The sequence below is a fragment of the Streptomyces sp. NPDC030838 genome, assembly GCF_055572035.1.
This window is the reverse complement of record NZ_JBVIED010000012.1, coordinates 1-57,671: the sequence shown is the minus strand read 5'-3', so window position 1 is coordinate 57,671 and position 57,671 is coordinate 1. Positions and strand designations below refer to the sequence as shown.

Below are 57,671 nucleotides of genomic sequence, written 5' to 3'. Positions count from 1 at the left end.
TCGCCGGAGTCGCCGGAATCCCCCGAGTCCGGGGAGGAGTTGCGGTGCCCGTTCAGCGCGTCGCCGACCGTCGTGCTGCGCCCGCCGCTGAAGCTGCTGCCGGAGACCAGTTCGTACGCCGTGATGCCGGCCATGGTGACCCCGAAGACCAGGGCGGTCGCCAGCACGGGGCGCTTCCAGCTCCTGACCCGCGCGCGGTAGACGGTGCCCTCGGTGAACTCGCCGGGGGCGGGCGGCGCTTGCTCGCGCGCCCCTTCGCACTCCCTCGCCTCACGCGGCTTGGCCGCGACCGTGGCGTCCCGGAGCTGCTCGCCGGTGCGCGTGAAGAAGTGCTGGAACAGCGAACCGCCGCAGGTGGCGATGACGCTGACCACTCCGGCGCCGAGGATCGTTCCGTAGACCCCGAAGGAGGAGGCGAGTTTGGCCGCCACGACCGCGGCCACCGCGCTGCCCGCGACCTGGGGCACGCTGAGGTCGATCCGCTTCCGCTTCACCTCCTCGTCCGGCCCCTCGGAGCTCGACTCCCGGACGACATCGGGCCTTTCGCGCATTACCGGATCTTGCCTGCCTTTCCCGTACCAGATCGGCGTGTTGTACGAGAGGGGGACGTACGGTCGAAACCGTTAGTTCCGATTCTGGCGATTCCGTGAAGTAGGCCACGTTTTTGATCACGGAAATCGGCCAGTGTCGGTCAAGTCCCGCGTTCGGCGAGAAGTTGGGCGGCGCGCCAATCCACGCACGTGGTCCGAATGGAGTACTGTTGCGAGCCCTGGGTCCGGTCTCCCGCCAGGGTGTCCGGGGCCTTCAAGGACCGCCGGGAGGGGGCTTGTTGCACAGGGTGACGGAGTTGGTCACTTAGCGTTGCGAATAGGTAACCGTGCCATAACGGCGATCCAGGGCCCGCGCCCGACACGCCGGGCAACTCGGCAAGGTTGTGGCAGGCTGCACCCGGGCAGGCCACACTCGACTAGCGGAAGCAGCGACGCACGTGACGTCGGCAGGCACCACCCGGGAGGTCCCCATGCCCGAACTGCGTGTCGTGGCCGTCTCCAATGACGGCACACGGCTGGTGCTGAAGGCTGCGGACAGCACGGAGTACACGCTTCCGATCGACGAACGGCTCCGCGCCGCCGTGCGCGGCGACCGTCCCCGCCTCGGCCAGATCGAGATCGAGGTGGAGAGCCATCTCCGCCCCCGTGACATCCAGGCGCGTATACGTGCGGGTGCGACCGCGGAAGAGGTCGCCCAGATGGCCGGCATCCCCGTCGATCGCGTACGCCGCTTCGAGGGCCCGGTGCTGGCCGAGCGTGCCTTCATGGCCGAGCGGGCCCGCAAGACCCCGGTCCGCCGCCCCGGCGAGAACTCCGGTCCGCTGCTCGGCGAGGCCGTCCAGGAGCGGCTGCTGCTGCGGGGTGCCGAAAAGGACACCGTCCAGTGGGACTCCTGGCGCCGCGACGACGGCACCTGGGAGGTCCTGCTGGTCTACCGGGTGGCGGGCGAACCACACTCGGCGAGCTGGACGTACGACCCGCCCCGGCGGCTCGTCCAGGCCGTCGACGACGAGGCGCGCTCGCTGATCGGCGAGTCCGACGACCTCGGCGCGCCCGAGCCCAGCTTCCCCTTCGTGCCCCGGATCGCCCGGCTGCCGCGCGACCGCACACTGGCCGGATCCCTCGACCGGGACCGCGACCGGGAGCGGCCGAGCCTGCCGGCCCAGGCGTCCGAGCCCGCGGAGGAGACCACGGCGACGGGCGAGCGGGACTCGCTGACCAGCCTGCTGGAGGCGGTGCCGAGCTTCCGGGGCGACCTGGTCGTGCCGGAGCGGCCCGCCGAGTCCGCGGAGGAGCCCGACGACGAGCCCGCGGCGGAGGAACCGCCGGCGCCCGCCGCCTCGGCCGGTTCCGCCTACGCGGACGTCCTCATGCCCCGTTCCGTGGGCAGCCACCGCGACCGCCTCATCGGCGCGACCGACCGCCAGGCCGAGGCCGACGGCGTCCGCCCGGGCCGCCGGGCGGCCGTCCCCAGCTGGGACGAGATCGTCTTCGGTACCCGCCGCAAGAAGCAGGAGTAGCCGCCGTACGACGGCCAGGCCCGCGCCGCACTCGGCACGGGCCCGGTCGTCGTGCGGACGGGGGGGAGTGTCGGCGGTCGACAAGCCGTCAATCCGCGCGGGGGCGCTGCCGTACGAGGCCTCAGGAAGCCCGCTGCGCAGGGCCCATGGGCGCGTGCGGACGGCCGGCACGTGGCAACACCACCTGGCGCGTTGGGACGGGTTGGCTCATGGCGAGACCCAAGGCAGCGCGCGGCGAGACAACTGGCGCGTGGGGGCGCAGATGCGCGGCCGTGCGCTCCCTACGGGCTGCCGCGCACCTGTCCGCGCGCCACCCGCTGCCGCACACCCGCCCGCACGCCGCGCCCGTTCGCGCCCCGGCCGTCCCCGCCCCGCCGCTACTGCGGATCCGGACCCACGGCCACCGGGCGGTCCGGGTCCGATGACCACTCCGACCACGAACCCACGTACAGGGCCGCCGGGATGCCCGCCACGGCGAGGGCCAGGACCTCGTGGGCGGCCGAGACGCCCGAGCCGCAGTACACGCCGACCTCCGTGCCCTCGGAGGCGCCCAGGGCCTTGAAGCGGACGCGTAGGTCCTCGGCGGGGAGGAAGCGGCCGTCGGGGGTGACGTTCTCGGTCGTGGGGGCCGACACCGCGCCGGGGATGTGGCCGCCGACCCGGTCGATCGGCTCCACGTCGCCGCGGTACCGCTCCGCCGCGCGCGCGTCGAACAGCACCCCGGAGCGGGCCAGCGCGGCGGCGGCGTCGGCGTCCAGCAGGCCCGTGCCCGGGACCGGGTGGAAGTCGCCCTCCTGGGGGCTGGGGATCTCCTGGGACAGCGGGCCCTCCCAGGACGGCAACCCGCCGTCCAGGACCCGCACGTCCGGGTGACCCGTCCAGCGCAGCATCCACCAGGCGCGGGCCGCGGCCCAGCCCTGTCCGCCGTCGTACACGACGACCGGCCGCCCGGACGACACGCCCGCGCGGCGCATCGCGGCGCCGAACTCCGCGAGGCCGGGCAGCGGATGACGGCCGCGCTCCCCCGGCTCCCCGGCCAACTCCCGGTCCAGATCGACGAAGACGGCGCCGGGGATGTGCCCGGCCGCGTACTCCGCCCGGCCGTCGAAGGGCGGCTCGCCGGCCGCCTTGGCCAGGCTGAGCTGCCAGCGGACATCGAGCAGTACGGGCGGGTTCTCCCCCGCCACTTCGCTCGCGAGGGCGGAGGCGGAAATGATGGCGTTCATGGCGACCATCCTCGCGCACGGGGTGGCCGCAGCGCCCATGTCCGGCTACTCTGCTCCGCCAAGCAGCCTCGATCACGAGGCGTACGGGATCGGGCACGTGCAGTGCGGTCCCGGGTACCACCGATCGACATCCGCGGACCATCCTCCCGAAACGGGCAGGAACCGCTGATCGGGCAATCTCCGGTGACCGGACGAGATGCGGCGCGCCCGGAGCGCGTGACACCGAGGGTGGTGCGAGCATCGGCACGTGGGTCCGGAGAGCGGAAGCGACGCGGCGCCGCGAGGGGCCGAGGAGAGAGTGACGATGACCGAGGCACGGGGGTCGGCCGACCGGCACGGTGAACACGCCCGGTACGCGCCCGGCACGCCCTGCTGGGTGAGTCTGATGGTGCACGGCATGACGGCCACCCAGGAGTTCTACGGATCGCTGTTCGGCTGGGAGTTCCGCCCCGGGCCCCAGCAGCTCGGCCCGTATGTGCGGGCCCTGCTCGACGGCCGCGAGGTGGCGGGCATCGGGCAGCTGCCGCCCGACCGGCATCTGCCGATCGCCTGGACGCCGTACCTCGCCTCCGACGACGCGCACCGGACGGCGGAGACCGCGCGGCTGTGCGGCGGCACGATCGGCGTGGGTCCGCTGGACGCGGGCGAGGCCGGGCGGATGGCCATCGGCTCCGATCCCTCGGGCGCCGTCTTCGGCATCTGGCAGGCGGCGGAGCACCTCGGCACGGCCCTGTCCGGGGTGCCCGGCACTCCCGCCTGGAACGAGCTGCTGACCTTCGAGTCCGCGACCGTCGCCAAGTTCTACGAGACCGTCTTCGGCTACGAGGAGGAGCCTGTGGTCTCCGCCGACATCGACTACGTGACCCTCTCCGTCGAGGGCCGGGCGGTCGCCGGCATCCACGGCCTGGGCCACGCCCTGCCCCGGGACCGGGGCCCGCACTGGCTGACGTACTTCGAGGTCGCGGACACCGACGAGGCCGTCGACCGGCTGGTCGACCTGGGCGGACACGTCCTCAGGCCGGCCGAGGACGGCGAACGGGGCCGCGTCGCGACGGTGACCGACCCCGAGGGTGCCCGCTTCTGTCTGCTCCAGCGCCCCCGCTGACGCTCCTGCCCCGGGCGTCGTGCCTGTCTCCCAGGTCTCAGGCGTGCTCCACCGGCGGGACCTGGCCTCAGGCGTGCTCCACCGGCAGGACCTGGCCTCAGGCGTGCTCCACCGGCAGGACGTCCGGGGACAGCGCCGCCGCGCGGGCCGTCGCGGCGGTCATCCGGCGGCGGTGATGGCGGCGGCACAGCACCTCGTAGCCGACGGCCTCCGCCTGGTTGACGTCGCCGACGACGACCTGGGCGCCCTCGACCACCATCTCGCCGCCGATCGTGCGGGCGTTGTGGGTGGCGCGGGCGCCGCACCAGCACAGTGCCTCGACCTGGAGCACCTCGACCCGGTCGGCCAGCTCCACCAGGCGCTGCGAGCCGGGGAAGAGCTTGGTGCGGAAGTCGGTGGTAATGCCGAAGGCGTAGACGTCCAGCCCCAGATCGTCGACCACGCGCGCGAGTTGGTCTATCTGCTCCGGCGCGAGGAACTGGGCCTCGTCGGCGATCACGTAGTCCGCCCGGCCGCCGTGGGAGAGGTGGTCGACGAGGTAGGCGTAGAGATCCATGCCGTCCTCGACCTCGACCGCGTCGGTGACCAGGCCGAGCCGGGAGGACAGCTTGCCCTCGCCCGCGCGGTCGTCGCGGGTGAAGATCATGCCCTGCAGCCCGCGCGCGGAGCGGTTGTGCTCGATCTGGAGAGCCAGCGTCGACTTCCCGCAGTCCATGGTTCCGGAGAAGAACACCAGCTCGGACATGGGAAGGTGAGCACCTTTCGGCGAAGTGGTCATGGTGGGGGCGCAGAGCTTCAGGAACGTACTTCGAGCAGCGGGACGAGCTGCTCGGCCGGGGTCAGCGAGCCGTGGTTGCCGACCATCGCCGACTCCTTGGGCTCCCGCTCGGAGGCGATGATCAGGACGTCGTCCCGCGCGGCCGCGACGACGTCGCCGATGCGCGCGTACACCCGCTCGTCGACCCGCGGCCCGAACCAGCCCGCGGCGATCGCCTCGTCCCGCGAGGCCACCCAGAACTGCTCGCCGAGCACCTCGCGCCAGCAGGTCAGGACGTCGTTCTCGGCGCCCGGAACCGCGTAGACGTGGCGGGCGCGGCCCTCGCCGCCCAGCAGGGCGACCCCGGCGCGCAGCTCCCAGTCCTCGTCGAAGTCGATGCGGTGCTCCTCGTCGAAGGGCACGTCGACCATGCCGTGGTCGGCGGTGACGTACAGCGCGCTGCGCGGCGGCAGCTGCTCGGCCAGGCGCTGGACCAGGCGGTCGACGTACATCAGCTGGCCGCGCCAGGTGTCGGAGTCGACGCCGAAGCGGTGGCCCGCGCCGTCGACCTCGGCGTAGTACGTGTAGACCAGGCTGCGGTCCCCGGCGGCCAGCTGCTCGGCCGCGAGGTCCATGCGGTCCTCGCCGGACAGCCGCCCGTGGAAGGAGCCGCCGCTGAGCGCGACCTTGGTCAGCGGGGTGCTCGCGAAGGCCGGGGAGGAGACCTGGGCGGCGTGCACGCCCGCGCGGTCGGCGAGGTCGAAGACGGTGGGGTACGGCTGCCAGGCGCTCGGCTCGGTCCACGGCTGCCAGCGCAGCTGGTTCATCAGCCCGCCGGTGGCCGGATCGCGCACGGTGTAGCCGGGCAGGCCATGGGCGCCTGGCGGCAGTCCGGTGCCGACGGAGGCCAGCGAGGTGGCCGTGGTCGCCGGGTAGCCGGTGGTCAGCGGGCGGCCGGTGCCGCCGCGGGAACTCGCGAGGAGCGAGGTGAGGAACGGCGCCTCGTCCGGGTGCGCCTTCAGCTGCTCCCAGCCGAGGCCGTCGATCAGGAACACGCAGTTCCGGTCGGCGGGGGTCAGCTCGGGGATGGCGGCCGTCATGCCGGGGACGCCCAGGCCGGCGGCGAGCGTGGGCAGCAGGTCGGCGAGCGAGCCGGTGCCGTACTCGGGCGAGGGGGCGGTGTCGACGGCGAGGGGTTCCGGATGGGAGTCCCAGGCGGTGGGCTGCTGCACCATCAGCGGGTCGGGTCCGCGGTCGCCTCGGAGATCGCCTGCGCGAAGGCGAGCGCCTGGCGCACCGTCTCCGGGCCGTCCCCGGCCTCGCTGACGCGCAGGCTGAGGTCGTCCGCCGTCGAGCTGCCGGTGTAGCCGTGGTCGGCCTCGCAGTTGGGGTCGCCGCAGGCGGCGGGCTCCAGGTCGATGCGGGAGACGGCGCCCCAGCCGATGGTCAGCACCACCTCGCGCGGGAGGGTGCCCGGCGTGTACGACTCCGGGTTGGCGACCACGCGGCTGACCACGACCGACGAGATCCGGTCGAGCTTCACGGACTCCGTGGAGGTGGTGGCGTACGGCGTCGGGGAGGTGTTGTCGGCGGCCTGCTCGTCGGTGTGGCTGACGATGAAGCGGTTGTCGGTGAGGACCAGCACGGTCACGTGCCGGCGGACCTCGTTCTGGTCGAACGTCGTCTCCTGGTGGACCAGGTACGACCGGATGGGCTCGCCGCCCACGGCGGCCTCCACCGCCTCGGCCACGAGGGCCGGGTAGTAGCCGCTGCGCTCGATCGCCGCACGCAGCCCCTGGGTCGTCGTACTGGTCTTGGCCATGCCGTCCATCCTACGGGGGCGCACTGACTGCGAGGCACCGCTCGGGAGGCTCGGACCGGGTCGGAAACGTCTCAGTAGGCGGGGAGCGTCCGCGGGCCCAGGTCGTCGCGGGCGGGGGGCGGGGCCAGGCGGACGGAGGCACCGAGGACGCTCAGGCCCTCGGTGGCGACGACGACCGGCTCGAGCGTGACCGCGACCACTTCGGGGTGGTCGTCGACCAGCCGGGAGACCCGCAGCAGCAGCTCCTCCAGGGCCGGGGTGTCGACCGGCGCCGAGCCGCGCCAGCCGAAGAGGAGTGGTGCCGTCCGGATGGAGCGGATCAAGGAGGTGGCCTCGCGGTCGGTGACCGGGATCAGCCGGTGCGCCATGTCGCCGAGCAGCTGCGAGGCCGCCCCGGCGAGGCCGAAGGAGAGCACCGCTCCGGCGGCGGGGTCGATCACGGCCCGTACGACGGTGTCCACCCCGCGCGGTGCCATGCCCTGCACCACCGGACGCAGCTCCTCCGGGGTGCCGAACAGCCCGGTCAACTCGGCGTATGCCCGCCGCAGTTGCTCCTCGTCCGCCAGGTCGAGGCGTACGCCGCCCAGGTCCGCGCGGTGCCGCAGGTGCGGGGCGGTGGCCTTGAGGGCGACCGGGTAGCCGAGGGCGCGGGCGGCGGCGACGGCGTCCTCGGGGGTGGGGGCGGGCAGGGCGCGGCGCACCGGGATGCCGTACCGGCCCAGCAGCTCGCAGGTCTCCTCGGTGCCGAGCGTGAGGCCCTGCCCGCGCGCGAGGAGGCCGTCGATCAGCCGGGCGGCGCCCTTCTCGTCGATGTCCTCGTACTCCGGCACCTTGCCGGGGTCGGCGGCCTCGCGCCGCCACTGCGCGTACTTCACGGCCTCGGCGAGGGCCCGCACGGCGCGTTCGGCGGCCGGGTAGGCGGGGATGAGGCGCGTGCCCCCGGCGGCCCCGGCCTCGGGGGCCGGTTCGGGGCCGGCGTCCGGCGGCGCGGTGTCCGCCGTCGCGGCACGCGCGCGTGGAGCCGTGCTCGCGGCGGCCGACAGCGCCTCCGCGAGCCCGCCCAGTTCCACGTGCACGACCAGCACCGGCTTGGCCGGAGCCCGCTCGGCCGCGGACCGCAGCGCCTCGGCGAGCGCCGCGTCCCCGGCGGACTCCTCGCCGATCGCCGGTATCGCCGTCACCACCACCGCGTCGCAGGTGTCGTCGGCCAGCGCGCGGGACAGCGCCGCGCGGAAGTCCTCGGGCCTGGCGGCGGTCGTCAGGTCCAGGGGCGGCGCGGGCCTCAGGCCCTCGGAGAGGCAGGCGTCGTAGGTCAGCAGGCCGAGGGACTCGGAGTTGCCGAGGATCGCCACACGCGGCCCCCGGGGCAGCGGCTGGCGGGCGAGCAGCAGCCCCGTGTCCACCAGTTCCGTGATGGTGTCCACGCGGATCACACCGGCCTGCCGGAGCAGCGCGGACACCGTGGCGTGCGGCAGCCGCGTCGCGCGGACCGCGTGGCCCTGCGGGGCGGACCCGGCGCCCTGGACCACGACGAGGGGCTTGGCCGCCGCCGTACGGCGGGCGAGGCGGGTGAACTTGCGGGGGTTGCCGATGGACTCCAGGTACATCAGGACGACATCGGTGTCCGGGTCGTCGTACCAGTACTGGAGGACGTCGTTGCCGGAGACGTCCGCGCGGTTGCCGGAGGAGACGAAGGTGGACACGCCGGTGACCCCCGTCACCCCGCCGCCGCGCCGGTGCAGCCGGGACAGCAGGGCGATGCCGATGGCGCCGGACTGGGCGAACAGGCCGATCCGGCCGGGCCTCGGCAGTTCGGGGGCGAGGGAGGCGTTGAGCCGCACGTCCGGGGAGTTGTTGATGATCCCGAAGGCGTTCGGCCCGATGATCCGCATGCCGTACGCGCGCGCGTGCCGGACGAGGGCCCGCTGGCGCTCGCGTCCCTCGGGGCCGCTCTCGGCGTACCCGGCGGAGATCACCACGAGGCCCTGGACGCCGTGCTCGCCGCACTCGGTGACGACCTCGGGCACGTGCTCGGCGGGAACGGCGACGACGGCGAGGTCGACGGGCCCGTCGATGTCCCGCACCGACCGGTGGGCCGGCACCCCGTCGAGTTCCTTCCGGCCCTCGGGCAGGGCGCGGTTCACGGCGTACAGCCGCCCCGTGAACCCGGCGTCCCTGATGTTGGCGAGCACGCCGCGTCCCACCCCGCCGGGGGTGCGGCCGACGCCGACGACGGCGACCGAGCCGGGGGCGAGCAGCCGCTGCACGGACCGTGCCTCGGCGCGCTGTTCGCGCGCGTACTGCACGGCCAGGGAGCGGTCGGTGGGTTCGAGGTCCAGCTCCAGGCGGACGACGCCGTCCTCGAAGCTGCGCTTCTGCGTGTACCCGGCGTCCGTGAACACCTTGATCATCTTGGTGTTGGCGGGCAGCACCTCGGCGGCGAAGCGGCGGATGCCGCGCTCGCGGGCGACGGCGGCGATGTGCTCGAGGAGGGCGGAGGCGACGCCGCGGCCCTGGTGGGCGTCCTGGACGAGGAAGGCGACCTCGGCCTCGTCGGCCGGTGCCGAGGCGGGCAGTCCGTTCTCACCGATGCGGTCATAGCGTACGGTTGCGATGAACTCGCCGCCGATCGTGGCCGCGAGTCCCACCCGGTCCACAAAGTCGTGGTGCGTGAAGCGGTGGACGTCCTTCGCGGACAGACGCGGGTAGGGCGCGAAGAAGCGGTAGTACTTCGACTCGTCCGAGACCTGCTCGTAGAAGCTGACCAGGCGCTCGGCGTCATCAACGGTGATGGGGCGGATGCGCGCGGTGCCGCCGTCGCGCAGCACCACGTCGGCTTCCCAGTGGGCGGGGTACTCGTGCCGGTCCGACGAGGTCTGCATGGGCCCCAGAGTACGGCTCGCGTCCGACAAGGGCGCGGGGCAGTCTGTGAGGACGGAGGGCCGGACCGAGGCCGCGGTCCGGTGACACCCGGCGGAGGGGACACATGTCACCTCCAGGCATGCTTCACGATATGGGAAACTGGTCTAGACAACCTGAACACCTGAAGGGCAGCAACACATGGCTGAGCGCCGCGTCAACGTCGGCTGGGCCGAGGGCCTTCACGCCCGCCCCGCCTCCATCTTCGTCCGAGCCGCCACGGCCGCAGGCGTCCCGGTGACGATCGCCAAGGCCGGCGGCAACCCCGTCAACGCGGCCTCCATGCTGGCCGTTCTCGGCCTGGGCGCCCAGGGCGGCGAGGAGATCGTGCTCGCCTCCGACGCCGAGGGCGCCGAGGTCGCGCTCGACCGCCTGGCCAAGCTGGTCTCCGAGGGCCTCGAGGAGCTCCCCGAGACCGTCTGACGCTCGCGCGGCAGTCACGCCACAACCGCGTCGCCCTTTCCGGGCGGCGCGGTTTCGCTTTTCCTCGGCCGTATCCGCGGATGCATTTCCGGGCAGGCGCAGGCCGCGCGGACGGAAATCACCGGCGCGCCGAAAAACGGCAGCGGAAATTCCTCGCCACCGAATATCCGTTCTTTGTATACGGCGCCCGTGTTAATGCCGCAGGCTTGACATGTTTACGGGATGTTGCGAGTTCCTCACACGCTCCGGGCGTTCCCCGCCGGAGCCGAACCGCAGCCGGTGCGCGGCGGTCGACCGCTCGGTGTGCAGGGTGGTGATCGCCCGCGCGCGTTCGCTGTCCCCGCGCGCCACGGCGTCCACGATCGCCCCGTGCTCCGCCCAGGACTCCACGGGGCTGGCCGGCGCCTCCACCGCGTACATCCAGGCGATCTTGTGCCGCAGCTGGGTCAGCATCGAGGTGAGCGCGGTGCTGCCGGAGGCCTGGGCCAGCGTCTCGTGGAACCAGCCGCCCAGGGAGCGCAGGTCGTCGCTGTGGCCCCGGCGGGCGCGTTCCTGGCCCAGCCGGACCAGGCCGCGCAGCACCTTCAGATGCGCTTCGGTGCGGCGCTGCGCCGCGCGGGAGGCGCCCAGCGGCTCCAGCAGCAGACGCATCTCCAGCAGGTCGGAGGCCTCCTGTTCGGTCGGTTCCGCGACGCACGCGCCCGCGTGCCGCCGGGTCACGACGAAGCCCTCCGCCTCCAGGGTGCGCAGGGCCTCCCGCACGGGGACGCGCGAGACGCCGTAGCGGCGGGCGAGCAGTTCCTCGGTGAGCCGGCTGCCGCGCTCGTAGACACCCGCGACGATGTCGTCCCGGATCGCCGTGCACACCGAATGCGCCGGAATACGCATGACCGACCTCCGCCTTAATCCCCGTGAAACGTCGACGATGGACGTGTGTTCAGCGACTCTATTGCAATGAGCCGGAATTTCCGATGGCGGGCCGGAATCCATGGATATTTTTTGGACAACGGGGCGGCCGAAACGCCGAAAGCCCCGGCTCGGGGCCGGGGCTTCGGGAAGTGCTGCGGCTGCGTCAGATGTTCACGCCGTGCGCGCGCAGGTACGCGACCGGGTCGATGTCCGAGCCGTACTCCTGGGTCGTACGGGCCTCGAAGTGCAGGTGCGGGCCGGTGACGTTGCCGGTGGCGCCGGACAGGCCGATCTGCTGGCCCGGGGTGACCGTCTGGCCCACGGAGACGCCGATGGAGGACAGGTGGCCGTACTGGGTGTACGTGCCGTCGTGCATCCGGATGACCACCTGGTTGCCGTACGCCCCGCCCCAGCCGGCCTCGACGACCGTGCCGGAGCCGACCGCCTGGACCGAGGTGCCGCTCGCGGCGTGGAAGTCGACACCGGTGTGGCTGCCGGAGGACCACAGGGCGCTGCCTGCCTGGTAGCCGGTGGAGACGTAGGAGCCGCTGATCGGCGACACGAAGGTGTTGAGGCGCTTGCGCTCGGCCTCGCGGGCGGCCCGCTCCTCCTCCGCGCGGGCCTTGCGGGCCTCCTCCTCGGCGCGCTTCTTCGCGGCCGCCTCGGCCTTCTTGACGGCGGCGGCGTGCTCGGCGGCCTGCTGCTGCGCGGCGGCCTGCGCGTCGATCTGGTCGGCGACCTCGTCGCCGATGCTGAGGACCGGCAGCAGGCCGGTCTGCTCGGCGGAGGTGTCGGCGGCGAGCGCCGGGCCCGCCAGGGTGCCGATGACGCCGGTGGTGGTGAGCGCCGCGACGCCCGCCGCGCGGGCGGTGGAGCGGTGCATCCGGCTGGGACGACGGTGCTTCCCGGTGGCGCGGGTGAACGCCATGGAGTGGCTGGTCCTTTCCTTCCTTCTCGCCTACCGGGTTAGCTGACGGGTTCGGAGCAGGAAGGTCTCCTACGGACCCCCTCGCGTGACGCGCGGGCGTCCGATTCACCCCAGGGACTACGTGGTTGGGTCCCCGGCTCCCCTGGCTCGCGCCGTACGGGGACTCGGCGATGACTGTCCGGTGCCGCGGGTGCGGCGCACTGCCTGACGGACAGCCCGGATGACGCTAAGGGGGCCGGCTTTCAAAGCCCAAACCAACGCGGGCTTTTGTAGCGCATCCCACAGGGCAGACAGGCAACCTCTCCCTCAATTCGGACATGAAGGGGCCCTGGTGACGCATCGGTCACCAGGGCCCCTCCGCGCGGGTGTGCCCGTACGGCTGTCTCTCGGCCGTCTACTCGGCGGCCACGACGGTGACTTCGCCGATGCCGAGGGCCTCCACGGGCTCCTTGATCTGCGCCGCGTCACCGACGAGGACGGTCACCAGACGGTCCACTGGGAAGGCGTTGACCACCGCGGCGGTGGCCTCGACCGTGCCGGTCGCGGCCAGCTGCCGGTACAGCGTCGCCTGGTAGTCGTCGGGCAGGTGCTGCTCGACCTGGTCGGCCAGGGTGCTCGCCACGGCCGCCGCCGTCTCGTACTTGAGCGGCGCCACGCCGACCAGGTTCTGCACGGCGACGTCCCGCTCGGCGTCGGTCAGGCCCTCCGCGGCGAGCGTGCGCAGCACCGTCCACAGGTCCTTCAGGGCGGGACCGGTGTTCGGGGTGTCCACGGAGCCGCTGATGGCGAGCATCGAGGCGCCCGTGCCGTCCGGGGCGGACCGCAGGACCTGGCCGAACGCCCGCACGCCGTAGGTGTAGCCCTTCTCCTCGCGCAGGACGCGGTCCAGGCGGGAGGTGAGGGTGCCGCCGAGGCAGTAGGTGCCGAGCACCTGGGCGGGCCACACGCGGTCGTGCCGGTCGGCGCCGACGCGGCCGATGAGCAGCTGCGTCTGGACCGCGCCGGGGCGGTCGACGATGACCACGCGCCCGGTGTCGTCGGCGGTCACCGGCGGCACCGGCCGGGGCTGGGCGGCGGAGCCGGTCCAGGAGCCGAGGGTGTCGCCGAGCAGGGCGTCCAGGTCGATGCCCGTGAGGTCGCCGACCACCACGGCGGTGGCCGTGGCCGGGCGGACGTGCCGCTCGTAGAAGGCGCGCACGGCCGCCGAGTCGATCTTGGCGACCGTGTCCTCGGTGCCCTGGCGCGGGCGCGACATGCGCGAGGTCGCCGGGAACAGCTCCTTCGACAGCTCCTTGGCGGCCCGCCGGGCGGGGTTGGCCAGCTCGTGCGGAATCTCGTCCAGGCGGTTGCGCACGAGCCGCTCGACCTCGCTGTCGGCGAACGCGGGTGCCCGCAGCGCGTCGGCGATCAGCCCGAGGCCCTTTTCCAGCCGGGAGGCGGGAACCTCCAGGCTGAGCCGTACGCCGGGGTGGTCGGCGTGCGCGTCGAGGGTGGCGCCGCAGCGCTCCAGCTCGGCGGCGAACTCCTCGGCGGAGTGCTTGTCGGTGCCCTCGGAGAAGGCGCGGGCCATGATCGTGGCGACGCCGTCCAGGCCGGCGGGCTCCGCGTCCAGCGGCGCGTCCAGGAGCACCTCGACGGCGACGACCTGCTGGCCCGGACGGTGGCAGCGCAGCACCGTCAGGCCGTTGTCGAGGGTCCCGCGTGTGGGGGCCGGGAACGCCCACGGCCTGGCCTCGCCCGGCTGCGGCTGGGGGTGGAACTCCATGGTGGTCAGCTCGGTCACTTGGCCGCCTCCTCGTTGTCGTCGGCGGCTTCCACGGTCGCCGCGGCTTCCGGGTCCTCGGTGCCCTCGACGTCCTCGGGCTGCTCGGGGGTGAGCGGCTCGTAGACGAGCACCGCGCGGTTGTCGGGCCGCAGGCGGGCCTTGGCGATCTCCTGGACCTCCTGGGGCGTCACCTCCAGCACCCGCTTGACGGCGGTGAGGGCGAGCTGGGGGTCGCCGAACAGCACGGCGTACCGGCACAGTTCGTCGGCGCGGCCGGCGACCGTGCCGAGCCGGTCCAGCCACTCGCGCTCCAGCTGGGCCTGGGCGCGCTCCATCTCCTCGGCGGTGGGGCCCTCCTCGGCGAACCGGGCCAGCTCCTCGTCGATGGCGGTCTCGATGACCGGCACCTCGACGTCGCCGGAGGTCTTCACGTCCAGCCAGCCGAGGGACGGCGCCCCGGCCAGCCGGAGCAGGCCGAAGCCGGCCGCGACGGCCGTACGGTCCCGGCGGACCAGCCGGTTGTACAGGCGGGAGGACTCGCCGCCGCCGAGGATGGTCAGCGCCAGGTCGGCGGCGTCACACGCGCGCGTGCCGTCGTGCGGGAGCCGGTAGGCGGCCATCAGGGCGCGCGCCGGGACCTCCTCCTCGACGACCTCGCGCAGCTGCTCGCCGATGATGTCGGGCAGCGAGCCGTCGCGCGGGGCGGGCTTTCCGTCGTGGGAGGGGATGGAGCCGAAGTACTTCTCGATCCACGCGAGGGTCTGGGCGGGGTCGATGTCGCCGACGACCGAGAGCACCGCGTTGTTCGGCGCGTAGTAGGTGCGGAAGAACGCGCGCGCGTCCTCCAGGGTCGCCGCGTCCAGGTCGGCCATCGAGCCGATCGGCGTGTGGTGGTACGGGTGGCCCTCCGGGTAGGCGAGGGCGGTCAGCTTCTCGAAAGCGGTGCCGTAGGGAACGTTGTCGTAGCGCTGGCGGCGCTCGTTCTTGACGACGTCGCGCTGGTTCTCCATGGACTCGTCGTCCAGGGCGGCCAGCAGCGAGCCCATGCGGTCGGCCTCCAGCCAGAGGGCGAGCTCCAGCTGGTGGGCGGGCATGGTCTCGAAGTAGTTGGTGCGCTCGAAGCTGGTGGTGCCGTTGAGCGAGCCGCCGGCGCCCTGCACCAGCTCGAAGTGGCCGTTGCCCTTCACCTGGGCGGAGCCCTGGAACATCAAGTGCTCGAAAAGGTGAGCCAGACCGGTGCGCCCCTTGACCTCGTGGCGCGAGCCGACGTCGTACCAGAGGCACACCGCCGCGACCGGGGTCAGGTGGTCCTCGGAGAGCACCACGCGCAGGCCGTTGGCCAGGCGGTGCTCGGTCGCTGTCAGGCCGCCGGAGCCTGCCTCGGCTGTGGCCGTGTGACCCATGGGCATGTACGTCCCTTCGATCGCGGATGCGGTGGCTGAGACCGCTTGGTTCCTGCCGGTCCTGCCACTGTATGCAAGCGTGCGGACGGTCCGCGAAGTTCCCGGACGCCGTACGCCGAGAGCGAGAAAGGGGTTACTCGCCGCGAGGGCGTAGCCTGCGGGTCAGCGAGGGGCCGGGCGGGCGACGCCGGGTCCCGTCGGCGGAGGCCGGGCGGTGACGCCGGGTCCCGCTCCGCGTTGTCAGTGCCGCGGTCCACAATGGTCCGCGTCAGATCCGTTTCACGCTTCAGCAAGGAGCCAGGCAGCGATGGCCCGCCGCAGCACGAAGACCCCGCCGCCCGACGACTCGTACGAGGAGAAGATCCTCGACATCGACGTCGTCGACGAGATGCAGGGCTCCTTCCTCGAGTACGCGTACTCGGTCATCTACTCCCGCGCCCTGCCGGACGCCCGCGACGGCCTGAAGCCGGTGCACCGCCGCATCGTCTACCAGATGAACGAGATGGGCCTGCGCCCGGAGCGCGGCTATGTGAAGTGCGCCCGCGTGGTCGGCGAGGTCATGGGCAAGCTGCACCCGCACGGCGACGCGTCGATCTACGACGCCCTGGTGCGCATGGCCCAGCCGTTCTCGATGCGGGTGCCGCTGGTGGACGGCCACGGCAACTTCGGCTCGCTCGGCAACGACGACCCGCCGGCGGCCATGCGTTACACCGAGTGCCGGATGGCCGCGGCCACGGGTCTGATGACCGAGTCCATCGACGAGGACACGGTCGACTTCACGCCGAACTACGACGGTCAGGAGCAGGAGCCGGTCGCCCTGCCCGCCGCCTTCCCGAACCTGCTGGTCAACGGCGCCTCCGGCATCGCGGTCGGCATGGCCACGAACATGCCGCCGCACAACCTGAGCGAGGTCATCGCCGCGGCCCGCCACCTGATCCGGCACCCGAACGCCGATCTCGACGCCCTGATGCGGCACGTCCCCGGCCCCGACCTGCCCACCGGCGGCCGGATCGTCGGCCTGTCCGGGATCCGCGACGCGTACGAGACGGGCCGCGGCACCTTCAAGATGCGCGCGACGGTCTCCGTGGACAACGTCACGGCCCGCCGCAAGGGCCTGGTCGTCACCGAGCTGCCCTTCACGGTCGGCCCGGAGAAGGTGATCGCGAAGATCAAGGACCTGGTGGGCTCGAAGAAGCTCCAGGGCATCGCCGACGTCAAGGACCTCACCGACCGTGAGCACGGGCTGCGTCTGGTCATCGAGATCAAGAACGGCTTCGTGCCGGAGGCGGTCCTGGAGCAGCTGTACAAGCTGACGCCGATGGAGGAGTCCTTCGGCATCAACAACGTCGCGCTGGTGGACGGCCAGCCGCTGACGCTGGGCCTGAAGGAGCTGCTGGAGGTCTACCTCGACCACCGCTTCGAGGTCGTCCGCCGCCGCTCCGAGTACCGCCGCGGCAAGCGACGCGACCGCCTGCACCTGGTCGAGGGCCTGCTGACGGCCCTGGTGGACATCGACGAGGTCATCCGGCTGATCCGCTCCAGCGAGAACTCCGCGCAGGCCAAGGAGCGCCTGATGGAGCGCTTCTCGCTGAGCGAGACGCAGACCCAGTACATCCTCGACACGCCGCTGCGCCGGCTCACCAAGTACGACCGGATCGAGCTGGAGGCGGAGAAGGACCGGCTCAACGCCGAGATCGAGGAGCTGACCCGGATCCTGGAGTCGGACGCGGAGCTGCGCAAGCTGGTCTCCTCCGAACTGGCCGCGGTCGCCAAGAAGTTCGGCACCCCCCGGCGGACGGTCCTGCTGGAGTCCGCGGCCACCCCGTCCGCCGCCGTGCCGCTCCAGGTGGCGGACGACCCGTGCCGGGTGCTGCTCTCCTCGACGGGTCTGCTGGCCCGTACGGCGAACGCCGAGCCGTTCGCGGAGGACGCCGACGGCAAGCGCGCCAAGCACGACGTGATCATCTCGGCGGTGCCGGCCACGGCCCGCGGCGAGGTGGGCGCGGTGACGTCGTACGGCCGACTGCTGCGGATCAACGTCGTCGACCTGCCCCAGCTGCCGGAGACGGCGACCGCGCCGACGCTCTCGGGCGGCGCGCCGCTGGCGGAGTTCGTGTCCCTGGAGGACGACGAGACGGTGGTCTGTCTGACCACTCTCGACGAGTCCTCCCCCGGTCTGGCGCTGGGCACGGAACAGGGCGTCGTGAAGCGAGTCGTTCCCGACTACCCGGCCAACAAGGACGAGCTGGAGGTGATCACCCTCAAGGAGGGTGACCGGATCGTCGGCGCGGTGGAGCTGCGCACCGGTGAGGAGGACCTGGTCTTCATCACGGACGACGCCCAGCTGCTGCGCTACCAGGCCTCCCAGGTCCGTCCGCAGGGCCGCCCGGCGGGCGGTATGGCCGGCATCAAGCTCACCGACGGCGCCAAGGTCATCTCGTTCACGGCGGTGGACCCGGCCGCGGACGCGGTCGTCGTCACCGTCGCCGGTTCGCGCGGCACGCTGGACGACTCCGTCCAGACGACCGCCAAGCTGACCCCGTTCGACCAGTTCCCGCGCAAGGGCCGCGCCACCGGCGGTGTGCGCTGCCAGCGGTTCCTGAAGGGCGAGGACTGCCTGTCCTTCGCCTGGGCGGGCACGACCCCGGCCCGCGCCGCCCAGAAGAACGGCACCCCGGCCCAGCTCCCCGACCCCGACCCGCGCCGCGACGGCTCGGGCGTGTCCCTGCCGAAGACGGTGGCGGCGGTGGCCGGGCCGGTGTAGGGGGTCGAGGCGAGGGCCGGGACGAGGGGGTCGGGCTCGGAATCCGAGCCTGGGCCTCCGGCCGGCATCCGGGCCGGGGTGGGCCTTCGGCCGGGTTCCAGGCCTGGGCGGGCCTTCGGCCGGAATCCGTTTCTACGCCTCCGACTCGGAGTCCGGGTCGAGGGGTTCCGGCTCGGGGTCCAGGCCGGAGTCCGGTCCGGGGGACGGCTCGTCCGGGTCCTGGACATAGCGCAGGACGCCCCACATGCCGTGCTCGTCGGCGGTGTGCGGGGCGTCGCTCTTGCACGCCTCCAGTTCCTTGCCGAGGACGGCGGTGTCGATGCCGGAGCCGATCAGGACGAGCTGGGTGAGCCGTTCGTCGCCGGGCGCCCAGGGCTCCGGGTAGAACCGCAGGAACCGCCCCACGGCGTGGACGGCGTAGCGGTTGCGGGAGTCGTGGGCGCCGAAGTCGACGTAGCCCTTGATCCGGTACAGCCCCTCGGGCCGGCTGTCGAGGAACCGCATCAGCCTGCGGGGGGCGAGGGGGAGGCCGGAGACGAAGGACAGGCTGTCGTAGCCGGTGTGCAGATGCCCGGCGTGGCCGTGCGCCTCGTCGTCCTGATCGTCGTGCGTGTCGTCCTGCTGGTCGTCGTGCAGGTCGTCGAAGGACAGCTGCCCGATACGTTCCTCGCTCGGCCGGCAGTCGAACAGGAACTCGGGGTCGATCCGGCCGTAGGTGGCGGGGACGACGGCGGCCCGGTCGGTGAGGGTGCGGACCTGGCCGAGGACGCGTTCGGCGTCGTCGGCCCGGTCGAGCTTGTTGACCACGACGAGGTCGGCGAGGGCGAGGTGCCGGTCGATCTCGGGGTGCCTGGTGCGGGTGTCGTCGAACTCCGCGGCGTCGACGACCTCGACGAGACCGCCGTAGACCACGCGCGGGTTCTCGCTCGCGAGCACCATGCGGACCAGCTCCTGCGGCTCGGCGAGTCCGCTGGCCTCGATGACGATGACGTCGATGCCGGTCTCCGGCCGGGCGAGCCGGTCGAGGTAAAGGTCCAGCTCACTGGCGTCGACGGCGCAGCACAGGCATCCGTTGCCGAGCGAGACGGTGGAGTCGCCGAGCGCGCCGGCCACGGCCATGGCGTCGATCTCGATGGCTCCGAAGTCGTTCACCACGGCGCCGATGCGGCTGCCTCCGCTGCGGTGGAGCAGGTGGTTGAGGAGCGTCGTCTTGCCAGAGCCCAGGAATCCGGCGAGAACGACGACCGGGATCTGCTGCTGCCTCGGGCTCTGCCCCAACGTACGACCTCTCTCCTATCCGACTCCGACGCGGGCACCGGCTGACGGCCCGGCGCATGTCCGAGGACTGACTGGGGGCCCAGGATACGAGCCCGGCGACGACCCACGAAGTGAACGATCGTTAGCAGCCCTCGCGGGGCAGACGGGCGAACCGCCGAGCGACTGACATCTTCGAATTGGCCGACGGAAGTTTCGCCGTGATCGGCACGGATATCACCGAAGAACGCTGATGGCCAAGGCCGACATTCCCGAGGCCTGCCCCCCGGAACCCCGAGCGTGTCCCCACGTACAACCGCCCGCGTCAGAGCCATCGACGCGGGCACTATCGCCCCAACTCGCGTGAAGGCAGGGCCGGTTGTCCACCTCCGTCATCGGGCAGGCTTCGACAGACCAGAGGAGGGGCGATGTACGTCGGGTGTGGGGACGGCGCTCACTGCTGAACTCGTCGCATCCCGAGACGAATTGCGCCGTAGCGCGGAAGCAGACCTCCGAGCCCTGCACGTGCAGTTGACGGCACCAAACGGGAAGAAGAACTACTGGAATACGCCCGCGCCCTGATGCGAAGCCCCGCCTTCCAGCGTTACTGGGCCGCCTCCCGGCGCGCCAAGGAAGGCCTGCCTCCGGACAGCGACGAAGGACGACTGTTCCGGATCTTCGAACGCGCGATCAGCGAAGCGCAGGGACCAGGCACACCTCCGTTCCCATGAGACAGAGCCGCCAAGTGCACCAAAGGCGCTGCAATGGCACAGAGCGCTCCGCAATGCGACAATCCGTGTTCAAGCATTCCGTACCGGACGGTACAAACCCCGCCGGAGCAGGACAACGGCGCTGCCGGAAGTCACCGACGGCCAAGTCAGGTTAGGCTCACCTCTGTGAGTACGTGCGCGACCGTCTCCCGGAGCCTCGACGAGCCCATTTCCGGAACCGCGGCCACCGCCAGGACCTGGCTCCTGCTGGAACAGCCGGGTCCGTGGGGCGCCAGGGCGCTCACTTCGAGCCACCTGGATCCCGCGCTGGGCCGCGCCCTGGAAGCCGCCGCCAAGAACACCGGCGTGCGCATCGCGCTCATCCGCCGCCCCGGCCGCCACGCGGACTGCCGTACGCCCGCCGTACGCCGGGTGTACGCGGCCCACACCGTCCCCGGCAACGCCTGGCTGCACACCGCCACGACCGCCGATCCCCGGCAGCTGCTGGACCTGGACTTCGCCGCCCTGGGCCGGGGCGACCACCACTCCTTCGACGCCGTGCTCCAGGGGCGCCCCCACACCGGTGACCCCCTCGCCCTGGTGTGCACCAACGGCAAGCGCGACCGCTGCTGCGCCCTCCTGGGCCGCCCCCTCGCCGCCGAGCTGGCCGCGTCCGGCGTGGAGGGCATCTGGGAGGTCACCCACCTGGGCGGTCATCGCTTCTCGCCGACGCTGCTCGTCCTGCCGTACGGCTACGCGTACGGCCGGGCCGAGGCCCACAGCGTCAAGGAGGTCCTGCACGCCGTCCAGGAGGGCCGGATCGTCGTCGACGGGTGCCGGGGCAGCTCCGCCTGGGAGCGGCCCGGCCAGGCGGCCGAGCTGGCCGTGCGGACGGCGGTGGGCGAGTACGGGGCGGACGCGCTGAGCGTCGTACGGACCGAGAGCGCCGTGCGGACGGACGGCGCGGCCCCGCGCTGGGAGGTGACCGTCGCGCATGTGGACGGCCGCTGCTGGCGCGTCCTCGTCGCCCAGGGGGCGTCCGAGCCGCCGCGCCCCGAGAGCTGCGGCACCTCCGTCCTGGGCGCCCCCGCACGGATGGACGCCGTGGCGGTGCGCGAGCTGACCCCGGCGGCCCTCGCGAGCTGAGGCAGCGCTCCCCGCGGGGCGCAGGGAGGCGCGGACACACGAGGCCGAGACACGACGAGGCCCAGACACGACGAGGCCCGGACACAAGGAGGCCAGGGAGATCGCGCGGGAGATCCCCGCCACCCCACTACGGCGAAGGGCCCCCGTCCACGTACCGTCGTGGGTATGAGCCCCACGTCCCCCGCCCGCCGCCTGCGCCTCGGCCTGCCGCGCCGGGTGTTCTCGCAGGTCCTGCTGATGCAGGTGGCGATCGCCGCGGGCGTCGCGGTGCTCGCGACCGGGCTGTTCCTCGCGCCGCTCAGCGACCAGCTGGACGACCAGGCGATGCGCCGGGCGCTGGCGATCGCGCAGACCACCGCCGCCCAGCCGCAGCTCGCCGACGACCTCCGCCGCACGCCCCCGACCCCCGACGGGCCCGTCCAGCGGGAGGCCGAGCGGATCCGGAAGGCCACCAAGGCCGAGTACATCGTGATCATGGACACCCGCGGCGTGCGCTGGTCGCACACCGAGCCCGCGGAGATCGGCCGCCACGTCTCGACCGACCCCAGCGAGGCGCTCGCCGGCCGGGAGGTCATGGAGATCGACGAGGGCACCCTGGGCCGCTCCGCGCGCGGCAAGGTGCCGTTGCGCGACGGCGACGGCGAGATCGTCGGGGCGGTCTCGGTCGGCATCGCGTACGACAGTGTCCGCGCCCGGCTCATCCACGCGATCCCGGAGCTCCTGGCGTACGCCGGTGGCGCGCTGGCCGTCGGCGCGCTGGCCGCCTGGCTGATCTCCCGCCGGGTGCAGCGGCAGACCCGGGACCTGGCCTTCTCCGACATCGCGGCCCTGCTGGCGGAGCGGGAGGCGATGCTGCACGGCATCCGGGAGGGCGTGGTGGCCCTGGACCGCACGGGCCGGATCCGTCTGCTGAACGACGAGGCGCAGCGCCTGCTGGGCATCGGGGACGAGGCCGTGGGCGGCTCCCTGGACGAGGCGCTGGGCGAGGGACGTACGGCCGATGTGCTGGCGGGCCGGGTGACCGGCACCGACCTGCTCACCGTGCGCGGACAGCGGGTGCTGGTCGCCAACCGGATGCCCACCGACGACGGCGGCGCCGTGGCCACCCTGCGCGACCGCACCGAGCTGGAGCAGCTGGGCCGGGAGCTGGACTCCACGCGCGGCCTGATCGACGCCCTGCGCGCCCAGGACCACGAGCACGCCAACCGGATGCACACCCTGCTGGGACTGCTCGAACTGGAGATGTACGACGACGCCGTGGAGTTCGTCGGCGAGGTGGTCGGCGATCACCGGGCGACGGCGGAGCAGATCACCGAGAAGATCCAGGACCCGCTGCTCGCCGCCCTGCTGGTCGGCAAGGCGACCGTGGCGGCCGAACGCGGCGTCGCGCTGCGGCTCTCCGGCCGCACCCGGCTGCCGGACCGGCTGATCGACGCCCGGGGGTTGGTCACGATCGTCGGCAACCTGGTCGACAACGCCCTGGACGCCGTCGCGGGCACTCCACTCGCGCGCGTGGAGGTCGAATTGCAGGCGGAGGGCCGCACCGCGGTGCTCGCCGTCCGCGACACGGGTCCCGGCATTCCCGAGGAGCAGCGCGAGGTCGTCTTCACCGAGGGCTGGTCGACCAAGGAACCGCCCGCCCACCGCAAGCGCGGCATCGGGCTGTCCCTGGTGCGCCGGCTGGCCGAGCGGCAGGGCGGCTCGGTGACGGTGGGCGAGGCGCCGGGCGGGGGCGCGGAGTTCACCGTCGTCCTGCCCGAGGCGCTGGCCGAGCCGGGGCCGGAGCCGGAGCCCGCCCTGACCGTGCCGGGCACGGAATCCGCCCGAGCCGTGCCGGGCGCGGAATCCGTCCGGACCGTGCCGTCCGCCGCGCAGTCCGCCGAGGAGGAGACGCGATGATCGAGGTCCTGGTCGTGGACGACGACACCAGGGTCGCGCGGGTGAACGCCGCGTACGTCGAGAAGGTGCCGGGCTTCCATGTCGCCGGGGAGGCGCACCAGGCCGCGGAGGCGCTGCGGCTGCTGGAGACGCTGCCCCACGTGGATCTGGTGCTGATGGACCACTATCTGCCCGACGGGACGGGCCTGGCGGTGGTGCAGGAGATGCGCCGACGCGGCCACCAGACCGACGTGATCATGGTGACGGCGGCCCGGGACGTCTCGACGGTGCAGGCGGCGATGCGGCAGGGCGCGCTCCAGTACCTGGTCAAGCCGTTCGCCTTCGCGGGCCTGCGCGCCAAGCTGGAGGCGTACGCCCAGCTGCGGCGGACCCTCGACGGCGGCGGCGAGGCCGAGCAGGCCGAGGTGGACCGCATCTTCGGCGCGCTGTCCGCGCCCTCGGAGCCGGACCTGCCGAAGGGGCACTCCCCCACCACGGCCGAGCTGGTGCGGCAGTGTCTGATGAACGCCGACGGGCCGCTGTCGGCCCAGGAGATCGCCGAGCGCACCGGGGTGAGCCGGCAGACCGCCCAGCGCTATCTGAAGCTCCTGGAACGCACGGGACGGGCCACGCTGACCCTCAGGTACGGCGACGCGGGCCGCCCGGAACACCGTTACGTGTGGGCGACCCGCGCCTGAGGGCCCGGCCCGTGGGGCGGGGGAAGAGCCGGGCCCTCCTCGGATACGGATGCGGCTCACCGTCTTCTCGACGGTGCTGCGGCGCTACGCCGCTCCCGCACCCGTCAGCGATCGCACCTCCGTCTCCGCGTGTCTGGCCTCGTCCGGCACCTCGGCCGAGGTGACCGTGCCGAGCCAGCCGGCGAGGAAGCCCAGCGGGATGGAGACGAGGCCCGGGTTCTCCAGCGGGAAGTACTGGAAGTCGACGCCCGGGAACAGCGCGTCGGGGCTGCCCGACACCACGGGGGACAGCGCCACCAGCGCCAGCGCCGGGATCAGCCCGCCGTAAACGGCCCAGACGGCGCCCCGGGTGGTGAAGCCGCGCCAGAACAGCGAGTAGAGCAGCACCGGCAGGTTCGCGGACGCGGCGACGGCGAAGGCCAGGCCCACCAGGAAGGCGACGTTGAGGTCCCGGGCGAGCAGCCCCAGGGCGATCGCGACCACGCCGATACCGGCCGCCGCGACCCGTGCCACGGCCACCTCGCTGCGCGGCCGGGCGCCCTTGCGGCGCAGCGAGGCGTACAGGTCGTGGGCGACGGACGCCGAGGAGGCGAGCGTGATCCCGGCGACGACCGCGAGGATCGTGGCGAAGGCGACGGCGGCCACGACCGCGAAGAGAACCGTTCCGCCAGTGGAGTCCGCGCCGCCGCCCAGGTCGAGCGCCAGCAGTGGAACCGCCGTGTTCCCGGCCGCGTTCGAGCCGCGCACGGCCTCCGGCCCGACGATCGCGGCCGCGCCGAAGCCGAGGACGATGGTCATCAGGTAGAAGCCGCCGATGAGCCCGATCGACCAGACCACCGAACGCCGCGCCGCGCGTGCCGTGGGCACGGTGTAGAAGCGGGACAGGATGTGCGGCAGCCCGGCCGTGCCCAGTACGAGCGCGAGTCCGAGGCTGATGAAGTCGAACCGGGCGGTCCAGTCTCCGCCGTACTTCAGACCGGGCGCCAGGAAGGCCGCGCCGTGGCCGCTGCGGTCCGCCGCGGTGCGCAGCAGCTGGTCGAGATCGCCGTGGAACCGCACCAGCACGAGCACGGTCAGGGTGATCGCCCCGCCCATCAGCAGGACCGCCTTCACGATCTGGATCCAGGTGGTGGCCCGCATCCCTCCCCACGACACATAGATGACCATCAGCGCGCCGACCCCGACGACCGTCCAGGCCCGCGCCGCCTCGCTCGTCCCGCCCAGCAGCAGCGCGACCAGGCTGCCCGCCCCCACCATCTGCGCCACCAGATACAGAACGGACACGGTGACCGAGGAAGTTCCCGCCGCGATCCGCACCGGCCGCTCCCGCATCCGCGCGGCGACCACGTCGGCGAGGGTGAACCGGCCGCAGTTGCGCACCAGTTCGGCGACGAGGAAGAGCACGACCAGCCACGCCACCAGGAAGCCCACCGAGTACAGCAGCCCGTCGTAGCCGAAGAGCGCGATGAGGCCGGAGATGCCGAGGAAGGAGGCGGCGGACATGTAGTCGCCGGCGATGGCAAAACCATTCTCCATCGGCGAGAAGAGGCGTCCGCCCGCGTAGAACTCCTCGGCCGAGCCGTGCCGGTCGCGGCTGACCCAGGTGGTGATCGCCAGCGTGACGGCGACGAACAGGCTGAACAGCCCCAGAGCCAGCGTCTGATGGTCACCGGTCACGCGGCACCGCCCCGCACTCCGCGCGTCAGTTCCTGGGTGTCCCAGCGCAGTTCGAGCGCCGCGCGGTCCCTGCGCAGCCGGGCGTGCCGGGCGTACGCCCAGGTGAGCAGGAAGGTGGAGAGGAACTGGCCGAGCCCGGCCAGCATCGCCACGTTCACCGCGCCCGCCACCGGCCGGGCCATGAGTCCGGGCGCGGTCGTGGCGGCCACGACGTACCCCACGTACCAGGCGAAGAAGGCGGCGGACGCCGGCACCACGAACCTCCGGTACCGGCTGCGCACCTCCTGGAAGGCCGCGCTGCGCTGCACCTCGAGGTACACGTCGGCCGCGACCGGCGAAACGGCGTCGGGAGCGTCCGTGACGTCCGGCTCCCCCCATCCGGAGGCGAGGGAGTCGTACCAGGGATCGTCGTACCGCACGCTTCTGGCGTCACGGGGACGACCGTCGCTTGAGTGCATGCCCAAGCATGGACAGAAGGGATAGATCCCCGACTCTGCTTCTCGGCGCCCTTCACCCCATCAGGTGACCACGACGGCGGGTGGCCCCCGCGGGGGCCACCCGCACCCGACGACGAAAGCCGCACGGGCGGTGCGGGTGGGAACCCGTATCCGGCCGAAGACGAAGCCGAGGCCGAAACCCGACCAAGCCCGGCGCAGCGGCTACGCGTCGATGCGCGACCGGTCCAGCGTCGCCGCCGAGCTGGAGATGAACTCCTTGCGGGGCGCCACGTCGTTGCCCATCAGCAGGTCGAAGACCTGCTCGGCGGCGTCCAGGTCGGAGAGGTTGATCCGGCGCAGGGTGCGGTGGCGCGGGTCCATCGTGGTCTCGGCCAGCTGGTCGGCGTCCATCTCGCCCAGACCCTTGTAGCGCTGGATCGAGTCCTTGTAGCGGATGCCCTTGCTCTGGAACTCCATGAGCTTGTCGCGCAGTTCGCGGTCCGAGTACGTGTAGACGTACTTGTCCTGGCCCTTCTTGGGCTGGATCAGCTCGATGCGGTGCAGCGGCGGCACCGCGGCGAACACCCGGCCGGCCTCGACCATGGGCCGCATGTAGCGGTGGAACAGCGTGAGCAGCAGGGTCCGGATGTGCGAGCCGTCGACGTCGGCGTCGGTCATCATGATGATCTTGCCGTAGCGGGCGGCGTCGATGTCGAACGTCCGGCCCGAGCCCGCCCCTATGACCTGGATGATCGCGCCGCACTCGGCGTTCTTGAGCATGTCGGTCACGGACGACTTCTGGACGTTGAGGATCTTGCCGCGGATCGGCAGCAGCGCCTGGAACTCGGAGTTCCGGGCGAGCTTGGCGGTGCCGAGCGCGGAGTCTCCCTCGACGATGAACAGCTCGCTGCGGTCCACGTCGTCGCTGCGGCAGTCGGCGAGCTTCGCGGGCAGCGAGGAGGACTCCAGGGCCGTCTTGCGGCGCTGCGCGTCCTTGTGCTGGCGGGCGGCGATGCGGGTCCGCGCGGCGGCGACGGCCTTCTCCAGGACCACGCGGGCCTGCTGGGCGGCGTCGCGCTTGGTGGCCGTGAGGAACGCCTTCAGCTCCTTGGAGACGACGTTGTTCACGATCCGGCGGGCCGCCGAGGTGCCGAGCACCTCCTTGGTCTGGCCCTCGAACTGCGGCTCGGCGAGCCGTACGGTGACGACCGCGGTCAGGCCCTCCAAGGCGTCGTCCTTGACGATGTCGTCCTCGGCGACGCGCAGCAGCTTCTTCGCGCGCAGCACCTCGTTCATCGTCTTGGCGATCGCCTGCTCGAAGCCGGCGACATGGGTGCCGCCCTTGGGGGTGGCGATGATGTTGACGAACGACTTGACGGTCGTCTCGTAGCCGGTGCCCCAGCGCAGGGCGACGTCGACGCCGAGTTCCCGGGTGACCTCGGTGGGCGTCATCTGGCCGTGCTCGTCGAGGACCGGGACCGTCTCCTTGAAGGTGCCCTGCCCGGTGAAGCGGAGCACGTCGCAGACGGGCTTGTCGGCCGCGAGGAACTCGCAGAACTCGCTGATGCCGCCGTCGAAGCGGAAGGACTCCTCGCCCTTGCTGCCGCCCTCGCCGAGGCCGTACTCGTCGCGGACGACGATGGTCAGGCCGGGCACGAGGAACGCGGTCTGGCGGGCGCGCTGGTGCAGGTTCTCCAGGGAGAGCTTGGCGTCCTTGAGGAAGATCTGGCGGTCGGCCCAGTACCGCACGCGCGTGCCGGTGCGGGTCTTGGGGATCTTCTTGGCCTTGCGCAGACCGCCCTTGGCCTCGAACTTCGCGTCCGGGCCGGCCGCGGCGAAGGCGCCGGGGACGCCACGCCGGAAGCTGATCGCGTGGGTGTGGCCCGCGCGGTCCACCTCGACGTCCAGCCGCGCGGACAGGGCGTTCACCACGGAGGCGCCCACGCCGTGCAGACCGCCGGAGGCGGCGTAGGAGCCGCCGCCGAACTTGCCACCGGCGTGCAGCTTGGTCATCACGACCTCGACGCCGGACAGGCCGGTCTTGGGCTCGACGTCGACCGGGATGCCCCGGCCGTTGTCACGCACCTCCACCGAGCCGTCGTCGTGGAGGATCACCTCGATGTGGTCGCAGTAGCCACCCAGGGCCTCGTCGACGGAGTTGTCGATGATCTCCCAGAGGCAGTGCATCAGACCGCGGCTGTCGGTCGAGCCGATGTACATGCCCGGTCGCTTGCGGACGGCCTCCAGCCCCTCGAGGACGAGCAGGTGCCGAGCGGTGTAGTTGGAACCGTCCCGGTCTGCTCCTGCCAGCAGCGCTGTGGACGGCACGGACGTCTCGGCGGTCACGCGGTTCGCTCCTCGCTGAATTTCAGATGGGGCCCATCGGGGTAAGGCCACGGCTTGGGTTGCCGCTCAGAGGGTACCGAGGCCTGGTAGAGCCGTTGTAACGCCACCCTCGTCTGAACGCAGACTAGTCCAGGGTCGCATGCATGTTCGATCCCTCGATGGGGTGAAGTACATATCACGTTCCCTTCGAGGCATGAACCATTTAGGCTCCGGGCACGTCCTCATGAACAACCGGCAAGCCAGCCGGGAGGGCCGATACCGACAAGACCGCGCGAAACCGTACGACACACAGACACGCACTACGGCACATTCGCCGCCAACCGGCAGCAGCCAGCCGCCTCGGAAAAAATCTTTCGAGGAAAAGCCGCGAGCGGGAACGTTTTGGGGCTGGTTGGATGTTGACCCTGGTACGACAGCTCGTCGAGCTAGAGAAGAGGCGACGTGACTACTGTTCTGACCCCCGCGAGCCCGCTGACGGCCGCTGATCGCTGCGACCGCTGCGGCGCCCAGGCATACCTGCGCGTCGTCCTGCTGAGCGGCGGAGAACTGCTCTTCTGCGCCCACCACGGTCGCAAGTTCGAGCCGGAACTCAAGAAGATCGCCGCTGAGATACAGGACGAGACGGAGCGGCTGACGGCCGCCCCCAGCACCGCCTCCGACGAAGAGCGCTGATTTTTCGCGTCCACGACGAGCCAGCCCCGGCACAGACCGGTGAACGGGCGGCCGACCCCGCATTCAGGGTCGGCCGCCCGTCGTCCTACCCGGACAGAGGCTCGGGTCCGTCTTACCCGGACAAAGGCGCAGGCTTCGCCACGGGCCCGCGCCCGGCCTCTTGGTCCGCGCGGTCCCAGCCCAGCTGCCGCAGGGCGTCGGAGACGCGCGTGTAGACGCCCGGGCTGCCGGCCCGTCCGCAGCCGCTGCCCCAGGACACCAGCCCGATCAGCAGCCCCTGGGCCACCAGCGGCCCACCGCTGTCCCCATAGCAGGCGTCCCGGCCGCCTTTCCGCTCCCCGGCGCACACCATGGCGCGGGAGTCGTAGACGCCGTCGCTGCCGCCCGGATACGCCCGTTCACAGAGCGCGTCGGGCAACAGCCGCACCGGAGCGGCCCGCAGGACGTCCGGGTAGTCACCGGCTCCCGTGGCATCGCCCCAGCCGAAGACCCATGAGGCCGTACCGGCGGCGTATGCCGGATCGCCCGCACCGGCCATCCTGATGATCGCCGTCTGCGGCAACGGCTCGGCCAGGGTGAGCACCGCGAAGTCCCCGGCGTTGGTGTCATCGTCGTAGCGCGGGTTCACCCAGCTCTCGCGCACCGCGATCTCCTGGCCCTGTTCGGTCCGCAGATCCGTCCGGCCGGCGACGACCTTGAGGTCGGGCACCTGGTTGGGCGGCGCTCCCAGGACGTCCTCCTGCAGACAGTGCGCCGCCGTGAGCACGGTGGTCGGGCCGATCGCCACCCCGCCGCAGAACTGCCCCGATCGGGTACGACCGAACCGGTCACGGCTGGACAGCGCCACCGTCCACGGGGCCTGCGACACATCCACCGGAAAACCGCCCACGACGACTCCGCCGGCTGCCGCGGGAGCGGCCGAGGCCAGCGGGGTCAGAGGTATCGCGGCCGCTGCGGCCACCAGGGCCAGTGGCCGGGCCAGACGCCGGACAAGACGACGAGGCATAAACGCTCCTCACTCTGGGGTGGTCATGGGAAACCCAGAGTGACCCAGAGCGGGAGGCCCCGCACTCGCTCAGCACTCGCTCAGCACGAAGGCCCGGTACCGCCTGTGCGGAACCGGGCCTTCGCCGTCGTACGACCGCGACCTAGTCGAGGTAGTCGCGCAGCACCTGCGAACGCGACGGGTGGCGCAGCTTCGACATGGTCTTGGACTCGATCTGGCGGATGCGCTCACGCGTCACGCCGTACACCTTGCCGATCTCGTCGAGGGTCTTCGGCTGACCGTCGGTGAGACCGAAGCGCATGGAGACGACGCCCGCCTCGCGCTCGGACAGGGTGTCGAGCACCGAGTGCAGCTGCTCCTGGAGCAGCGTGAAGCTGACCGCGTCGGCCGGGACGACGGCCTCGGAGTCCTCGATGAGGTCACCGAACTCGCTGTCGCCGTCCTCGCCGAGCGGGGTGTGCAGCGAGATCGGCTCGCGGCCGTACTTCTGGACCTCGATGACCTTCTCCGGGGTCATGTCGAGCTCCTTGGCCAGCTCCTCCGGGGTGGGCTCGCGGCCCAGGTCCTGGAGCATCTGGCGCTGCACACGCGCGAGCTTGTTGATGACCTCGACCATGTGCACCGGGATACGGATGGTGCGGGCCTGGTCGGCCATCGCGCGGGTGATCGCCTGACGGATCCACCAGGTGGCGTACGTGGAGAACTTGTAGCCCTTGGTGTAGTCGAACTTCTCGACCGCGCGGATCAGACCGAGGTTGCCCTCCTGGATGAGGTCCAGGAAGAGCATGCCGCGGCCGGTGTAGCGCTTGGCCAGGGAGACCACGAGTCGGAGGTTGGCCTCCAGCAGGTGGTTCTTGGCGCGGCGGCCGTCCTCGGCGATGATCTCCAGCTCGCGCTTGAGCTTCGGGGCCAGCTTGTCGGCGTTGGCCAGCTTGTCCTCGGCGAACAGACCCGCCTCGATGCGCTTGGCCAGCTCGACCTCCTGCTCGGCGTTGAGCAGGGGGACCTTGCCGATCTGCTTGAGGTAGTCCTTGACCGGGTCGGCGGTGGCACCGGCCGCGGCGACCTGCTGCGCCGGGGCGTCGTCCTCGTCCTCGTCGGACAGCACGAAGCCGGCGCTCTCGGCACCCTCGGGCTCGTCGGCCACCTTGGTGTCCTCGAGGACCTCGTCCTCGAGCAGCTCGACGTCGTCCTTCTTGGCGGTCGTCTTCTTGGCCGCCGTCTTCTTGGCGGTCGTCTTCTTCGCGGCCGTCTTCTTGGCGGTCGTCTTCTTGGCTGCTGCCTTCTTCGCGGGCGCGGCTTCCTCGGCGGGATCGACGGCAGGGTCGGCGGGAGCGGCCGGTGCGGCCGTGGAAGCGGTGGCCTTCCGGGTGGTCACCGTCTTCGCCGCGACCGTCTTGGTCGCGGTGCGCTTGGCCGGGCTCTTCGCTGCGACGCTCTTTCGGGTGCGCTTGGGTTCTGCGGCACTGACCATCAGCGTCACACCCTCTTCCTCGAGGATCTGATTGAGGCTGCGCAGTACGTTCTTCCACTGAGTGGCCGGAATCTGGTCAGCTTCGAAGGCCCGACGCACGTCATCGCCGGCGATCTGCCCCTCAGCCTTTCCCCGCTCAATGAGCGCCATGACAGAGACGGACTCGGCGATCTCCGGCGGGAGCGTACGGGATGTGCTGGCCGACACGAACAACCTCTCGGAACGTTGGAAAACGACTTCCGGCCCCGTCCATGACGGACAGGAGCCGACCGCCGGCTTGGGGATGGGCCGACGGCGCGGGCGGGGGCCGGGAAGATGCACAGCGCCTTGAACGGCGTCCGTATTCCCTCCGCGGCTGTCACCTCTTAGGTCATCGCGCTGCTCCCGCGAGCGTTACGCCCAATCTGCGTGGCCCGAGTCACACCCCGTAAGCACTCAAAAACGGTCAGACATGGGCAGACAAGGTCACTCGCGGTCCGGCCGGCGTCCGTCGCGCCGTCGGACCCCGCAGCCCCTGGGGATCCTGCGGGGTCCGATGGAAGACGGCTCGCCGGGCCGGGCGACGCCGGAGAGGGAAGGCGGGAAGGCGGGGAAGCCCTCCGGCGCGAGTCCGCGGTGTCCGCTCAGTGCTCGCGCGGCGCGGGAACCACGCGCTCCACCTCGGGGTGGACGGTGAGCAGCTGGCGCATGGCCGCCTCGGCCGCCGCGCCGTCCCCCGTGGCCAGGGCGTCGACGATCCGGCCGTGGTGCGCCAGGGTCGCCTCGTTCGGCCGGTCACAGCCCGTGACCGGGCCTCCGGAGACCTGGAGGGCCGCCGAGACGATGCCGGAGAGGTGCTCCAGCATGCGGTTGCCGGCGATCTGGATGAGCAGCGAGTGGAACTCGGTGTCCGCGCGGGAGAAGGTGAGCGCGTCACCCTGCCCCATGGCGTGGCCCATGATCTCGACCATGTCGGACAGTCGCTGCTGGACGTCCTCGCGCCCGTGGCCGGCGGCCAGCCGCGCGGCGAGTGGTTCGATCGTCCAGCGCAGCTCGCTGAGCTCGCGGCGCTGGTCGTCGCGCTGGGGCCCGAAGGCCCGCCACTCGATGATGTCCGGGTCGAGGAGGTTCCAGTCGCTGACGGGACGCACCCGCGTGCCGACGTTCGGGCGGGCGCTGACCAGGCCCTTGGCCTCCAGGACGCGCAGCGACTCACGGACGACGGTGCGGGACACCTCGAAGCGCTGGCCGATCTCCTCGGGCACCAGCGGACGGTCGGCACCCAGGTCGCCCGAGACGATCATCTGGCCGAGCTGCTGGACGAGTTGGCCGTGCAGGCCGCGGCCGCGGCTGCCCGCGGCGCGCCGGCCGACCCGGCCCAGCTCGGGGTCCGCGCCCTCCCAGGCGGGGGCCCCGACGCGGTCCGCGGCGGCGGCCTCTGCGTAGGGGTAGCGGTCGAGTTCGCCCGGGCCGGCGAGGCCGGAGTCTGCGGCGCGGGCGGGGGTCATCATGGTGTGCGCAAGGGTACTCACGGATCCTTTGTCGGCGCCGCCTCCAACTCCCTTGAGGTCTTTGGTGAAAAGCACACGAAAGGGTGATCGCTCACCGCTTCGCAATTGACGCCTTATCGGAAAGAAATGGGCGTTCTGCGAGGGAGTTGCGCCCAAGCGGGACCGGAAGGGCGCGGACAGTTGTCATCTGACCCTGCCCCGCAGCGTCATGAACAGGTACGCGCAGAGCAGCGTGGCCAGCGACAACGTCAGCGCGCCGCCCACGGGTTGGCCGATCACGCGGGCCGCGGCGGACAGATAGCGCTCCCCACCTAGGGGCCACTGCGACAACAGCACCTCGCGCAGCCGCAGCGGAAGGCCGGCCGCACTCCGCACGGACGGCCCCTCCAGGAGTTTCTGCACGAGCGGTACGACGACGACCGGCACCGCGACCACCGCGGCGAGGCCGCCCACGGTGGACCGGAACACCCCGGCCGCCAGCACCCCGGCCCAGGCGCAGCCGATCACCAGCCCCACCCAACTCACGCCGAGCGACAGCCAGTCCGCGGGAACCTCCGCAAGCTCCCGTCCGTACAACAGATACAGCACCTCGGCATCGCACCCCACCGTCAGCAGAGCCAGGATCACCGCGGTGACCGCGGAGACGAGGAGCTTGGCGACGAGCAGCCCCAGCCGGCGGGGCACGGTGCCGCGGTCCGCCGCCAGCGCGGGGTGGCGGAACTCGTCCCCGAAGGCGAGCGCCCCCAGCAGCCCCGCACCGAGCGCCGCGGGCGGCAGCGGCAGCTCCCGCGGCCAGGCGACGAGCAGCCGGGCCTGCGGGGTGTGCCCGATGCGGGCCAGGACCACGGCGGTGAGCACCGACGTCACGAGCACGGCGGCCCCGGTGACAAACCCGGCACCGACCCCGGTGGCCCGGCGCAGCTCGTAGCGCAACGGGCGAAGGGGGCTCGGCGCGGGGCGCACCGAGATGGGGGGTGGGAGGTCGGGGAGGTCAGGGAGGTCGGGGACGTCGGGCACGGCGTCGGCCGAGTGGGTGCGGGGTGCGGTGGGGTGGGGAGGGGCGGGGGGCGGGGCGGGGTGGGGGGAGGAGGGGGAGGGAGAGGGGGCGGAACCCGAAGCGGTAGTGGGAGCCGTCGCGGGCGCCTCGGTCTCGGGGTCTGCCGGTGCCGAGGGCTGTGCGGGGATTGCTGGGCCGGCGGTCGCCGGGTCGGCGGTTGGTGGGTCGGCGGCCGCGGGGTCGGCGGTTGCCGAGGTGGGCTCCTGGGGCCTGTGCGGGCTGGATCCGGAGCCGGAGTCCTGTGCGACGTCGGCCGCGTGCTCGGTCTCAGCTGCCCGATCGGTGCCCTCGGTCTCGGCTGTCCGGGCGGTACCCCCGGTCTCGGCGGCCCGGTCGGCATCCTCGGGGCCGCTTCGCGCGGGAAGCCGCCCTGGGGCTGCCTCCGGCTCGGGGCGGGTCGTCTCGGCCGCGCCCGGACCCATGTCACCAACCTCGTCCGCGAGTTGGTGGACGAGGATGCCGTGCCGGAAGGCGGTGTCGCCCACCTCGGCGCACGTACTGCCGTACACGGACAGGCGGTTGCCCCCCTCCGGTACGACCTCGACGGAGCGACGACCGGTGCGGGCCTCCTTGGTGAGGGCGGCGGCGAGGCGGGCGGCGTGCGGGGTGCGGACGGCGACCCGTGGACGCAGGCGGGTACGGGCGAAGCGCGCCGCCTCCTGGTCGGCGACGACCCTGCCCCCGTCCAGGGTGACGACCCGGTCGGCGATACGGGCGGCCTCCTTGGGGTCGGCCGTGGTGACCAGGACGGTGCCGCCGTGCACGGCGTGGGCGCGCAGCATGTCGTGCAGCCAGCGGCTCTCCCGCGCGGAGAGTCCGTGGGCGGGGTCGTCGAGCACGAGGGTGTGCGGGTCGGCGAGCAGCGCGCAGGCGAGCCCGAGGCGGCGGTCCATGCCGCGGGAGAGGGTGCCGAGGCGTTCGTCGCGCAGGCTGACGAGGCCGACCGCTTCGAGGACTTCGTCCGCCCGCCGGACCGGAACTCCCGCGGCGGCACACAGCATGGCCAGATGGCCGCGGACGGTGCGCCCGGGATGGCCGGGCACATCGCCCAGCAGAACGCCCACTTCGCGCGAGGGGTGGGCGATGCGGTGCAGCGGGCGTCCCCGGAAGTGCGTGAGGCCACGCCCCTGTTGGAGTTCGAGCATGAGCCGCAGCACCGTCGTCTTGCCCGCGCCCGGGGCACCGAGCAACGCGGTGACGTGTCCCGCGCGCGCTTCGAAGGAGACGTCGTCGACGGCGGGCGGAAGGTCCTTGCGAGGGTCGCTGGTCAGTCCGAAGGCCTGGATCACCTTCAGCAATTTAGCGCGCTATATACGGTTTTTCGGGCACCGAACGCCCGCTCGCGGCCCTGGGCAGCATCTCCCGGATCCCTGTTCACCCGGTCACCCGAGCCGGATCGGCCGCCGGTCGTGCGCCTGCTCAGACCTCGGGGCGCAGCATCGGGGGGTTGAGGAGGGTGGCACCGCCGGCGCGAAAGAGCTGGGCGGGGCGCCCGCCCTGGCGGGTGGTCGTACCGCCGGTGGGGACGAGGAAGCCCGGTGTGCCCGTCACCTTGCGGTGGAAGTTGCGCGGGTCGAGCGCCACGCCCCACACCGCCTCGTAGACCCGGCGCAGCTCTCCGACGGTGAACTCGGGCGGGCAGAACGCCGTGGCCAGCGACGAGTACTCGATCTTGGAGCGGGCTCGCTCCACCCCGTCCGCGAGAATCTGCGCGTGGTCGAAGGCGAGCGGCGCGAGCGGCTCGCCGTCGCGGCCGTACCCGCCCTGCTGGAGCAGTTCCTCGACCGGTGCCCAGCGGGCGTTGCTGGCGTCGCCGCCCGCGCGGGGTGCGGGCAGGTCGGGAGCCAGGGCGAGGTGGGCGACGCTGACCACCCGCATGCGGGGGTCGCGCTTGGGGTCGCCGTAGGTCGCCAGCTGTTCCAGGTGGGCGCCGTTGTCCTGGGCCGGAACGGCGGGGTCGTGGACGCGCAGCCCGGTCTCCTCGGCCAGTTCGCGGGCCGCCGCCTGTGCCAGGTCCTCGTCGGCCCGCACGAAGCCGCCGGGCAGCGCCCAGCGCCCCTGGAACGGCGGCTCGCCCCTGCGTACCGCCAGCGCGCACAGGGCATGGCGGCGCACGGTCAGCACGACCAGGTCCACGGTGACGGCGAAGGGCGGAAAGGCTGACGGGTCGTAGGGCATGTCGCGATCATAGTCGTCTGCCTGACGATAAACACTCCCTTCGTCGGTCGCTTCCATGGCCCGTCCGAGTCCCTCGGGTGGGGCCCTCACCAGCCGCTCCCCCGCTTCGGCCGCTGCCGCGTGCGCGGGGCCGGTGCTCGCGTCGCCGCGTCACACTCCCAGCTGCAGTCCGTCGGCGGCCTCCTCGACCATGGCGAGGCCGAGCCGGCTCACCCGTATGGAGAAGGGGGCGCCGGCGACCCGTAGCCCGGTCAGGCAGAGCTCGCCGAGGGGCGCTGTGTGCATCGGGCGCAGCGTGACCGTCCGGGCCGGGGCGTCCGGGCGGATGCCCGCGAGGGTGGTCAGCAGCAGGATTCCGGCCGCTGCGGCGGTGGCGGCGGGCCGGCAGGCGGCGGGGTGGGGCAGCGGGGCGCTGCCGTCGGTGCGCTGCTCCCCGGCGTACATCTCGGGCAGCCGGTGGCCGAAGGCCTCCGCCGCCGCGAGGACGCCGCGCAGCAGTGAGCTCGCCTCCTTCTCGTAGCCGACGGCGGCCAGGCCCGCGACCGCGACCGCCGTCTCGTGCACCCGGACGGCGCCACTGCGATGGCCGAAGGGGTTGTGGCCCGCCTCCTTGGTGCCCAGTCCGCGCAGCCCCCAGCCGGAGTCCATCGCCGGGCTGCCGAACAGCCGGGCGAGCTGTTCGGTCTGTACGCGGTCGAGCAGCCCGGGGGCGTGCTGTCCGCCGCCGAGCAGTCCGGTGTCCAGGAGGTGCGCCGCGGTCGCCCCGAGGTGGGGGACGAGCCGGCCGTCCGGCGTACGGGCGGCGGCCGGGCGACCGCCGCCCAGGTCGTCGATCCAGAAGTCCTCCCGGAACGCCGCCCGGAGTGCGCCGGCCCACTGCCGCAGCCCGGCCCCGCCCGGTCTGCCGAAGGCGTCGAGCAGATCGGCGCCGAGCAGGGCGGCCCGGTGGGCGTACGCCTGTGTCTCGCTCCGGACGGGGCCTCCGGGCTGGGGATCGCACAGGTAGACGCCGTCGCCCACGGCGGTCCGCAGCCACGTCAGACAGCGTTCGGCGGTCGGCAGCAGCTCCTCCGCGTCGGGATCCGGCAGGCCCCAGCGGCGGGCTTCCGCGAGCAGCACGGGGAAGAGCAGAGTGGCCTCCGTGCCGGTGCAGCCCGGCGGCAGATGGGCTCCGGCGTCCCGGCGCGGCCCGGGGATCATGCCGGCCTGTGGCCCGGCGCCGTCGATCTGCGTACGGGCGAGGGTGCGCAGCGTGCCGGAGGCGAGCCGGGTGCCGAGGGGAAGCGCCATCCGCGCGGCGGCGAGCGCTTCGGCGGGGGCCGGCCCGCAGCGCCAGGGCGCCCCGGCGGCGGGATAGGTGTCGGTGGGGTGCTCTGGGTCGCGCAGAAGCAGGGCCTGGAGGTCTTCGACGCTGGTCCGCAGGAGTGGCGCGACCCGTGGGTCGTCGCCCGTCGCACCGGCGGGAGCGAGGGGGTTCGTGGCCGCGCGGCCCACCGCCCGAAGGGGTGCCGCGCCGTCCAGTCGCACTCGTAACTCCACGCTCGCGCTGCCTCCCGGCGGCAGCGTGAACTCCCAGCGCAGCAGACCGGCGGAGGCCAGCGCGTCGGCGGGTGGCGGCTCGGCCGAGACCGACGACGCCCCGGTGGGGCAGGACCAGCGCAGACCGGAGTCGTGGACGCTGGCGGGCACGTCCGGCCCCGTGGTGCCGGCGGCGATCGCACCGAGCGAGGCCAGGTCCGTGCCCAGCGCCACCTCCAAGGGCAGGCGCAGCGGGCGGGCAGCCGCGCTGTGCAGGGTGATCCGCTCCGTGCCGTCGGCGTGGCGGACGCGCTCGACGACGACGTCCGGGTCCGGCCCGGCCTGCGGGGACACGCGCAGCGTGCCCACGAAGCGGGCCTGGTCGGGCCCCGTCATCCGGGCCTGCACGGCGACCGGCTCCCGCCCCGCCACCCGGACCTGGCAGCGGGAGAGCAGGCGCCGTCCCGCGCGGTAGATCCCCTCCAGCCCTCGGCCGGTCAGCTGCCCGTGTTCCTCGGAGATGGCGAGGCCCGGCAGGGCAACGCACATCAGGGCGGTGTGGGTGGGGGGCAGTTCCGCGGAGCGGCGTTGGGGCGGGGCTGCGGCCGTGGAGGGCCGTCGAGGCTGTCCGGCCAAAGCGGCTGAAGCGGCTGCCTTGTCCGTCCTCGCGGTGCCGTGCACGCCGGGTGCGTACAGGGTCCCGCTTGAGGACCGGCCTTGCGCCGAGGCCGGCATCTCCCGCTCTCTTCGGCCGACGGGAGATGCCATCCGGTGGGCGTCGCCGGTTGCGGCACGGATACGGTGGGCGTCCCCCGTGGCCGTGCGGTCACGGGGAGCGTCGCCCCACGCCGAAAGCTCACGGGGAGCGTCGGGCCGGGGCGGAGTCGGCTGGTGCATCGCGAGCGACTTCCTCTGCGCGCTGTACGCCTCGGGCGAGGGCGGCGCCGGTTGAGGGGTTCCGGCAGGACAGGGGCGGTGTGGCGGCATGGCCCGGGCAGGCGTTCCGCCACTCAGGTGAACGGATCGGGACTCCTCGGAGTCACGGCCGTGATCGGCCGACACCGGCGAATGACAGTGCCGGAGCCGGACCGCTCCGGATGACGGCCGACGGCGGGCCCGCAGCCATTCGCCGACGGCGCGCGCCGCACGACGACACCATCGCCCTTGCCATACGCTCACGTGTCCTCCTGCGTACCGCCGCTGCCGGTGCCGGAGTGCGGGCCTCCCGAGCAGGTGCCGCGACGGCGCGCGGGGTCCTTCGCGGGTCGTGGGCGGGTGCCGCCGGGCCGTCCTGCGCCCGGGTGCGTGCCGGCGGTGGTCGTGCGAGCGCGCGGGGCCCTCTTGGCCGTGTCGCGCGGCTTCGCCCCCGGCGGGAGCGCGCGGGCCGGGCCTCGGCGTCGAGGGGGTGTTCCCGCCGCGGCCTCTCCCGCCTCCGACGCCGCTGATGCCTCTGACACTTCTGCCGCCTCTGACACTTCTGCTGCCTTCGACACTTCTGCTACCTCGGATGCTTCTGCTGCATCTGCCGTCGGCCGGTCGTCGCCCGTGTGGGCCGTGCGGCCTTTCCGCTCCGCGCGCAGGCAGCGGCGGATCGATTCCGGGTCCAGTCCTTCGTTGATCGCCTGGTGGAGCAGGCGGGCGAAGAGATAGTCGGGGTCCGCGCCCAGCGCCATGGCCAGCGCTTCCCGGGCCTCCAGGTCGTCGCCAGTCGACCAGGCGACCCAGCCGGCCAGGGTGAGGGGTGCGGCGGCGTGTTCGCCGTAAGGTCCGACGCAGCGGCGGGCCAGCGACCGCCAGAGCCGGAGGGCGGGCCCGGCCTCGTCGCCCTCCATCCACTCCGCCGCGCGGTCACGGGTGGTGCGGTCCTGGAGGCCGAGAATGAGCGCGGCGGCTTCGTCGTGGTCGATCAGCTCGTCGTCGCGGAGGTCCGCCATGAGCGTTCCTGTCACCGGACGGGCCATGGCCAGTCGTCCGATGAGCCGTCCGGCCAGCGTCAGCGTCTCCTCGGCCACGGCGGCGCGGCCGGCGTCGTCGAGGATCCTGGGGACTAGCGCCATGCTGGCGGTGTCCAGCGCGACCTCCTGTTCCAGGGCGGCCGCGGTCTCCCACGGGAGCAGCCTGGCGCGCAGCTCGCGCAGGGTGCCGCGCACCTGGAGCCCGGCGTACGTGGCGGCGGCCGCCAGCACCGAGGTTCCCGGCAGCCCCATCGGCTCTCCCTCGGCCGGGCAACACCCCGGCCTGCCGCAGCAGTACGACCAGAAGCGGCCGTCGGAGATGCACAGCGCCTCGATCACCGGGGTGCCCAGGAGGCTGCACTGGAACCGCAGTTGCTCGGCCAGCGGCCGGAGCCGTTCCATGACCTGCCGGCCCGTCTCGCCGTCGCCCGGCTCCTGGCAGAGGTAGGCCACCATCCGCTCCGGGCGTCCTCCCCGGCGGGCGCTGCCCGTCACCAGCCCCCGCGTCAGCTCGGTGGCCACCGATGCCCAGTCGTCGGGGTTCGCGGGGATGCCGAGCCGGGCCCGGCCGCCGAACCTGCCGCGTCCGCCCCGGTCGTGGAGGGCGACCAGCACGATGCTGTCCTCGGGTCGGTACCCGAGGAGATAGGGCAGGGCGTCCGCGAGTTCCGCGGGCGTGCGGAGGGTGACCTGGTGGGTTTCGGTCTGACCCGCTGAGAGATCAGCGGAATCGGAGGATTCAGAGGAATCGAAGGAATCGGTGGCTTCGCTGTGGTTCGTCATGCGAAGACGATCTCGCGGAACACGGCATTCCGGTTGTCCTGTGGATAACTCCGATCAGGGTCACGTCATCGGCGAGACGCTGTCGCCGGTCCGCCCCTCGGACGATGTGTGGGTCGGGAAGGTAGGGTTTTCACCCCTCTGAAGACGGGGGTTAGGCCCGTTCGAAGACGGGGGTTAGGCCCGTTCTGCCGGGCGCCGCGCGTCCGCAGACTCGGTTCATGAACACTGAGCTCGCGGCCAGCCCGCATCCCTCTGCCACGTCCCGGCCCTCGCGGCACCCGCGGGCCGCCCCCGGCAGCGACTTCGCCGAACTCAGCCGCCGTATGGCCCGGGAAGGGCTGCTCGGCCGCCGGCCTGTCTACTACACGGTCCGCTTCACGCTGGTGCTGTCGGCGTTCGCGGGAATCTGGTACGCGCTGTTCGCACTGGGCGACAGCTGGCTCCAGCTCGGCGTCGCGGCGCTGCTGTCGATCGTGCTCGCGCAGATCGCGCTGGTCTGCCACGACCTCGCCCATCGCCAGGTGTTCAGCCGGCGGCTGCCCAGCGAGATCGGAGGCCGGATCGCGGGCAATCTCCTGATGGGCATGAGCTACGGCTGGTGGATGAACAAGCACACCCGCCATCACGCCAACCCCAACCACGAGGAGCGCGACCCGGACGTGTCCCCGGACATCCTGGTGTGGTCCCAGCGGCAGGCCGGGCAGGCCGGCGGGCTGGCGAGGTTCGTCGGACGACGGCAGGCGTACCTGTTCTTCCCACTCCTGCTGCTGGAAGGGCTCAACCTCAGCTTCAACAGCTTCCGCGCGCTGGCCGGCCCGACGATGAAGCGCCCCTTCCTCGAAGGAGCGCTTCTGGTCGCCCACTTCGTCGGCTACTTCTGGGCCGTGTTCGCCGCGCTGCCGGCCGGCAAGGCCATCGCGTTCATCGCGGTGAACCAGGCGCTGCTCGGCGTCTACCTGGGCTGCGTCTTCGCTCCCAACCACAAGGGCATGCTGATGGTGACGCCCGAGATGAAGCTCGACTTCCTGCGGCGCCAGGTGCTGACCTCCCGCAACGTGCGGGGCGGCCGCCTCGTCGACGCGGCCATGGGCGGCCTCAACTACCAGGTGGAGCACCACCTCTTCCCGAGCATGCCCACCCCAGCCCTCACCCGTGCCGCCGAGATCACCAAAGAGTTCTGCGCGGAGAAGGGCATCCCTTACTGCGAGACCGGGCTGCTGCGCTCGTACCGCGAGGTGCTCCGTCATCTGCATCAGGTCGGCGAACCCATCCGGAAGGCGTCCTGACCCTCTGTTCCGGCAGCCGCCGTCTCCGTAGCGGTGAGCATGACACGGCGATGAGAGCGGGCGTTCCTCGATTGTCAGTGGCGTCCTGTTGTATGGAACGCATGGAGCACACGAGCAACGCGGATCTGCGTGCGGAGGCCGACGCGGTCCTCGCCCGTCTCGTCGGGGACGCCTCGGGCGCGGCACGGCTGCGCGAGGACCAGTGGCGGGCGATCGAGGCGCTGGTTGCCGAGCGGCGGCGGGCCCTGGTCGTCCAGCGCACGGGATGGGGCAAGTCCGCGGTGTACTTCGTGGCGACCTCACTGCTGCGCGCCCGCGGCAGCGGCCCCACCGTCATCGTCTCCCCGCTGCTCGCGCTCATGCGCAACCAGGTCGAGTCCGCCGCGCGGGCGGGCATCCACGCCCGGACGATCAACTCGTCGAACACCGAGGAGTGGGCCGCCGTCCAGGAGGAGATCGCCGCCGGTGCGGTCGATGTCCTGCTGGTCAGCCCGGAGCGGCTCAACAACCCCGACTTCCGCGACCAGGTGCTGCCCGCGCTGGCCGCGGCGACGGGGCTCCTCGTCGTGGACGAGGCGCACTGCATCTCCGACTGGGGCCACGACTTCCGCCCGGACTACCGGCGCCTGCGGACCATGCTCGCCGACCTCCCGCCGGGCGTGCCCGTCCTCGCGACCACCGCCACGGCCAACGCGCGCGTGACCGCGGACGTCGCCGACCAGCTCGGCACCGGCGGCTCCTCGGACGCCCTGGTGCTGCGCGGCCCCCTGGACCGCGAGAGCCTGAGTCTGAGCGTGCTGCGGCTGCCGGACGCCGCGCACCGGATGGCCTGGCTCGCCGACCACCTCGACGAGCTGCCGGGCTCCGGAATCGTCTACACCCTCACCGTGGCCGCCGCCGAGGAGGTCACCACCTTCCTGCGGCACCACGGACACACGGTCGCCTCGTACACGGGCAGGACGGAGAACGCCGACCGGCAGCAGGCCGAGGAGGACCTGCTCGGCAACAAGGTCAAGGCCCTGGTCGCCACCTCCGCCCTCGGCATGGGGTTCGACAAGCCCGACCTCGGCTTCGTGGTGCACCTGGGCTCGCCCTCCTCCCCCATCGCCTACTACCAGCAGGTCGGCCGCGCCGGACGCGGTGTGGAGCACGCCGAGGTGCTGCTCCTGCCGGGGCGGGAGGACGAGGCGATCTGGGAGTACTTCGCCTCCCTCGCCTTCCCGTCGGAGGACCTGGTGCGCCGCACGCTCGACGTCCTCGCGCGCGCGGACGGCCCGCTGTCCCTGCCCGCCCTGGAACCGTTGGTGGAGCTGCGCCGCTCCCGCCTGGAGACCATGCTCAAGGTCCTGGACGTGGACGGGGCGGTACGACGGGTCAAGGGCGGCTGGATCGCGACGGGCCGGCCGTGGACGTACGACACCGAGCGGTACGACTGGGTCGCCCGGCAGCGGAAGGCCGAACAGCAGGCGATGCGCGAGTACGCCTCGACGAGCGGCTGCCGCATGGAGTTCCTCCAGCGGCAGCTCGACGACGAGGGCGCCAAGCCCTGCGGCCGCTGCGACAACTGCGCGGGGCCGCGCTTCACCGCGGACACGTCCGCGGCCGCGGTGGACGCCGCGCGCGTGGACCTGGGCCGGGCGGGCGTCGAGGTGGAGCCCCGCCGTATGTGGCCGACCGGGCTGCCCGCGGTCGGCGTCGACCTCAAGGGCCGTATCCCCGCTGGAGAACAGGCCGCGCCCGGACGGGCGTTGGGCCGACTGTCGGACATCGGCTGGGGCAACCGGCTGCGGCCGATGTTCACGCCCCAGGCGCCCGACGGTCCCGTGCCGGAGGATGTGGCGAAGGCTGTCGTGGGTGTGCTGGCCGACTGGGCCAAGGGCCCCGGAGGCTGGGCACCGGGAGCGCCGGACGCCCAGCCGCGCCCGGTCGGGGTCGTCACCGTCGCCTCCCGCACCCGGCCGCGGCTGATCGGCTCCCTGGGCGAGCACATCGCGCGGGTCGGCCGGCTGCCGCTGCTGGGGTCGGTGGAGTACACGGCCGACAGCGGCCCGGTCCCCCGGAGCAACAGCGCCCAGCGGCTCAAGGTGCTCGACGGATCCCTGACCGTGCCACCCGCCCTCGCCGCCGCGCTGGCCGAGGCGCGCGGACCAGTGCTGCTCGTGGACGACTTCACGGAGACGGGCTGGACCCTCGCGGTCGCGGCCCGCATGCTCCGACGGGCCGGTGCGCAGGGGGTGTTGCCCCTGGTCCTGGCGGTCCAGGGCTGACGCCCGGCACGGCGCGCCGCGGGCCCACGGGCGCGGTGCCGCCGGCCTGCCCGACAGCGTGTGACCACCCGTGTGGCCTGCACCGTCGACCTCAGGCGTCGCCCGGCACACCGGCGGGTAGGGATATAAGCCACGCACCACCTGATAAGGGTCGGTGGCCCCAATTGCTCGTTGCCGCTTCCAGGTTCGACAGGAAGAATTGAAGTCCGCTCCCCGCACGGCTCATCCGTGATCAGGTAGGGCTCCGCTGCGGTGTGCGCTCCCCCGAATCCAACCCCGCCCGCAGTGTGGGCGCGTAGCCGAAGGGAGGATCGTGACCTTCGGATTCGCTCCGTCCACGGCATCCACGTCGACGTCCGCCGACCTGTCCGCCGCATCCGCCAACCCTGTGGCCCGCATGCTCGAACCCGCGGAGTGGGCCGCCGCCGGTATCCCCCTGCTGCGCAACCCGCGCGAGGTGGTCAGCGGCCTGCACGCGCGGCACCGCCCCACGCCGGCCACCGCGATCGTGGCCGTGCTCGACCCGGACGAACGGCTGCGGGCGAGCGCCTCGTTCACCCGCCGCCCGGCGCCGGCCGACGGCTGGATGTTCCGCAACGCGCTCCTCGCCCAGCTGCGCCGGGTCATCCCGCACGACCTGCGCCGCCGCACGCCCGTGCGCACGGCCGTGCTGCTCTACTGCCGTGAGGGTGACGCGCGTTGGACGGAGGAGGACGGAGCCTGGATGTGGGGTCTGCGGGACGCCTGCACGCTCCACGGACTGCGCTGCGGGGCGTACATCATCCTGACCCGGGACGGCTGGCAGGTCCTCGGCGAGGGACGCGGCGGACGCCGGCCGAGCGCGGATTCGGCACCCGAGCCCTTCGCGATATCCGAAGCACCGCACCCACCGCCGCGCACCGGCGGCGCCGCCTCGGAGGTGCTGCGCCGCGCGGCGGCACGCTGAGCCGCCCACGGCCCTACGACCGCCCTGGTCCCCCACGCATGCTCCTCTTGCCCGAGCACGCACTTGCAGGTCCAGCAGGTCGCCACGTACCTGCAAGTCCAGCACGTCCCCGCAGGCCGAGCCCGTACCCCCAGGGGATCAGGACGCGAGCCTCAGGCCACCTCGTAACCGCCACGGCGCCGCGCCGGAGCCCGCGCCCACAGGCAGCCGCATACCCCGGCCGTCCGGGCACGCCGAAGCCGCCGCGTCGTGCGGGTGCCGCCACGGCGCCCTGCACGGGCCGCGCAGCCTCGCCCGCCCCGGGACCGGGGACCTACTCGGGCCTGCTCAGACGCCCGCGCCCAGCACCGCGTTGATCTGCTGCGGATCACCGCAGACGATCAGCAGGGCACCGGCGCGGTTCAGGGCCAGCGGCAGAGCGGTGGCGGCCACGGCGTCGGAGCCGCCATTGACGGCGACGACGACCACCGGGCGGGAGGCGGCACGCCCGGCGACGGCGGCGTCGGCGTAGAAGACGTCGTCGCCCGCGTCGTGCTGCGCCCAGTAGGCGGTCTCACCGAAGGACAGCTCATGGGCGGCCCACGGGTGCGGCTCGCCGGTGGTGATCACCAGCACGTCGCCGGGAGCACGGCCCGACTCCAGCAGGAGGTCCACGGCCTCCTCGGCGGCGTCGAGCGCTCCCTCGGCCGAGGCCGGGATCAGCTGGATCTGCGGGGTCGCCGGAGCCGAAGCGGCGGTGGGGCCGGCCGGCCCGGGCTTGGCCGCAGCCGCGTCACGCGGCGTCCGCTGCACCGGAGGCGCGGGCCGGAGAGGGCCGGGACGACCAGGACGCGGCGGAGCCGCGGGGCGGGGGCCGGGTACGGGGCGGGGGGTCGGCGCGGTGCGGCCGCTGGCCGGAGTGGCGCGGGGACCCTGGGCACTCTCGTGAATCTGAGGCTCCTCGGGGATGAGAGGCATGACCTGATGTTTATCAAACGTTGGTGCGGCACGCGTGGGTGGGTGACACATACGTGCGATCGGAATCGTCAGAAATCGAAGCCGAGCTGACCCTCGATCTCCGGAACGCTTCCGTCCGCCCAGCTGCGGGCCTTCTTGAGGTGCCGCCACTGGGGCAGCGCATCAAGATACGCCCACGACAACCGGTGGTACGGAGTGGGCCCCCGCACCTCCAGTGCGGCCTTGTGCACGGGCGACGGATACCCGGCATTGTCCGCAAAACCGAAGTCTGCATGTTCGACACCCAGTTCGGCCATCATTTTGTCGCGCTGAACCTTGGCGATCACCGATGCCGCCGCCACCGCCACACACGAGCGGTCACCCTTGATCACCGTCCGGACCTTCCAGGGCGCACCGAGATAGTCGTGCTTGCCGTCGAGGATCACAGCGTCGGGACGGACCGGCAGGCCCTCCAGGGCACGCACCGCCGCGAGCCGCAGCGCCGCCGTCATCCCCAGATCGTCGATCTCTTCCGGGGACGCGTGCCCCAGGGCGTACGAGGTCACCCACTTCTGCAGTTCCTCGGCGAGCGCGGTGCGTCGCTTGATGGTGAGCAGCTTCGAATCGGTGAGACCCTCGGGAGGCCGACGCAGTCCGGTGACCGCCGCGCAGACGGTGACGGGGCCGGCCCACGCGCCGCGCCCCACCTCGTCGACACCGGCAATGATCTTCGCTCCGGTCGTGGCGCGGAGGGAGCGCTCGACGGTGTGAGTAGGTGGTTCGTACGGCATGGCGCCCTTAGCGTACGCCGCTCCGAACCCGCCGCGACACCCCGGTTGCCCCTGCCGTCCCTCGACAACCGCGACGCGCGCTCAGACCCCGGGCAACCGCAGCAGCGGCACCATCAGCTGGTCGACCATCTCCTCGAGATCTCGGTCACTCCATTCGCACCCGCACATCTTCGACCGGTACATCATCATCGCCGGGACGGCGTCGAAGACATACCCGTTGGCGGCGTCGGGCCGAACCTCACCACGCTGAATCCCACGGTCAATGACCTCACGCAGCAGCGTGATCATCGGCTCGACGACACCTTCGATGATCACGGAGTGGAAGCGCTCCGCCTGCATGGTGTCGCATTCGTGAATGACGGCACGCAGGGCGAAACCCGACCGCGAGAACATCGCGTCACGCGCCTGCCGGCACAGCGCCAGCAGGTCCTCGCGCACACTCCCCAGGTCGGCCGCCGCGTCGAGCCGCGGCAATCCGGCCTGCAACGCGTCCGCGACCAGGTCCTCCTTGGACGGCCAGCGGCGGTAGACCGCCGCCTTGCCGGTCTGGGCGCCGGCGGCGACGCCCTCCATCGTGAGACCGCTCCAGCCGACCGTACTGAGTTGCTCCAGCGCGGCATCGAGAATCGCACGTTCGAGCACGGCGCCGCGCCGACGGGGGGAGGCCGCCTGAGCGTGGGCGGCCGACCAGCGCGAAGTAACCATCCGAGTGTCTCCAGCGAAGAACAGAAAAAAAGGGGGATGCGAGGCAAAGGGGACGCGTCGCTCGACAGCGGCCGAGCGTATGCCACGCGACGACAGCCTGAGTGAACGCTTGCGTTCACTACCGGGGAGTCACTACCGTTGACGCGACAGTGAACGCGAGCGTTCACTAACGCTCTTGTGGGGGACCCATAGTGACGACCTCTCAGTTGATTCAGGATCAGAAGCCAGGCGCGGCTCGTCGGCAGGGGCATCCCGGCATCGCGCTCACCGTCATCGCGGCCTGCCAGCTCATGGTGGTACTCGACGCGACGATTGTGAATATCGCGCTCCCGCACATTCAAGAAGCGCTCAAGTTCAGCACCACCGATCTCACCTGGGTGGTCAGCGCGTACACCCTGACCTTCGGCGGTCTGCTGCTCCTCGGTGCCCGAGCCGGTGACATCCTCGGCCGCCGCCGTGTCTTCATGGCCGGCATCCTGCTCTTCACCTTCGCCTCGCTGCTGGGCGGACTCGCCCAGGAGCCCTGGCAGTTGCTGGCGGCGCGCGCCCTCCAGGGCGTGGGCGGCGCGATCGCGTCGCCGACCTCGCTGGCCCTCATCACCACCACCTTCGCCGAAGGCCCGGAGCGCAACCGCGCGTTCGGCGTCTTCGCCGCGGTGTCCGCGGGCGGTGGCGCCATCGGCCTGCTTGCGGGCGGCATGCTCACCGAGTGGCTGGACTGGCGCTGGGTGCTCTTCGTGAACGTCCCGATCGGTGTGCTGATCGCCGTTCTGACGCCGCTCTACATCAACGAGTCCGAACGGCACCCCGGCCGGTTCGACATCGCGGGGGCGCTGACCTCGACGGTCGGCATGGCCTCCCTCGTCTACGGCTTCATCCGCGCGGCCGAGGAGGGCTGGCGGGACGGTCTGACGCTCACGTCCTTCGGGGTCGCCCTGGTCCTGCTGGTCGCGTTCGTGCTCACCGAGATGCGGGCCAGGGAACCGATCACCCCGCTGAAGATGTTCACCGACCGCAACCGCGCGGGCACGTACATGATCATGCTGAGCCTGGCCGCGGCGATGTTCGGCATGTTCTTCTACATCGTGCTGTTCGTGCAGAACGTGCTGAGCTACAGCCCGATCAAGGCGGGCGTGGCCTTCCTGCCCGTCACGGTCGCGATCGTGATCGGCGCGGGGCTGTCGCAGCGGTTCCTGCCGGTTCTCGGCCCGAAGCCGTTCATGCTGGTCGGCTCGGCGCTCGTGGTCGTCGGACTGGTCTGGCAGACCTTCATCAGCCCCGACAGCTCGTACATAGGCGGCATCCTCGGCCCGATGCTGGTGTTCGGCTTCGGCATGGGCCTGAACTTCGTGACGGCGACGGTGACCGCGGTCGCCGGTGTCGCCCCGCACGAGGCGGGTGCGGCGTCCGGCCTCCTCAACGCCACCCAGCAGGTCGGCGGTTCGCTGGGCCTCTCCATCCTCACCACCGTGTTCGGCACGGCCAGCAAGGACGAGGCGGAGAAACAGCTCCCGAACTTCATGGCCGAGAGCTCGCCGGAGCAGCAGGCCCAGTTCGCCCAGACCCACCAACTGCCCGCGCCCTGGGGCCACGAAGTGCTCGCGCAGGGCATCTCCACGGCGTTCATCCCGGCCGCCGCGATGGCGGTGCTCGCGCTGATCACGGCCTGGCTGGTGATTCGCGTCCGCAAGAGCGACCTGGAGGCCCTGTCCGGCACGGCGGGCCCGGTGGTCGGCTGACCGAAGGACATCGCGGGCCGGACACACCGGCCGGTCGAGGGGCATGACGGGGGTATGCCCGCGGCCGGTCGGCCGGCCCGCGAGCGACCGCGGATGGCGGGACCGCGTCCAGGGGACCGACGGCGAGGACGCAGGTCCGGCCATCCGCGCACGCCACGCCGGAACCGCCACGGCGAGCAGCCCCGCCAGCACCACCAGCACTCCCATGGCCACCCCCCGAGTCGTCCGCGCCGGTACCGCGGGCGCAGCCGGCGCACCGCGGTTACCACGACAACGCACGGCCGGTCACGGAGAGTTCCCGGCATGCACAGAGAGTTTCCGGCGTGGCCTCGAGGCGGGTCAGCCGGCCGTCGGAGCCCAGTCCGGCAGCGCCTCGGTCCGCGCCACCCACTCGGCGGGCGGCGCACCCGACGTGCCCGCGGCGATCACCCCGCCCACGATGGCGCAGGTGGTGTCGACATCGCCCCCGACCTGCGCGGTCGTCCAGAACGCCCGCTCGTAGTCCCCGAGCGAACGCGCGGCCGACCAGAGGGCGAAGGGCACGGTGTCATGGGCCGTCGTACGCCGTCCGCAGCCCAGTACGGCCGCGACCGTGGCCGCGTCGGCGTAGTCGAGCATGTCGCGGGCGCGCCGCAGGCCGGCTCCGACGGCGCTCTTCGGGACGAGGGCCACGACTCCGTCGAGGAGCGCCTCGGCGCTCGGCGGTCCGGCGGGGTCGGCGGCCAGCGCGGCGGCCGCGGCGACGGCCATGGCGCCGACGACGGCCTCGCGATGCTGGTGGGTGGGGTAGGCGGAGATCTCCGCCTGGTGGGTGGCCTGCTCAGGGTCGTCCGCGTACCAGGCGCCCAGGGGAGCGATCCGCATCGCGGCGCCGTTGCCCCAGGACCCCTGCCCGTTGAAGAGCCCGGCGGCCAGCTCGCGCCAGTCGCCGCCCTCCCGGACCAGCCGGAGCAGCCGGTTGACGGCGGGGCCGTAGCCACGGTCGAAGTCGTGGTGATGGGCGAAGGACTGGGCCAGGGCGTCCTGGTCGATCCGTCGGTGGGCGGCGAGGACGGCGACGATGGAGCAGGCCATCTCCGTGTCGTCGGTCCACTGCCAGGGGCCGGGCGGCAGCTCGCGTCGCTTCAGCAGCGGATAGTTCACCGGAACGAAGAACTGAGAGCCCAGCGCGTCCCCCACCGCCAGTCCGCGCAGGCTCGCCAGGGCGCGGTTCAGGCGCCCGTCGGAAGAGGAGTCAGCGGTCATCGCCCTGCCACTCTATCCGGTGATCCCGTAGGGTTCCGGATCTCGCCAACGTTCAAACGGCCGGTCCAGCGTGTACTTGCCGTCCTCCCCCAGAACGAGCATCCGCATGTCGCCGTTCCCCGGGTTCGCCAGCGACTCGAACTCGGCGACCGTCCAGTGGAACCAGCGCATGCAGAACAGCCGCATGGCCAGGCCATGGGTCACCAGGAGCACGTTCGGCGGGTGGTCGGGGGCCTCGAAGCTGCGGAACAGGCTCTCCAGGAAGCCGCCCACCCGGTCGTAGACGTCGGCGCCGCTCTCGCCCTGGGCGAAGCGGTAGAAGAAGTGGCCGTACGCGTCCCGGTAGGCCTTCTGCAGCCGTACGTCCTCGCGGTCCTGCCAGTTCCCCCAGTCCTGCTCGCGCAGCCGGGGCTCCTCGCGTACCCGTATGAGCTCGGGGTCGAGGTGGAAGGCGCGCAGGGTCTCGTGCGTACGGCGGTAGGGGGAGACGTAGACGCTGACCCGTTCCCGCCCGAACAGCTCGCGCAGTCGCTTGCCGGTCTCCTCGGCCTGGCGCCGGCCCCGTTCGGTCAGGGCCAGGGCGTGGTCGGGTTCGCGTTCGTACACGGAGTCATCGACGTTGCCCGTTGACTCGCCGTGCCGGACAAGGACGATGCGCCGTGGTCGTGCCATGCCAAAACCCTAGATCGGGGCGTGACCGGTCGAGCACTCGCGCGGGCTCCATACGGCGTAGGTCACACACTTTCCGCACGGGGGACCACACAGGAGGCACGATTCACCCGTCCGGATGTCGATCCGGATGTCAAACCGTCCAGGTCGGCTCCAGGTCGACGATGTCACCCGTGAGCGCGGCGACGTCCGCTTCGGTCTGGGCCCGCAGGGCGAGCCGTTCGACCCGCTCGGTGCGGTACTTGCCGTGCTCGGCCGCCGACCGCCACATGGAAAGGATCATGAACTCGTTTCCGGGTGCCTCGGCGAACAGGCCGCGGATCATGCCCGGTGAACCGGCCATCGCGGGGTTCCAGACCTTCTCCTGCATCAGGGTGAAGTTCTCGACGCGGTCCTCGTGGACACGGCAGAGGGCGACCCGGAGGAGATCGGCGTCCGTGAAGCGGGGCTCGAAGCCGGTCTTCACGTCGAAGCGGTGGTCGAACAGCCTGGCCTGGGCGTCCTTGAAGGTACCCGACTGGGCCGCCGCCAGCCGGTCGTGGGAACGGGCCATGAAGGAGTCGTAGAAGGCCCGGCTTTCCCAGAAGGCGAAGACATGGGCCACGGAGGGCCGGCTACGGCTCCAGCCCCCGCCCTGCCCCCGGAAACCCGGCTCACCCAGCAGCCCCGCCCACTTTCGCTGTCCCCGTTCGAACCCCCGGCGGTCCACCACGGTGCAGCGAATCCACTTGACCAGCACCGCGCCATGGTAAGGCCACGGAGCGTGGCGGCGGTCGCGCTCCGGCGGACAGGACGCGCGCGAGCGCCCCGGCGTGCGTGGCAGGATGGGCAACCGGCTTTGACCGCCCGGCAGTTCGGTCGGCGGGCACTCGGGGAAGGGGGACGTTCGTGAACGGCATCAGCAAGGGCATCCGCAAGGTCGAGATCGCGCTGAAGTGGGACCCGAGCCCGGCGGGGCAGCCACCCACCGATCTCGACATAGTGGCCGCCACCTACCTGACGAGCGAGCCGTACGGCGATCCCGCGTACGTGGTGCACTTCGACAGCCGCTCCCCCGACGGCACCATCTATCTCAACCGCGACAGCAAGGACGGCAAGGGCTTCGGCTGGGACGAGGTGCTGACCGTGGAGCTCGAGCGGCTCGATCCCCGCTACGCGCGCGTGGTGGTCGGTGTCGTCATACAGCAGCGGCCCGCGCGGCGCACCTTCGTCAGCATTGGCAACCCGGCCCTGCGCATCCGAGAGGGGTACACCGATCTCGCCCAGGACGACTTCGGCGGTGTCCTCGGGGCCACGGCGGCGACGGTCGCGGAGTTCCGGCGCGGCGAGGCGGGAGTGTGGGACTTCCACCCCGGGGTGACCGGCTTCGAGGACGACCCCACGGACTTCACACGGATCATGGGCACGACGCGACGGCCCTGAGCCTCCGTCTCCGTTTCGCATACGCGAAGAGGGGCGCCGGCCACGGGCCGGCGCCCCTCATTCACATCTCAGCGATCAGCTGCAACCGCTGGTCGAGCCGCAGCCCTCGCAGATGTAGCAGGACCCGGCCCGCTGCATCTTCGTGCCGCAGGAGAAGCACAGCGGGGCGTCGGCCTGGATGCCCAGCTGCATCTCCACCAGCTCGGCGCTGGTGTGGGCCTGCCGCGGGGCGGGCTTGGCCGCCTCGACGTCGGCCTTCGGGGTGGCGACGGCCTTGAGTTCCTGGGCGCGCGGCGCCGACTGGGCCAGGCCCTCGACGTCGACGTCCTCGTCGTCCAGCGGCTCGTAGGAGCCGGTCTCCAGGTGGCGCTGACGCTCCTCGGCGGAGTGGATGCCGAGCGCGGAGCGGGTCTCGAACGGCAGGAAGTCGAGCGCCAGGCGGCGGAAGATGTAGTCGACGATCGACTGCGCCATCCGCACGTCCGGGTCGTCGGTCATACCGGCCGGCTCGAAGCGCATGTTCGTGAACTTCGAGACGTACGTCTCCAGCGGCACGCCGTACTGGAGGCCGACGGAGACCGCGATGGAGAAGGCGTCCATCATGCCCGCGAGGGTCGAGCCCTGCTTGGACATCTTCAGGAAGACCTCGCCGAGACCGTCGTCCGGGTAGGAGTTGGCGGTCATGTAGCCCTCGGCGCCGCCGACGGTGAAGGACGTGGTGATGCCGGGACGTCCCTTCGGGAGGCGCTTGCGGACCGGGCGGTACTCGACGACCTTCTCGACCTTGGCCGGCTCGACCGCCTTCTCCTCGGCCTTCTCCTTCTCCTTGGTCTTCGCGGAGAGCGGCTGGCCGACCTTGCAGTTGTCGCGGTAGATGGCGAGGGCCTTGATGCCCATCTTCCAGGCCTCGAAGTAGATCTCCTCGACCTCCTCGACGGTCGCCGTCTCCGGCATGTTGACCGTCTTGGACAGGGCGCCGGAGATCCACGGCTGGATCGCGGCCATCATGCGGACGTGGCCCATCGGGGAGATGGCGCGCTCGCCCATGGCGCAGTCGAACACCTCGTAGTGCTCGGGCTTGAGGCCGGGGGCGTCGATCACATTGCCGTGCTCGGCGATGTGGGCGACGATCGCCTCGATCTGCTCCTCCTGGTAGCCCAGGCGGCGCAGGGCCTGCGGGACGGTGCCGTTGACGATCTGCATCGAGCCGCCGCCGACCAGCTTCTTGAACTTGACCAGGGCGAGGTCGGGCTCGAGGCCGGTGGTGTCGCAGGACATCGCCAGACCGATGGTGCCGGTCGGGGCGATGACGGACGCCTGGGAGTTACGGAAACCGTTCTTCTCGCCGAGGCGGAGCACGTCCTGCCAGGCCTCCGTGGCGGCGGCCCAGATCGGCGTGTCCAGGTCGTCCATGCGGACGGCCTTGTCGTTGGCGTCGGAGTGCTGCTTCATGACGCGGTTGTGCGCGTCGGCGTTACGGGCGTAGCCGTCGTACGGGCCTACGACCGCGGCGAGCTCCGCGGAGCGGCGGTACGCCGTACCGGTCATCAGGGAGGTGACGGCACCGGCGAGGGCGCGGCCGCCGTCGGAGTCGTACGCGTGACCGGTGGCCATCAGCAGGGCGCCCAGGTTGGCGTAACCGATGCCGAGCTGGCGGAAGGCGCGGGTGTTCTCGCCGATCTTCTGGGTCGGGAAGTCCGCGAAGCAGATGGAGATGTCCATCGCCGTGATGACCAGCTCGACGACCTTGGCGAAGCGCTCGGCCTCGAAGGACTGGTGGCCCTTGCCGTCGTCCTTCAGGAACTTCATCAGGTTCAGCGAGGCGAGGTTGCAGGACGTGTTGTCCAGGTGCATGTACTCGCTGCAGGGGTTCGAGCCGTTGATCCGGCCGGACTCCGGGCAGGTGTGCCAGTGGTTGATCGTGTCGTCGTACTGGATGCCCGGGTCGGCGCACGCCCAGGCGGCCTCGGCCATCTTGCGGAACAGGGCCTTGGCGTCGACCTCCTCGATGACCTCGCCGGTCAGGCGGGCGCGCAGGCCGAACTTCTCGCCGTTCTCGACGGCCTTCATGAACTCGTCGTTCACGCGGACCGAGTTATTGGCGTTCTGGTACTGGACGGACGTGATGTCGTCGCCGCCCAGGTCCATGTCGAAGCCCGCGTCGCGCAGCGCGCGGATCTTCTCCTCTTCCTTGACCTTGGTCTCGATGAAGTCCTCGATGTCGGGGTGGTCGACGTCGAGGATGACCATCTTGGCCGCGCGGCGGGTGGCACCGCCGGACTTGATCGTTCCTGCGGAGGCGTCGGCGCCGCGCATGAAGGAGACGGGGCCGGAGGCGTTGCCGCCGGAGGACAGCAGCTCCTTGGAGGAGCGGATGCGGGACAGGTTCAGGCCGGCACCGGAGCCGCCCTTGAAGATCATGCCCTCTTCCTTGTACCAGTCGAGGATCGACTCCATGGAGTCGTCGACGGACAGGATGAAGCAGGCGGAGACCTGCTGGGGCTGCGGGGTGCCGACGTTGAACCAGACGGGGCTGTTGAAGCTGAAGATCTGGTGCAGGAGGGCGTAGGCCAGCTCGTGCTCGAAGATCTCGGCGTCGGCGGGCGAGGCGAAGTACTTGTAGTCCTCGCCGGCCTTCCGGTACGTCTTCACGATGCGGTCGATCAGCTGCTTGAGGCTGGTCTCGCGCTGCGGGGTGCCGACGGCACCGCGGAAGTACTTGCTGGTGACGATGTTGACCGCGTTCACCGACCAGAAGTCGGGGAACTCGACGCCACGCTGCTCGAAATTGACCGAGCCGTCGCGCCAGTTGGTCATGACGACGTCACGGCGCTCCCACTGGACCTCGTCGTACGGGTGTACGCCGGGGGTGGTGTGGATGCGCTCGATACGCAGCCCCTTGGTGGCCTTGGCGCCCTTTGCTCGGGAACCTCGTGCCGGACCGCTCGCCGTCTCTGTCATGCCGCCTCCCTGTACGGGCGAAAACGCCCTGAAGTGCCCCGATGTTCCCGGAGCACGGTGTTCTGTCTGATGTTGCGGGCACCCTCTCGCTGCCGCCCGCAACAGGTCTTCGATCGCCGCCGACCCGGCCGGTTCCGGACACGATGTCCGGCCCGGCCGCTCGGTCAGTCGGCGGCGCCTGCGGGCTCGGGGACCTGTGCGGCCTCTCCCGACCCGCGGTCGTCTTCCTGGCTCCCCACGCCGGGGTCTCCGTCGTCCGCGGCGCGGCGTCCGGTCTGCTCCCTGAGTTCGGCGATCGCCGCCTCGAAGTCCTCGAGCGAGTCGAACGCCCGGTAGACGGACGCGAAGCGCAGATAGGCGACGAGGTCCAGCTCCTGCAACGGGCCGAGTATGGCCAGCCCCACGTCGTGGGTGGTCAGCTCGGCGCTCCCGGTGGCCCGCACCGCCTCCTCGACCCGCTGGCCGAGCTGGGCGAGCGCGTCCTCGGTGACAGGCCGCCCCTGGCATGCCTTGCGCACACCGTTGATGACCTTGGTACGGCTGAATGGCTCGGTGACTCCCGACCGCTTGACCACCATCAGCGAACAGGTCTCCACGGTCGTGAAACGACGGGAGCAGTCAGGACACTGGCGGCGCCTGCGGATCGACGTGCCGTCGTCGGTCGTACGGCTGTCGACGACGCGGCTGTCGGAGTGCCTGCAGAAGGGGCAGTGCATGAACTCCAACCCTCCCTCACAGCAGACTCAATAGCCTCAGAGGCCTCACGGGCCCCTCGAAGCAGCCACAAGCATAGGCGATCGCTGCGGGGTCGATGACCCGGGGGACCACAACTTCTGGGCTGCTGTCGCCATCCAACCACTAGATGTGGGGATTGGCGCGTACACCCAGCCCAGGCCGCGTGTCGGCCCGCACACACACGGGCGCGCGGTCGTGCACGCGATGGCGCATGGGGAGATAGCGTGGCCGCCGCACGGAGAAGACGTAGGACTCCTGCGCGAACGAGGGCCGGTGCCCGGTTGACGGGACGCCGGATGGCAGACTGGGGCCTCACCCCACAAGGGCGGATCCCCGGCGGTGAAGAGTACAACAATGGGCGCTTTTGCCCGCGCCGCACCGCGTTAGCCATACACCCAGACACATGATCACGACAGTCGAATCGCGAATTTTCACTCGAACGTGTGTTTGGCGCAACCTTTCGAAAGCAACTACCGTTGTCCAGCAGGGAGACCATCGAGAGGGGCCGACGTGACCACCACCGCAGACAGTGCCACCATCACTGCCCAGGACCGCTCCCAGGGCCGACTCGAGCCGGTGCATGCGATGAACGAAGCCACGAATCCCGAGGGGCCCAAGCGCTCCCTGCCGGGCCGACCTCCAGGCATCCGGGCGGACAGCTCGGGACTCACGGACCGGCAACGCCGTGTGATCGAGGTCATCAGGGACTCGGTCCAGCGGCGCGGCTACCCGCCGTCGATGCGGGAGATCGGCCAGGCGGTCGGCCTGTCCAGCACCTCGTCCGTGGCACACCAGCTGATGGCACTGGAGCGCAAGGGCTTCCTGCGCCGCGACCCGCACCGCCCGCGTGCCTACGAGGTCCGCGGCTCCGACCAGGCCGCCTCGGTGACGCCCACCGACACCGCCGGCAAGCCGGCCGCGTCGTACGTGCCGCTGGTCGGCCGGATCGCCGCGGGTGGCCCGATCCTCGCCGAGGAGTCGGTCGAGGACGTCTTCCCGCTGCCCCGGCAGCTGGTCGGTGACGGTGAGCTGTTCGTCCTGAAGGTCGTCGGCGACTCCATGATCGAGGCCGCGATCTGCGACGGCGACTGGGTCACGGTCCGCCGCCAGCCGGTCGCCGAGAACGGCGACATCGTGGCCGCGATGCTCGACGGCGAGGCCACCGTCAAGCGCTTCAAGCGCGAGGACGGCCACGTCTGGCTCCTCCCGCACAACGCCGCGTACGAGCCCATCCCGGGCGACGACGCGACCATCCTGGGCAAGGTGGTGGCCGTGCTGCGGCGCGTATGACGGCCGCGACGGGCGGGCTGCTCGCAGCCGCCCCTCTGACCGGGCCCCGGGACCCCTGCGCCGGTTCCGGGGCCCTGTGCTGTCCGGGTTCGCGATGCCTGCGCTGACCGAGTTCGTGAGGCTCGGTGCTGGCCGGGTTTGTGATGCTCCGTGCTGGCCGGGTTTGTGATGAGCGCATCGTGGGGGGGGGGGGGGGGGGGGGGGGGGGGGGGACCCCCCACCGCCCCCCTCCCCCCTCCCTCTCGTCCCTCCGGCTCCCGCCACCAACACACTCAACCCACGCCTGGTATTAGTTGGCTCCACAACAA

At 71.9% G+C, this 57,671-nt stretch carries 44 protein-coding genes and 1 riboswitch (1 of these 45 running past the window's edge); of the genes, 15 read left to right on the top strand and 29 right to left on the bottom strand.

Annotated elements, in window-relative coordinates; genetic code table 11:
* Window positions 1–551, bottom strand: partial view of a hypothetical protein gene (locus tag ACZ42A_RS27380; protein ID WP_468529931.1) — the 5' portion only. The gene continues 301 nt to the left of window position 1, outside the view; only the first 551 of its 852 coding nucleotides appear in the window; the start codon lies at window positions 549–551; its stop codon lies off the left edge, out of view.
* Between the two features lie 470 nt (window positions 552–1,021).
* Between ACZ42A_RS27380 and sepH the strand changes: the two genes are divergently transcribed.
* Window positions 1,022–2,071: a septation protein SepH gene (sepH, locus tag ACZ42A_RS27375; protein ID WP_468529930.1), complete on the top strand. Its 1,050-nt coding sequence runs from the start codon at window positions 1,022–1,024 to the stop codon at window positions 2,069–2,071.
* Window positions 2,072–2,448: 377 nt separating this feature from the next.
* Here the strand turns inward: sepH and ACZ42A_RS27370 are convergent, their stop codons facing one another.
* Window positions 2,449–3,297, bottom strand: coding sequence for a sulfurtransferase (locus tag ACZ42A_RS27370; protein WP_468529929.1), 849 nt, complete (start codon window positions 3,295–3,297; stop codon window positions 2,449–2,451).
* A 304-nt stretch (window positions 3,298–3,601) separates the two neighbouring features.
* On the opposite strand from ACZ42A_RS27370, the gene ACZ42A_RS27365 reads away from it, so the two are divergent.
* Entirely contained in the window at window positions 3,602–4,402 is an 801-nt protein-coding gene (locus ACZ42A_RS27365; RefSeq protein WP_468529928.1) for a VOC family protein, read from the top strand.
* Window positions 4,403–4,499: 97 nt separating this feature from the next.
* Here ACZ42A_RS27365 and ACZ42A_RS27360 read toward each other — a convergent pair whose 3' ends face one another.
* The 4 genes from ACZ42A_RS27360 to ACZ42A_RS27345 all read right to left on the bottom strand — a co-directional run bounded on the left by ACZ42A_RS27360 (window position 4,500) and on the right by ACZ42A_RS27345 (window position 9,863).
* Entirely contained in the window at window positions 4,500–5,147 is a 648-nt protein-coding gene (locus ACZ42A_RS27360; protein ID WP_468529927.1) for a thymidine kinase, read from the bottom strand.
* A 50-nt stretch (window positions 5,148–5,197) separates the two neighbouring features.
* Window positions 5,198–6,391 carry an alkaline phosphatase family protein gene (locus ACZ42A_RS27355; protein WP_468530099.1) on the bottom strand — a complete coding sequence of 398 codons (1,194 nt, stop codon included), beginning with the start codon at window positions 6,389–6,391 and terminating at the stop codon, window positions 5,198–5,200.
* A gap of 2 nt (window positions 6,392–6,393) precedes the next feature.
* Window positions 6,394–6,990: a DUF5998 family protein gene (locus ACZ42A_RS27350; RefSeq protein ID WP_468530098.1), complete on the bottom strand. Its 597-nt coding sequence runs from the start codon at window positions 6,988–6,990 to the stop codon at window positions 6,394–6,396.
* A gap of 62 nt (window positions 6,991–7,052) precedes the next feature.
* The gene (locus ACZ42A_RS27345) at window positions 7,053–9,863 is read right to left on the bottom strand and encodes a bifunctional acetate--CoA ligase family protein/GNAT family N-acetyltransferase (RefSeq protein ID WP_468529926.1); all 2,811 of its coding nucleotides are present in this window, start codon (window positions 9,861–9,863) and stop codon (window positions 7,053–7,055) included.
* A 178-nt stretch (window positions 9,864–10,041) separates the two neighbouring features.
* Between ACZ42A_RS27345 and ACZ42A_RS27340 the strand changes: the two genes are divergently transcribed.
* Window positions 10,042–10,323 (top strand): HPr family phosphocarrier protein, encoded by a 282-nt coding sequence (locus ACZ42A_RS27340; RefSeq protein WP_468529925.1) that lies wholly within the window; start codon window positions 10,042–10,044, stop codon window positions 10,321–10,323.
* Between the two features lie 192 nt (window positions 10,324–10,515).
* On the opposite strand, the gene ACZ42A_RS27335 is transcribed toward ACZ42A_RS27340, so the two are convergent.
* From ACZ42A_RS27335 to ACZ42A_RS27320, 4 genes are all read right to left on the bottom strand, one after another.
* On the bottom strand, window positions 10,516–11,211 hold the full coding sequence (locus tag ACZ42A_RS27335; RefSeq protein WP_468529924.1) for a GntR family transcriptional regulator: 696 nt from the start codon (window positions 11,209–11,211) through the stop codon (window positions 10,516–10,518).
* Between the two features lie 184 nt (window positions 11,212–11,395).
* Complete coding sequence (locus ACZ42A_RS27330) at window positions 11,396–12,160, bottom strand: M23 family metallopeptidase (RefSeq protein WP_468529923.1); 765 nt, start codon at window positions 12,158–12,160, stop codon at window positions 11,396–11,398.
* Between the two features lie 13 nt (window positions 12,161–12,173).
* A riboswitch (cyclic di-AMP (ydaO/yuaA leader) is annotated at window positions 12,174–12,340 on the bottom strand.
* 214 nt (window positions 12,341–12,554) lie between these two features.
* The gene (locus ACZ42A_RS27325; RefSeq protein ID WP_468529922.1) at window positions 12,555–13,943 is read right to left on the bottom strand and encodes a M16 family metallopeptidase; all 1,389 of its coding nucleotides are present in this window, start codon (window positions 13,941–13,943) and stop codon (window positions 12,555–12,557) included.
* Window positions 13,940–15,334: a M16 family metallopeptidase gene (locus ACZ42A_RS27320; protein WP_468529921.1), complete on the bottom strand. Its 1,395-nt coding sequence runs from the start codon at window positions 15,332–15,334 to the stop codon at window positions 13,940–13,942. Before ACZ42A_RS27320 ends, ACZ42A_RS27325 begins: the two co-directional genes overlap by 4 nt.
* A gap of 301 nt (window positions 15,335–15,635) precedes the next feature.
* Between ACZ42A_RS27320 and ACZ42A_RS27315 the strand changes: the two genes are divergently transcribed.
* Window positions 15,636–18,092, top strand: coding sequence for a DNA gyrase/topoisomerase IV subunit A (locus ACZ42A_RS27315; RefSeq protein WP_468529920.1), 2,457 nt, complete (start codon window positions 15,636–15,638; stop codon window positions 18,090–18,092).
* Between the two features lie 132 nt (window positions 18,093–18,224).
* Here ACZ42A_RS27315 and ACZ42A_RS27310 read toward each other — a convergent pair whose 3' ends face one another.
* On the bottom strand, window positions 18,225–19,370 hold the full coding sequence (locus ACZ42A_RS27310) for a CobW family GTP-binding protein (protein ID WP_468529919.1): 1,146 nt from the start codon (window positions 19,368–19,370) through the stop codon (window positions 18,225–18,227).
* Window positions 19,371–19,927: 557 nt separating this feature from the next.
* Between ACZ42A_RS27310 and ACZ42A_RS27305 the strand changes: the two genes are divergently transcribed.
* The 4 genes from ACZ42A_RS27305 (at window position 19,928) to ACZ42A_RS27290 (ending at window position 23,778) form a co-directional block, all read left to right on the top strand.
* A complete protein-coding gene (locus ACZ42A_RS27305; protein WP_468529918.1) occupies window positions 19,928–20,077 on the top strand; it encodes a DUF6082 family protein in 150 nt (49 codons plus the stop codon).
* Between the two features lie 165 nt (window positions 20,078–20,242).
* On the top strand, window positions 20,243–21,202 hold the full coding sequence (locus ACZ42A_RS27300; RefSeq protein ID WP_468529917.1) for a sucrase ferredoxin: 960 nt from the start codon (window positions 20,243–20,245) through the stop codon (window positions 21,200–21,202).
* A 165-nt stretch (window positions 21,203–21,367) separates the two neighbouring features.
* A complete protein-coding gene (locus ACZ42A_RS27295) occupies window positions 21,368–23,101 on the top strand; it encodes an ATP-binding protein (RefSeq protein WP_468529916.1) in 1,734 nt (577 codons plus the stop codon).
* Window positions 23,098–23,778 (top strand): response regulator, encoded by a 681-nt coding sequence (locus ACZ42A_RS27290; protein WP_468529915.1) that lies wholly within the window; start codon window positions 23,098–23,100, stop codon window positions 23,776–23,778. The genes ACZ42A_RS27295 and ACZ42A_RS27290 overlap by 4 nt, the downstream gene beginning before the upstream one ends.
* An 84-nt stretch (window positions 23,779–23,862) precedes the next feature.
* On the opposite strand, the gene ACZ42A_RS27285 is transcribed toward ACZ42A_RS27290, so the two are convergent.
* The 3 genes from ACZ42A_RS27285 to ACZ42A_RS27275 form a co-directional block, all read right to left on the bottom strand.
* Complete coding sequence (locus ACZ42A_RS27285; protein ID WP_468529914.1) at window positions 23,863–25,455, bottom strand: solute symporter family protein; 1,593 nt, start codon at window positions 25,453–25,455, stop codon at window positions 23,863–23,865.
* A complete protein-coding gene (locus ACZ42A_RS27280; protein WP_468529913.1) occupies window positions 25,452–25,913 on the bottom strand; it encodes a DUF485 domain-containing protein in 462 nt (153 codons plus the stop codon). The genes ACZ42A_RS27285 and ACZ42A_RS27280 overlap by 4 nt, the downstream gene beginning before the upstream one ends.
* 201 nt (window positions 25,914–26,114) lie before the next feature.
* Complete coding sequence (locus ACZ42A_RS27275; RefSeq protein ID WP_468529912.1) at window positions 26,115–28,238, bottom strand: DNA gyrase/topoisomerase IV subunit B; 2,124 nt, start codon at window positions 28,236–28,238, stop codon at window positions 26,115–26,117.
* Between the two features lie 441 nt (window positions 28,239–28,679).
* Here ACZ42A_RS27275 and ACZ42A_RS27270 point away from each other — a divergent pair, with 441 nt between their 5' ends.
* Window positions 28,680–28,910: a DUF7455 domain-containing protein gene (locus ACZ42A_RS27270; RefSeq protein WP_250402180.1), complete on the top strand. Its 231-nt coding sequence runs from the start codon at window positions 28,680–28,682 to the stop codon at window positions 28,908–28,910.
* Window positions 28,911–29,022: 112 nt separating this feature from the next.
* Here the strand turns inward: ACZ42A_RS27270 and ACZ42A_RS27265 are convergent, their stop codons facing one another.
* From ACZ42A_RS27265 to ACZ42A_RS27235, 7 genes are all read right to left on the bottom strand, one after another.
* Window positions 29,023–29,916: a S1 family peptidase gene (locus ACZ42A_RS27265; protein WP_468529911.1), complete on the bottom strand. Its 894-nt coding sequence runs from the start codon at window positions 29,914–29,916 to the stop codon at window positions 29,023–29,025.
* A gap of 142 nt (window positions 29,917–30,058) precedes the next feature.
* Window positions 30,059–31,597, bottom strand: coding sequence for an RNA polymerase sigma factor (locus ACZ42A_RS27260; RefSeq protein ID WP_468529910.1), 1,539 nt, complete (start codon window positions 31,595–31,597; stop codon window positions 30,059–30,061).
* A 416-nt stretch (window positions 31,598–32,013) separates the two neighbouring features.
* Window positions 32,014–32,901: a FadR/GntR family transcriptional regulator gene (locus ACZ42A_RS27255; RefSeq protein WP_468529909.1), complete on the bottom strand. Its 888-nt coding sequence runs from the start codon at window positions 32,899–32,901 to the stop codon at window positions 32,014–32,016.
* A gap of 162 nt (window positions 32,902–33,063) precedes the next feature.
* Window positions 33,064–35,226 carry an ABC transporter ATP-binding protein gene (locus ACZ42A_RS27250; RefSeq protein ID WP_468529908.1) on the bottom strand — a complete coding sequence of 721 codons (2,163 nt, stop codon included), beginning with the start codon at window positions 35,224–35,226 and terminating at the stop codon, window positions 33,064–33,066.
* A gap of 130 nt (window positions 35,227–35,356) precedes the next feature.
* Window positions 35,357–36,115, bottom strand: coding sequence for an NUDIX hydrolase (locus ACZ42A_RS27245; RefSeq protein WP_086168421.1), 759 nt, complete (start codon window positions 36,113–36,115; stop codon window positions 35,357–35,359).
* 150 nt (window positions 36,116–36,265) lie between these two features.
* Window positions 36,266–38,182, bottom strand: coding sequence for a glycogen debranching N-terminal domain-containing protein (locus tag ACZ42A_RS27240; protein ID WP_468529907.1), 1,917 nt, complete (start codon window positions 38,180–38,182; stop codon window positions 36,266–36,268).
* A 626-nt stretch (window positions 38,183–38,808) separates the two neighbouring features.
* Window positions 38,809–40,371, bottom strand: coding sequence for a DUF4192 domain-containing protein (locus ACZ42A_RS27235; protein ID WP_468529906.1), 1,563 nt, complete (start codon window positions 40,369–40,371; stop codon window positions 38,809–38,811).
* A 218-nt stretch (window positions 40,372–40,589) separates the two neighbouring features.
* Between ACZ42A_RS27235 and ACZ42A_RS27230 the strand changes: the two genes are divergently transcribed.
* The 3 genes from ACZ42A_RS27230 (at window position 40,590) to ACZ42A_RS27220 (ending at window position 44,870) form a co-directional block, all read left to right on the top strand.
* Window positions 40,590–41,657 (top strand): fatty acid desaturase family protein, encoded by a 1,068-nt coding sequence (locus tag ACZ42A_RS27230; RefSeq protein ID WP_468529905.1) that lies wholly within the window; start codon window positions 40,590–40,592, stop codon window positions 41,655–41,657.
* A gap of 101 nt (window positions 41,658–41,758) precedes the next feature.
* A complete protein-coding gene (locus ACZ42A_RS27225) occupies window positions 41,759–43,924 on the top strand; it encodes a RecQ family ATP-dependent DNA helicase (protein ID WP_468529904.1) in 2,166 nt (721 codons plus the stop codon).
* Window positions 43,925–44,237: 313 nt separating this feature from the next.
* A complete protein-coding gene (locus ACZ42A_RS27220) occupies window positions 44,238–44,870 on the top strand; it encodes a hypothetical protein (protein ID WP_468529903.1) in 633 nt (210 codons plus the stop codon).
* A 327-nt stretch (window positions 44,871–45,197) separates the two neighbouring features.
* Here ACZ42A_RS27220 and ACZ42A_RS27215 read toward each other — a convergent pair whose 3' ends face one another.
* The 3 genes from ACZ42A_RS27215 to ACZ42A_RS27205 all read right to left on the bottom strand — a co-directional run bounded on the left by ACZ42A_RS27215 (window position 45,198) and on the right by ACZ42A_RS27205 (window position 47,302).
* Complete coding sequence (locus ACZ42A_RS27215) at window positions 45,198–45,827, bottom strand: hypothetical protein (protein ID WP_468529902.1); 630 nt, start codon at window positions 45,825–45,827, stop codon at window positions 45,198–45,200.
* 68 nt (window positions 45,828–45,895) lie between these two features.
* Window positions 45,896–46,597 (bottom strand): ribonuclease HII, encoded by a 702-nt coding sequence (locus ACZ42A_RS27210; protein ID WP_468529901.1) that lies wholly within the window; start codon window positions 46,595–46,597, stop codon window positions 45,896–45,898.
* 81 nt (window positions 46,598–46,678) lie between these two features.
* Window positions 46,679–47,302, bottom strand: coding sequence for a TetR/AcrR family transcriptional regulator (locus ACZ42A_RS27205; protein WP_468529900.1), 624 nt, complete (start codon window positions 47,300–47,302; stop codon window positions 46,679–46,681).
* Between the two features lie 191 nt (window positions 47,303–47,493).
* Between ACZ42A_RS27205 and ACZ42A_RS27200 the strand changes: the two genes are divergently transcribed.
* Window positions 47,494–49,041 (top strand): MFS transporter, encoded by a 1,548-nt coding sequence (locus tag ACZ42A_RS27200; protein WP_468529899.1) that lies wholly within the window; start codon window positions 47,494–47,496, stop codon window positions 49,039–49,041.
* Window positions 49,042–49,380: 339 nt separating this feature from the next.
* Here ACZ42A_RS27200 and ACZ42A_RS27195 read toward each other — a convergent pair whose 3' ends face one another.
* The 3 genes from ACZ42A_RS27195 to ACZ42A_RS27185 form a co-directional block, all read right to left on the bottom strand.
* Window positions 49,381–50,286: an ADP-ribosylglycohydrolase family protein gene (locus ACZ42A_RS27195; RefSeq protein ID WP_468529898.1), complete on the bottom strand. Its 906-nt coding sequence runs from the start codon at window positions 50,284–50,286 to the stop codon at window positions 49,381–49,383.
* A gap of 12 nt (window positions 50,287–50,298) precedes the next feature.
* Window positions 50,299–50,958, bottom strand: a complete 660-nt coding sequence (locus tag ACZ42A_RS27190) for a histidine phosphatase family protein (RefSeq protein ID WP_468529897.1) — start codon at window positions 50,956–50,958, stop codon at window positions 50,299–50,301.
* A 130-nt stretch (window positions 50,959–51,088) separates the two neighbouring features.
* Window positions 51,089–51,694 carry a YdbC family protein gene (locus ACZ42A_RS27185; protein WP_468529896.1) on the bottom strand — a complete coding sequence of 202 codons (606 nt, stop codon included), beginning with the start codon at window positions 51,692–51,694 and terminating at the stop codon, window positions 51,089–51,091.
* Between the two features lie 149 nt (window positions 51,695–51,843).
* On the opposite strand from ACZ42A_RS27185, the gene ACZ42A_RS27180 reads away from it, so the two are divergent.
* Window positions 51,844–52,377, top strand: coding sequence for a TerD family protein (locus ACZ42A_RS27180; protein ID WP_468529895.1), 534 nt, complete (start codon window positions 51,844–51,846; stop codon window positions 52,375–52,377).
* Window positions 52,378–52,452: 75 nt separating this feature from the next.
* On the opposite strand, the gene ACZ42A_RS27175 is transcribed toward ACZ42A_RS27180, so the two are convergent.
* Together ACZ42A_RS27175 and nrdR are read right to left on the bottom strand one after the other, a co-directional pair.
* Window positions 52,453–55,338 carry a vitamin B12-dependent ribonucleotide reductase gene (locus ACZ42A_RS27175; RefSeq protein ID WP_468529894.1) on the bottom strand — a complete coding sequence of 962 codons (2,886 nt, stop codon included), beginning with the start codon at window positions 55,336–55,338 and terminating at the stop codon, window positions 52,453–52,455.
* Window positions 55,339–55,502: 164 nt separating this feature from the next.
* Window positions 55,503–56,054: a transcriptional regulator NrdR gene (gene nrdR, locus ACZ42A_RS27170; protein ID WP_468529893.1), complete on the bottom strand. Its 552-nt coding sequence runs from the start codon at window positions 56,052–56,054 to the stop codon at window positions 55,503–55,505.
* 529 nt (window positions 56,055–56,583) lie between these two features.
* On the opposite strand from nrdR, the gene lexA reads away from it, so the two are divergent.
* Complete coding sequence (gene lexA / locus ACZ42A_RS27165) at window positions 56,584–57,363, top strand: transcriptional repressor LexA (protein WP_468529892.1); 780 nt, start codon at window positions 56,584–56,586, stop codon at window positions 57,361–57,363.
* Window positions 57,364–57,671 lie beyond the last annotated feature (308 nt).

Bases quoted from the DNA above. Each gene is read 5' to 3' on its own strand.
- sepH (WP_468529930.1), top strand. From the start codon at position 1,022: ATGCCCGAACTGCGTGTCGTGGCCGTCTCCAATGACGGCACACGGCTG.
- ACZ42A_RS27370 (WP_468529929.1), bottom strand. From the start codon at position 3,297: ATGAACGCCATCATTTCCGCCTCCGCCCTCGCGAGCGAAGTGGCGGGG.
- ACZ42A_RS27365 (WP_468529928.1), top strand. From the start codon at position 3,602: ATGACCGAGGCACGGGGGTCGGCCGACCGGCACGGTGAACACGCCCGG.
- ACZ42A_RS27360 (WP_468529927.1), bottom strand. From the start codon at position 5,147: ATGTCCGAGCTGGTGTTCTTCTCCGGAACCATGGACTGCGGGAAGTCG.
- ACZ42A_RS27350 (WP_468530098.1), bottom strand. From the start codon at position 6,990: ATGGACGGCATGGCCAAGACCAGTACGACGACCCAGGGGCTGCGTGCG.
- ACZ42A_RS27345 (WP_468529926.1), bottom strand. From the start codon at position 9,863: ATGCAGACCTCGTCGGACCGGCACGAGTACCCCGCCCACTGGGAAGCC.
- ACZ42A_RS27340 (WP_468529925.1), top strand. From the start codon at position 10,042: ATGGCTGAGCGCCGCGTCAACGTCGGCTGGGCCGAGGGCCTTCACGCC.
- ACZ42A_RS27335 (WP_468529924.1), bottom strand. From the start codon at position 11,211: ATGCGTATTCCGGCGCATTCGGTGTGCACGGCGATCCGGGACGACATC.
- ACZ42A_RS27330 (WP_468529923.1), bottom strand. From the start codon at position 12,160: ATGGCGTTCACCCGCGCCACCGGGAAGCACCGTCGTCCCAGCCGGATG.
- ACZ42A_RS27320 (WP_468529921.1), bottom strand. From the start codon at position 15,334: ATGCCCATGGGTCACACGGCCACAGCCGAGGCAGGCTCCGGCGGCCTG.
- ACZ42A_RS27315 (WP_468529920.1), top strand. From the start codon at position 15,636: ATGGCCCGCCGCAGCACGAAGACCCCGCCGCCCGACGACTCGTACGAG.
- ACZ42A_RS27305 (WP_468529918.1), top strand. From the start codon at position 19,928: ATGCGAAGCCCCGCCTTCCAGCGTTACTGGGCCGCCTCCCGGCGCGCC.
- ACZ42A_RS27295 (WP_468529916.1), top strand. From the start codon at position 21,368: ATGAGCCCCACGTCCCCCGCCCGCCGCCTGCGCCTCGGCCTGCCGCGC.
- ACZ42A_RS27290 (WP_468529915.1), top strand. From the start codon at position 23,098: ATGATCGAGGTCCTGGTCGTGGACGACGACACCAGGGTCGCGCGGGTG.
- ACZ42A_RS27280 (WP_468529913.1), bottom strand. From the start codon at position 25,913: ATGCACTCAAGCGACGGTCGTCCCCGTGACGCCAGAAGCGTGCGGTAC.
- ACZ42A_RS27265 (WP_468529911.1), bottom strand. From the start codon at position 29,916: ATGCCTCGTCGTCTTGTCCGGCGTCTGGCCCGGCCACTGGCCCTGGTG.
- ACZ42A_RS27245 (WP_086168421.1), bottom strand. From the start codon at position 36,115: ATGCCCTACGACCCGTCAGCCTTTCCGCCCTTCGCCGTCACCGTGGAC.
- ACZ42A_RS27240 (WP_468529907.1), bottom strand. From the start codon at position 38,182: ATGTGCGTTGCCCTGCCGGGCCTCGCCATCTCCGAGGAACACGGGCAG.
- ACZ42A_RS27235 (WP_468529906.1), bottom strand. From the start codon at position 40,371: ATGACGAACCACAGCGAAGCCACCGATTCCTTCGATTCCTCTGAATCC.
- ACZ42A_RS27230 (WP_468529905.1), top strand. From the start codon at position 40,590: ATGAACACTGAGCTCGCGGCCAGCCCGCATCCCTCTGCCACGTCCCGG.
- ACZ42A_RS27225 (WP_468529904.1), top strand. From the start codon at position 41,759: ATGGAGCACACGAGCAACGCGGATCTGCGTGCGGAGGCCGACGCGGTC.
- ACZ42A_RS27215 (WP_468529902.1), bottom strand. From the start codon at position 45,827: ATGCCTCTCATCCCCGAGGAGCCTCAGATTCACGAGAGTGCCCAGGGT.
- ACZ42A_RS27210 (WP_468529901.1), bottom strand. From the start codon at position 46,597: ATGCCGTACGAACCACCTACTCACACCGTCGAGCGCTCCCTCCGCGCC.
- ACZ42A_RS27205 (WP_468529900.1), bottom strand. From the start codon at position 47,302: ATGGTTACTTCGCGCTGGTCGGCCGCCCACGCTCAGGCGGCCTCCCCC.
- ACZ42A_RS27195 (WP_468529898.1), bottom strand. From the start codon at position 50,286: ATGACCGCTGACTCCTCTTCCGACGGGCGCCTGAACCGCGCCCTGGCG.
- ACZ42A_RS27190 (WP_468529897.1), bottom strand. From the start codon at position 50,958: ATGGCACGACCACGGCGCATCGTCCTTGTCCGGCACGGCGAGTCAACG.
- ACZ42A_RS27175 (WP_468529894.1), bottom strand. From the start codon at position 55,338: ATGACAGAGACGGCGAGCGGTCCGGCACGAGGTTCCCGAGCAAAGGGC.
- nrdR (WP_468529893.1), bottom strand. From the start codon at position 56,054: ATGCACTGCCCCTTCTGCAGGCACTCCGACAGCCGCGTCGTCGACAGC.